Source organism: Vibrio chemaguriensis, assembly GCF_012275705.1.
GTDB classification, from domain to species: domain Bacteria; phylum Pseudomonadota; class Gammaproteobacteria; order Enterobacterales; family Vibrionaceae; genus Vibrio; species Vibrio diabolicus.
The window spans coordinates 1-52624 of record NZ_SHOE01000028.1; the positions used below are offsets into that span (position 1 = coordinate 1).

Annotated in this window: 24 protein-coding genes; 17 read left to right on the forward strand and 7 right to left on the reverse strand. The window is 44.0% G+C overall.

Annotation, left to right across the window (positions count from 1 at the left end):
- Nucleotides 1–517: 517 nt before the first annotated feature.
- The 3 genes from EX191_RS19775 to EX191_RS19785 all read left to right on the forward strand — a co-directional run bounded on the left by EX191_RS19775 (nt 518) and on the right by EX191_RS19785 (nt 10533).
- The gene (locus EX191_RS19775) at nt 518–937 is read left to right on the forward strand and encodes a hypothetical protein (RefSeq protein ID WP_193448323.1); all 420 of its coding nucleotides are present in this window, start codon (nt 518–520) and stop codon (nt 935–937) included.
- A gap of 146 nt (nt 938–1083) precedes the next feature.
- Complete coding sequence (locus tag EX191_RS19780; RefSeq protein ID WP_193448324.1) at nt 1084–1698, forward strand: phage tail protein; 615 nt, start codon at nt 1084–1086, stop codon at nt 1696–1698.
- Between the two features lie 120 nt (nt 1699–1818).
- Nucleotides 1819–10533, forward strand: coding sequence for a tandem-95 repeat protein (locus EX191_RS19785; RefSeq protein WP_243238768.1), 8715 nt, complete (start codon nt 1819–1821; stop codon nt 10531–10533).
- 351 nt (nt 10534–10884) lie between these two features.
- On the opposite strand, the gene pdxR is transcribed toward EX191_RS19785, so the two are convergent.
- The gene (gene pdxR, locus EX191_RS19790; RefSeq protein WP_193448325.1) at nt 10885–12288 is read right to left on the reverse strand and encodes a MocR-like pyridoxine biosynthesis transcription factor PdxR; all 1404 of its coding nucleotides are present in this window, start codon (nt 12286–12288) and stop codon (nt 10885–10887) included.
- 359 nt (nt 12289–12647) lie between these two features.
- Here pdxR and ampC point away from each other — a divergent pair, with 359 nt between their 5' ends.
- Both ampC and EX191_RS19800 read left to right on the forward strand, forming a co-directional pair.
- On the forward strand, nt 12648–13799 hold the full coding sequence (ampC, locus tag EX191_RS19795) for a class C beta-lactamase (RefSeq protein WP_193448326.1): 1152 nt from the start codon (nt 12648–12650) through the stop codon (nt 13797–13799).
- 94 nt (nt 13800–13893) lie between these two features.
- A complete protein-coding gene (locus EX191_RS19800; protein WP_047008178.1) occupies nt 13894–14538 on the forward strand; it encodes a CatB-related O-acetyltransferase in 645 nt (214 codons plus the stop codon).
- A 183-nt stretch (nt 14539–14721) separates the two neighbouring features.
- On the opposite strand, the gene EX191_RS19805 is transcribed toward EX191_RS19800, so the two are convergent.
- Together EX191_RS19805 and EX191_RS19810 are read right to left on the reverse strand one after the other, a co-directional pair.
- Nucleotides 14722–15720, reverse strand: coding sequence for a 2-oxoacid:ferredoxin oxidoreductase subunit beta (locus tag EX191_RS19805; RefSeq protein ID WP_104973529.1), 999 nt, complete (start codon nt 15718–15720; stop codon nt 14722–14724).
- Nucleotides 15710–17551: a 2-oxoacid:acceptor oxidoreductase subunit alpha gene (locus EX191_RS19810; protein ID WP_193448327.1), complete on the reverse strand. Its 1842-nt coding sequence runs from the start codon at nt 17549–17551 to the stop codon at nt 15710–15712. Before EX191_RS19810 ends, EX191_RS19805 begins: the two co-directional genes overlap by 11 nt.
- Nucleotides 17552–17817: 266 nt before the next feature.
- Between EX191_RS19810 and EX191_RS19815 the strand changes: the two genes are divergently transcribed.
- Entirely contained in the window at nt 17818–18747 is a 930-nt protein-coding gene (locus EX191_RS19815; RefSeq protein ID WP_006741107.1) for a LysR family transcriptional regulator, read from the forward strand.
- A 240-nt stretch (nt 18748–18987) separates the two neighbouring features.
- Here EX191_RS19815 and EX191_RS19820 read toward each other — a convergent pair whose 3' ends face one another.
- Together EX191_RS19820 and EX191_RS19825 are read right to left on the reverse strand one after the other, a co-directional pair.
- Nucleotides 18988–20343, reverse strand: a complete 1356-nt coding sequence (locus EX191_RS19820) for a TolB-like translocation protein (RefSeq protein ID WP_164665494.1) — start codon at nt 20341–20343, stop codon at nt 18988–18990.
- A gap of 65 nt (nt 20344–20408) precedes the next feature.
- A complete protein-coding gene (locus tag EX191_RS19825) occupies nt 20409–21386 on the reverse strand; it encodes a M23 family metallopeptidase (RefSeq protein WP_193448328.1) in 978 nt (325 codons plus the stop codon).
- Between the two features lie 252 nt (nt 21387–21638).
- Here EX191_RS19825 and EX191_RS23190 point away from each other — a divergent pair, with 252 nt between their 5' ends.
- From EX191_RS23190 to EX191_RS19845, 5 genes are all read left to right on the forward strand, one after another.
- The gene (locus tag EX191_RS23190) at nt 21639–22301 is read left to right on the forward strand and encodes a hypothetical protein (RefSeq protein ID WP_479688058.1); all 663 of its coding nucleotides are present in this window, start codon (nt 21639–21641) and stop codon (nt 22299–22301) included.
- Nucleotides 22302–22314: 13 nt separating this feature from the next.
- Nucleotides 22315–32760: a tandem large repeat gene (locus tag EX191_RS19830; protein WP_479688059.1), complete on the forward strand. Its 10446-nt coding sequence runs from the start codon at nt 22315–22317 to the stop codon at nt 32758–32760.
- A 767-nt stretch (nt 32761–33527) separates the two neighbouring features.
- Nucleotides 33528–35246 carry a hypothetical protein gene (locus EX191_RS19835; RefSeq protein ID WP_193448329.1) on the forward strand — a complete coding sequence of 573 codons (1719 nt, stop codon included), beginning with the start codon at nt 33528–33530 and terminating at the stop codon, nt 35244–35246.
- 1 nt (nt 35247) lies between these two features.
- Entirely contained in the window at nt 35248–36483 is a 1236-nt protein-coding gene (locus EX191_RS19840; RefSeq protein ID WP_102387268.1) for a TolB family protein, read from the forward strand.
- Entirely contained in the window at nt 36476–41167 is a 4692-nt protein-coding gene (locus EX191_RS19845; protein ID WP_193448330.1) for an OmpA family protein, read from the forward strand. Before EX191_RS19840 ends, EX191_RS19845 begins: the two co-directional genes overlap by 8 nt.
- Before the next feature lie 73 nt (nt 41168–41240).
- On the opposite strand, the gene EX191_RS19850 is transcribed toward EX191_RS19845, so the two are convergent.
- Both EX191_RS19850 and tssH read right to left on the reverse strand, forming a co-directional pair.
- Nucleotides 41241–42872 (reverse strand): sigma-54-dependent Fis family transcriptional regulator, encoded by a 1632-nt coding sequence (locus EX191_RS19850; protein WP_193448331.1) that lies wholly within the window; start codon nt 42870–42872, stop codon nt 41241–41243.
- Nucleotides 42859–45537 carry a type VI secretion system ATPase TssH gene (gene tssH, locus EX191_RS19855; protein ID WP_193448332.1) on the reverse strand — a complete coding sequence of 893 codons (2679 nt, stop codon included), beginning with the start codon at nt 45535–45537 and terminating at the stop codon, nt 42859–42861. Before tssH ends, EX191_RS19850 begins: the two co-directional genes overlap by 14 nt.
- A 456-nt stretch (nt 45538–45993) precedes the next feature.
- Here tssH and EX191_RS19860 point away from each other — a divergent pair, with 456 nt between their 5' ends.
- The 6 genes from EX191_RS19860 (at nt 45994) to EX191_RS19885 (ending at nt 52489) form a co-directional block, all read left to right on the forward strand.
- The gene (locus EX191_RS19860; protein ID WP_005373415.1) at nt 45994–46512 is read left to right on the forward strand and encodes an Hcp family type VI secretion system effector; all 519 of its coding nucleotides are present in this window, start codon (nt 45994–45996) and stop codon (nt 46510–46512) included.
- 72 nt (nt 46513–46584) lie between these two features.
- Nucleotides 46585–48663 carry a type VI secretion system Vgr family protein gene (locus tag EX191_RS19865; RefSeq protein WP_109169809.1) on the forward strand — a complete coding sequence of 693 codons (2079 nt, stop codon included), beginning with the start codon at nt 46585–46587 and terminating at the stop codon, nt 48661–48663.
- A gap of 2 nt (nt 48664–48665) precedes the next feature.
- A complete protein-coding gene (locus tag EX191_RS19870; protein WP_193448333.1) occupies nt 48666–49148 on the forward strand; it encodes a hypothetical protein in 483 nt (160 codons plus the stop codon).
- Nucleotides 49149–49259: 111 nt separating this feature from the next.
- A complete protein-coding gene (locus EX191_RS19875; RefSeq protein ID WP_193448334.1) occupies nt 49260–50579 on the forward strand; it encodes a hypothetical protein in 1320 nt (439 codons plus the stop codon).
- Nucleotides 50560–51552, forward strand: a complete 993-nt coding sequence (locus tag EX191_RS19880) for a DUF2169 family type VI secretion system accessory protein (RefSeq protein WP_193448335.1) — start codon at nt 50560–50562, stop codon at nt 51550–51552. The genes EX191_RS19875 and EX191_RS19880 overlap by 20 nt, the downstream gene beginning before the upstream one ends.
- Entirely contained in the window at nt 51545–52489 is a 945-nt protein-coding gene (locus tag EX191_RS19885) for a hypothetical protein (protein ID WP_193448336.1), read from the forward strand. The genes EX191_RS19880 and EX191_RS19885 overlap by 8 nt, the downstream gene beginning before the upstream one ends.
- Nucleotides 52490–52624: the final 135 nt, after the last annotated feature.

The window sequence follows — 52624 nt, forward strand, 5'->3', positions numbered from 1 at the left end:
GGGGGGGGGGGAGGGGGGGGGGGGGGGGGGGGGGGTGGTGTTTTTTTGAGATGTGTATAAGAGACAGACATCGGCTCTTTCTAAATAACTGCCGATAAAAATAATTTCAATTTCAATATTATAAATAGTTGGCTTTATACAATGGATATTGGCTTTTTCTGCCTGTTAAAAGGATTTCATATTACACCACACTTGAATGCCGCGCTTACCTCTATCAAGGAGACTGCGTGGCTGACACATGTCAAACGATCTTGTTATCGAGGGGATTGGCAAGCACTTGCTTTAGAAGAATCCTATCGAAAGGCCTATTACCCTAACTATTTACTACTCTCTGAATTTCCAGAATTGGAACTGTTTTTATCTCAATTTTTCTGCCCAATTTTGTCAGTACGGTTTATGAAATTAGATCCGTGAGCTCAGATATTATAACGCCGAGCTTATGGCGTATGTTTTTCTCAAGTACAGGCTTGTTTACATCATTAACAACTGCTACAGCGGCAATTGAGGTTCATAAATTATGCAAAAGGGCTCACCTATAGAATTCTACCAGCAACGTCCTCAATCTCGTGAGACGGTCGGTATTGAAGAAGTGCAGCAACAAACTCAACAGTTTGGTTTTGCTGAACCCGAAATGGATGAGCTGCTTAAGTACTCATTACGGACTCAACTTGAGGCTATGCTCCAAAACCAACTCAGCACGGCTGAACGCCAACGGCAACTGAAAGAGAGTTTCGCTGCGGCAGTTGAGCTCGTATTGAAGGAGACGAAAGTTGAGCACCGAACACTGGTGCAAGCCTTTCAGAGCATGTATGGCAACGCTTGCCAATCTCTTTCTCTGGCTAAACTCACTCAAGAGGAACTGACCCGACAGTACATTTCCACATCTGGGCTGGACGCTGGGATGTCATTGCTTCAGCACGCTTCAGCCTGCGAGTAAAGAAATATATCAATACGGCTCTTTGCGGCATTAATGAAGCCCGTAACGGTATTTAGTAATGCGAGATTGGAAAGTTTTAACCAACCACACCAATTACGTTATGGGTTGGTTTTAACTTAAGTGTATACGTTAAAAGGAAGAACAGTATGGCTACAGAACCGTATCTTGGGACACTAACCGCATTTGGCGGCAATTTTGCAATTAGAAATTGGGCAATGTGCTCGGGGCAAATGCAGGCAATTGAAGATAATCCAACACTCTTCTCTCTAGTTAGCACTCTATACGGAGGTGACGCCCGAACTACCTTTGGTTTATCTGATTTGCGTGGCCGCAGTCCAGTTGGTGTAGGCACACGACCTGGGGGGATGGATTATCATCAGGGAGAAAGATTGGGTACTGAACTGGTAACTATTGATATAACCCAAATGCCAGCACACTTACATACGGCAATTTTTACCCCTCTTGGCACTGCTGCACCTGTAACAGGCAGGATGCAGGTTGCTACCAATGCTGCAAATACACAGGTACCCGATAGTAATTCGTATATAGCGCAAAACTCTACCCCTGGGTTCTATAAACCGACGTTTCAGCAACCAGATTTGACTGACATCGAAGGCTTAAGTGTGTCTGGTGGTGGCTCGGAAGGAGGTACTGTAACTGTGACTGAAACAGGCGGTTCAGCGCCACTTAATATTTTGAGCCCGGTATTGCCGCTTAATTGGTTAATTGCCACTGCGGGAGTATACCCACCACGCAGCTAATCAACCAAGAAAGAATTGGCTGAAACTTTCGCTAATCCTTTCCTATAAAAAAATTAAACATTTAAGTTGATTATGATAACCCGGCTATGTTGATAAGGCCGTCATCTTCAGGAGAGGAAAATGAGATTACGTCGTCAGGTAGCGATCGCAATTACAACAGCATGGGTGTCCTCAGCGTTTTTTTCCGGTGAAGCCTGGGCCGCACAGCAAACGATTAACTACTCTAATGGTTCAGGTTCCAATTTTAGTGAGGTGGAGACAGGCGTCACTGGGGGTATGCCCTCGGTCACTCTTACCAATGCAGGTGCTGTGTCTATGGTATTAGATGCCGGCAATAGCACTGATAGCACTCCGTTTACTGGCCTAAATGACCTCGGGTTTGTAGCTGGTGTTTTTTTCTCAAATACCATGATTAATGAGTTCAACAATCGTGGCTTCCGCTTTTTTGAGAGATCAAGTACTAACTTCAGTTTCGACGAAATTACCTTTATGCAGGGGTCGGCCCGAGACTCAGATAAAACGTATCAACTTGTGTTAACTGGCTTCTCTAATAATACTCAAACAGTGACCGAAACTGTCACCTTGCCAAAAGGTGGTGAAGCAAACTCAGGGTTACAGGATTTGTTTACCCTGACCCGTGGTACAGACTTTACTGATTCTGCATGGCAGGACGTTGATACAGTGACTATGGCGTTTACCCGAAGTCCGGGTGCTGACTCTCGTTATCTTATCAAAAGTATCAAGATTGATGACGCTGCGGTTTCAGACTCAACCGCGCCTACTTTTGTCAGTGCGAGCTCAACCCCCACTGATGATGCAACCAATGTTTCTGTTAGCAACAACATCGAGATTGCCTTTGATGAGAATATTGAGCTGAAGAGCGGCAATATTACCATTCGTAATATTACAGACAGCCGCGATTTTGAAGTATTTAATGTTGCCACCGAAAGTGATGGCACAACAACTTCACCAGGCGCTGGCCGTATCAGTGTTACCAACGATAAAGTTTATTTAAACCCAACCAGTGATCTGATAGGAAACCGGACTTACGCCATTCATATTGAATCTAGTGCCGTGGCTGACACCGCAAATAATAGCTTTGCTGGGATCAGCGATGATGCCACATTTAACTTTACTACAGTCGATACCACGCCAAATGCGCCATCTACACCCGATTTAGATGCTAGCTCGGATACCGGATCATTAAATACTGATAATATTACCAGTGACACTACTCCAACGTTTAGTGGGATTTCTGAGAGTGGATCGATCGTTACTTTATACAGTGATCAAGTCGGTGGAGGTGCAACGGTTATTGGCACAGGCACTGCTACTGGAGGAAACTGGAAGATAACAACCAATGAGTTGGCGTCTGGTATTACACATGCAATAAGTGCTAAAGCGTCTGATAGCGATGATAATGTTAGCTCGGCATCCAACGCGTTAAGTGTCACCATTGATACAGTAGCACCATCCGTAGTGAGCATTACCACGCCGATTGAGGCTGATAGTATCGTCAACGCTGCAGAAGACAACGATGTGCTGATCGCTGGCTCCGGCGCGGAAGCAGGTAACAGTGTGACCGTGACTATCACAGACAATAACAGCTCTGTCAGTCGTACGGTGACGGCCGACAACTCAGGCAACTGGACGTTGAGCGGCAGCGAGCTGGATATCAGTGGCCTGAACAATGGTACCCTGACTGTGTCTGCAACCCAAGCTGATATAGCAGGTAATATCTCCACCGCAGCCACACAGAGCATTACCCTGGACAATGCTGGCCCATCAGCAGTGACCATCACCACGCCGATTGAAACCGATGGTATTGTCAATGCAGTGGAAGATAACGATGTGTTGATTGCTGGCTCCGGCGCGGAAGCAGGCAACAGCGTGACCGTGACCATCACGGACAATAACAGCTTTGTCAGTCGTACGGTGACGGCCGACAACTCAGGCAACTGGACGTTGAGCGGCAGCGAGCTTGATGTAAGTGCGTTTAACAATGGCACCCTGACGGTGTCTGCAACCCAAGCAGATATAGCAGGTAATACTTCCACCGCCGCCACCCAGAGCATTACCCTGGATAACGCCGCACCATCAGCTGTGACCATCACCACGCCGATTGAAACTGATGGCATCGTCAATGCGGCAGAAGATAACGACGTGCTGATTGCTGGCTCCGGCGCGGAAGCAGGCAATAGCGTGAACGTGACCATCACGGACTACAGCAATTATGCCAGTCGTACGGTGACGGCCGACAACTCAGGGAACTGGACGTTGAGCGGCAGTGAGCTTGATGTAAGTGCGTTTAACAACGGCACCCTGACGGTCGCGGCTAGCCAGAGCGATGCTGCAGGCAACACCTCCAGTGCAGCTAGCAAAACATTTACGTTAGATAACGTGCAGCCAACTGTTTCTTTGAGCAGCTCAGACCTCGATTTGATCTCTGGCGAAACGGCGAGTATCACGTTCACCTTAAGTGAGTCATCAAGTGACTTTGCTGAGTCAGATGTCACCGTCACTGGCGGCAGTTTGTCCAACTTTGCAGGCAGTGGTAGCAGTTACACGGCGACCTTTACACCAACGGAAGAGAGTGTGGCGAGCGGCACCATTGATGTTGCCACCGGCACATTTACCGATGCCTCTGGTAACAGCAATAGTGCAGCAACACCACTTTCCATCAGCGTCGATACTATGCTTCCAACCGTCAGTATCACTAGCTCCAGCGCTGCGCTGAAAGCGGGTGAAACGGCAAAACTCACGTTTACCTTGAGTGAAGCCGCAACTGATTTTGCCGAAGCCGATGTGACCGTTGCTGGCGGAACTCTTTCTAACTTTGCGGGCAGTGGAGCCAGTTACACGGCTACCTTTACACCTGCAGAAGAAAGCACTGAGGATGCAACTATTAATGTTGCAGCAGAGCAATTTAGCGATGCAGCTGGCAACCTCAATACTGCAGCGACTCAGTTGTTGATCTCAGTGGATACGGGGATCCCGACTGGACATAGCATCAGCATTGATCAGGAGAGCATTAACAAAACCAACGAACAGGCGATGAGCTTTACCTTCGCAGCAGCTGAAGTGAACGCGATGTTCACTTATCGCGTGACCGACGGTACCACGACCATTGACGGCGCTAGTCAAACAATCTCCTCGGAGACCATGCAAGTAACGGGCATTGACGTCACTGGTTTGCAAGAGGGGACGCTGACAGTAAGCGTGGTGGTAACCGATGCCGCAGGCAATGCATCTGATGCAGTGACGGATACGGTGACTAAACGCTACGATGTCGCGCCAACGGCATTTGATGATAGCTTCTCGACTGAGGAAGATACGGCGAAACAATTTGATCTGTTAGCCAACGATTCCGATATCAATGATGACATGGTCGCTTCTTCTGCAACGATTAAAACGCAACCAATTAAAGGTCAGGTGTCGATCAGCAACGGCGTTGTTACCTATACGCCAAATAGTAATGAGACAGGCACGGATAGCTTTACCTATACCGTGAAAGATGCCCTGTTACAGGAGTCACAAGACGCGACAGTAACCGTCACTATCAAGGCTATAAATGATGCGCCAGTCGCGAAAGCGCTGACCATTAACACTGACGAAGATACCGCAAGCGCAGCAGTCACCGCGCGCAGTCAAGCGAAGGATGTTGAAGATGGCATCCCAACGGGTGATTTAGCGTTAGTTAGTTTGCCTCAAAAAGGACAAGTCGCCATTGATCAAGCTGTAGGCACTTTTGTATATACGCCGAATGCGAATGAAAATGGTAGCGACAGTTTTACTTACACGATCGCAGACAGTGAAGGCGGCGTTTCTCTTGCGGCCACGGTCAGCGTCAATATCGGTTCCGTCAATGACTCACCAGTGGCGGAGGCAGACAGTTTTACCTTTGATGAAGATGTCATATCGACACTCGATGTTTTAAGTAACGACAGTGATATCGAAGATGGGTCATTCACCGCGAGTAGTATTACCCTACAAGATCTTGGTCAAGGAGAGGGGGGATACAGTTTTGCCACGGTCAGTGTCAATACCGATGGGACCTTAAAGATTGTGCCAACAGCGAACGTTAATGGTCAACATAGCTTTACCTACACGTTAACCGATAGTGGTCAAGCAGTCTCCGTGCCAGCAACCGTCACGCTCAATATTACGCCAGTGAATGATGCCCCCGTTGCTGTTGATAACAGTGCACAACTACTAGAGGGAGGCTCCTTCGAGGTCAACGTATTAGGCAATGATAGTGATGCCGATGTTGGAGACAGTTTTGAACTCACTAGTGTCACAGTCGTCGATACGCCAGCATATGGCAGTGTGAACGTGACGGCGTCAGGAGCGATTGTTTACAACCCCAATGAGAACTACTTCGGTGAAGACAGCTTCAGCTATACGGTGGCAGACTTAGCAGGTGCTGTATCTAACGTCGCAACAGTGACCATGACGGTAACACCAGTCAACGACGCACCAATGGCGCAAGCACAGTCACAAACGCTTGATGAAGACAATAGTTTGGTGATCACGCTGGTTGGTTCAGATATTGATAACGATGATGACACTCTGCAGTATCTTATCACTGAGCAAGTCAGTAATGGCGTGCTAGAGCAGTTGACCAATAATGGTTGGCGCTATACACCAGAAGCGAACTTCAATGGCTCCGACTTCTTCTTGTTCAAGGTCAACGACGGTGATCTAGACTCGACAGAGGTTCGTGTCGATTTGACGGTTAATCCAGTCAACGATACACCAACCGAGACCGATATCAGTGCTACGGGAGAGGAAGAGATACCGCTGACCATTACTTTAAATGGTAACGATGCAGAAGGCTCATCTTTGAGCTATCAAATTGTAACATCACCAGTCAACGGTAATGTTACCGTCACAGGCAATCACGCGGTTTATACGGGTAACAGTAACTTCTTTGGTCAGGACAGTTTCACTTACAGCGTAAGTGACGGAGAACTTACCTCTGGAGTGGCGTTAGTGACCATCACGGTGAATAACGTTAATGACTCGCCAGTGATTACGGGTACCCCATCGACGCAAGTTGATGAAGATAGTGTGTATCAGTTTGTGCCCGCGGCATTGGACGATGACCCAGCGGATACTCTGACCTACTTGATAGCTAACAAGCCACCTTGGGCTAAATTTGACAAGACAACAGGAGCACTTTCTGGCACGCCAAGTAACAGTGATGTGGGGACTTATTCAGATATCGTGATTAGCGTATCCGACGGCAAAATTTCTTCCTCATTGTCAGCGTTTTCGATTACTGTGAATAACGTGAATGATGCACCCGTTATATCTGGCTCACCAGCAACACAAGTGAATGAAGACAGCACCTATCTGTTCACGCCACAAGTGTCAGATGTTGACAGCCAAGCCTTCACCTTCAGTATCGTGAACAAGCCATCTTGGGCTAGCTTTGATGCATCAACAGGCACGCTTAGTGGTACACCAGATAATGGTGATGTTGGCAAATATCAGGGCATTGTTATCTCGGTTTCTGATGGTCTCACGACCACAATGCTCAATAGATTCAGTATTGTTGTTAACAATGTCAATGACGCGCCAGTGATCGGTGGCACTCCTGCTCTTACGGTCGACGAAGGCAGTACGTATCGCTTCGCGCTGCAGGCATCGGATGTTGATAGTAGTAGCTTGAGCTTTTCAATCCGCAATAAACCATCATGGGCAACCTTTGATAGAGCAACTGGGTTGCTAAGTGGTACGCCGGAAAATGAGCATGTTGGCAGTACCAATAATATTGTTATTAGTGTCTCTGACGGTGAGCTAAGCGCCTCTCTAGCAGCGTTTAGCATCACGGTAATCAACGTCAATGATGAACCAATGGCAGTTAATGATACCTATGTCTTTACCGGGAGTAACGATGGTAGCTACTTATTGGATGTACTCAGCAACGACAGCGATATTGATCTAGACACATTACAACTGGAATGGGTTAAACCTACATCTGGAACGGCAACGATTGTGGGCAGTCAAATCCAATTGGCAACGACCTCAATTGGTACAGTGACAGTGCAATACAGTGTGAAAGATGGTAATGGAGGAAAGGCCACCGCGAAAGCAATCGTGACAATTAAAAGTGCGAAATTGGACGCACCAACAATAACCGCACCTTCAGATATCGAAGTGAACGCAAGTTCGCTCTTTACTAAAGTTGCATTAGGCTCTGCCGTGGCCCGAGATAGTACAGGCAAGCTATTACCTGTTTCATTGGTCGACAGCACGACCTTCTTCCGACCTGGAACTAATACGGTCTATTGGCGTACTCAAGACTCTGATGGAAACGTCGCTGAGGCTAGTCAAACGGTAACAGTGTATCCACTGATAAGTATCTCCAAAGATGCGCAAACCACGGAAGGCACCAACCATAGCGTAACGATACACCTTAACGGCCCTTCGCCGAGTTACCCAGTAGTCGTACCTTACACGGTTTCAGGAAGCACAGACAGTGATGACCACACACTCACCTCTGGCGAAGTGGTGATAACTAGTGGTACCGAAGGCAAACTTTCGTTCGAACTACTTAATGATGGACAAAGTGAAGGCGTTGAAACCTTAGTGATTGATTTGGACAGCACCCTTAATCTAGGTAGTAAGCGTCGTTACACCTTGACAATCTTTGAAGAGAATGTGGCTCCGAAGGTCTCGGTAAGTGTATCTCAGGCGGGGGAGCAGCGGAGCCAAATTGAAAATGGTGTTGAACCGGTCACAATCACAAGCAGTGTTAATGATGCAAATATGTCAGATATACACAGTTTCAGATGGAGTAGTGATAGCGATGTACTTAACCAAGCGATTGCGGGGCAGATGTACAGCGAAACATTGACTTTCTCTCCGCAATTACTGAGTTCAGCGATTTACAATTTGCAATTGACAGTTACTGACAATGGCACTCCACCATTATCAGTGACACGGAATGTCTATTTAGAAGTGGTACAAACATTGGCGGAGCTCGGAAGTGAAGATAGTGATGGCGACTTAATCCCGGATGATCAAGAAGGTCATAATGATAGTGATGGTGATGGCATTCCTGACTATCTTGACGCAATTTCTGACTGTAACGTAATTCAACAGGTTGTGTCAGAAAAAGATCGCTTCCTCATTGAGGGGCAGCCAGGTGTCTGTTTACGCAAAGGAATAACCATTCTGACTAACACAACAGGAGGAGCTTTATTGCTAGATGAGGAGCTTCCTAAAGATATCAACATGAAGAGCATAGGTGGAATCTTTGATTTTGTAGTAACTAATTTGCCGCTGCCCGGCCAAAGCTATCAATTAGTTTTGCCTCAGCGTTTACCTGTTCCAGCAAATGCAGTGTACCGAAAGTATAACGCTGAACAGGGGTGGATAGACTTTATTGAGGATGCTCAAAACACAGTTTCTTCTAGTGCTGGCGAGGCTGGTTATTGTCCGCCACCAGGGCACAGTTCATGGTCACAGGGTCTGACTGAAGGTGACTGGTGTGTACAACTTACCATTGAAGACGGTGGTCCGAACGATGATGATGGATTGGCTAATGGCAGTGTCGTTGACCCTGGCGTCGTTGCCGCTCGTGTAAACAATAATGCACTTCCTCAAGCGATTGACGACAATGCGTTTGTTAGTCTCAATGGTACGGTGACGCTCGATGTATTGAGCAATGATACCGATGCTGATGGTGATGGGCTGAAGGTAAGTCGCGCTTCTGTAGATATTGGTAGTGTTAGTGTGGTTGATAACAAACTAAGTTATGTCACTCAACCACAGTACTATGGGGAGGCTTTGATCACTTATAGCGTAACGGATGGTAATGGTGGAACGGGATCGGCGAAGGTGACGGTGAATGTGGTAAACAGTCAGAATCCGAATGCGGTGGACGATAATATTACCACCGATGATCGTACCCCTGTCACGGTTTATGTCCTTGCTAACGATACCGATCCGGATAACGACACATTGAAGTTGGTTTCAGTCCAAGCGCAGTATGGGCAGGCGGTCATGAATGCAGATCAGAGCGTGACCTATACCCCTACCTCAGGGTTTGAAGGCAATGATGTGTTGACATATATCATTCAAGATAGCCAAGGCCTGCAAGACACAGGGAAAGTTATAGTGACAGTTAAGTTGGTAAGAGATGTAAAGGTTGAAAATACTTCAGCAGGATCATTGGGTGGCATGATGTTGATGCTTTTGATTTTGTTAGGAGCCATGAAACGTTATGGAAGAAACAGTGCTCTAGCACTACTTACTGTGTTTAGTTTTAGTAGTCAAGCTGGTTGGTATGTTGATGTTCAAATGGGATCAAGCCATGCAGATGAGCGTGATGCTGTTAAAGGTGATAACGTAATCTCTACTGACAACACCGGGCTCTACCGTTCTATTGGGTTTGGATATGCTTTTTCTGAGCAATGGTCAGGAACTATCCGTTATATTGATATGGGTGAAGGTAGTGCAACATTGCGTAGTGCTACTACTTCACCAGAAGACTATCACGTTAGTGTCGCATCTATAGCACCACTCCTTGTTAAGGGCATAGGCTTCGACATCGGTTATAAGTTCTGGCAATACAATTCATGGTCCGCAAAACTGAGTTTGGGGGGCTTGTTCTGGGATACCGATATTGAAAGTACGTATCAAGGCAGCAAGATAACGACGGAAGTGGATGGTTTTGATGGATATATTGGTGCAGAAGTTGGCTACAACCTCTCAGATAATTGGGAGATCGGTGTCCAAGGCGCTCGTTATTTCTTACATGAAAATGATGTTGATATAATTGCGCTACAACTTCGTTATTTTTTTGAGCCGTTAGCAGCGTATTAACTTATGGTTTGGTATTTTTCGATAATTTATATCCTAAGCGGTCATGAAGCGGTATGGTAAATTACTGGAGATTAATGCGTGATACGTCGCTTTACTTTGAACCTAGTACGTTTACAGTCGAAGAAATATAGTTTTGGGGCTGACGCAAAACAAGCGGGTTAGAGCGACACAATTCGTAGTGAACTCTTATTTGGTTGAAAAGCGTTCCAAGCTCGAAGTTGCCATGACTCTGCCGGTGATAACACGACGATAAATTGATACCTATCAAGACGATAGTTTGATATTGCCTCTTCATAAGTTTATTGCTTTTTAGGTTTATGACATTTTTGAAGAGGCAATTTTATATCTGCTTTAATCCAATACTGATTGAATAATATCAAATGCTTTTTCTATTTTTGGGGTAGGGATAATGCCAAACCCAAATAAGAGGGCATTAGAATGATTGTTGATAGAAAAATGCGATGATGGATAAACCGCTACATTGGATGAAGCAAGCTTATTCACCATTTGTGTCGCGCACCCCGATACTTCAGCTGCTATATGCAATCCACCTTGGCTCTGAATACGTTGTAAGCAATCTACGTTGTCAATTAATTGAGTGAGCTTATGATACCTTTCGCTGTAGATTTTATTCATATTGAGTAAATGGTGAGAGAAATGACCGTCACGCATGAATTCGTCAAGTAGGATTTGAGACACCACAGATGTACTTCGTCCCAAGTGCCATAACATATTTGAAATTGGATCTATTAAAGATTTTGGCGGAATCATATAGCCAATGCGTAAGCCGGGAAATAGTATTTTAGAGAAACTGCCTATCATAATGACGCAGTCATTTTTGTCTTGTGATTTGAGAGCTTGCTTACTGGTATTGAGATAGTGATATTCCGCATCATAATCATCTTCGATAATGATTGCGTTATTAACTTCTGCCCACCTCAACAGTTCTAACTTTCTTTCGACGGAGTAGCTAAAGCCTAAAGGGAACTGATGACTAGGCGTTGTATAAATAATTTTGGTATTAGAAGGGATTGATTCAACGACAACGCCTTGGTCGTCCATCGGCACGGTGCCTATTTGCGCGCCAAGCAATCGAGCTTGATTTCGAAAAACAGGATATCCTGGATCTTCTGTCGACACGAGGTCCCCCGGAGAGAGTAATGTAAGGAGAGTCGTCATTATTGCCTGCTGGCACCCTTGCGTAATGATGATGTCTTCAGGATCACAGATTACGCCTCTCGAATGTCTTACATACTCGCAGATAGACTCTCGTAAACAAGCTAACCCTTGCAAATCACCACCATGTGCAAACTCTGGAGTTAATGCATTGAGCCTACTCAGTCTTGAGTGTCGCCAAATATGCTTTGCTATTCTCTGATGATCAGGAACGCCTAAAGTGAAGTCATAGTCTAGATTCTTTGGTGCGATGATCTCTGGCTTTTTCGCTGCGTTAGTGCCAAACACCCCTAGTTGGTAGTGTTTTATTGGTCTCTTATCTTGATTCACCGTTTGTTCTAGAACATTACTTACGTACGTGCCAGACCCTGCCTTTTTTACTATCCACCCCTCGAACTGAAGTCGCTCATACACCGAAATGACAGTGTTTCTTGCTATGCCTAACTTTTTAGACAACATGCGAGTCGACGGTAATCTCTCATTTGAGCGTAATCTGCCTTCTAATATCCCTTGGTATATCTCGGAATAAAGCTGTTGGCTGGTGACTTTTCCAGTTTCGAAGTGTAGTGAAAATGGCATCGTTTTCTCTGTAGACGTTGAAAAGTGGTTCTAAAGCGTTGTGAGGATGTGGATCTGTATATACCAAGTATATCTGCCTAGTATACCGTTATCTTGGTATGGAAAAAGCGCATTTGAGTACACTATTTCCCCATTTTGCAAACGGATGTTACTCACATTCGTATCTAATCGGCCTACCTATCAACGGTGATCAGGTTTAAACCTGTTTATATCGCACTAAAATTTTGAAGACATAGTGTTATTCATCGGGGGTTAACGATTGGAGTTCTTCAAGTCAGGATTACTTTTATATAAAAAGCTAAAAGCCTTGGAATAAACTAGAAATTAATTATAAGTGAAAATTAAAAATTGAGGGTTCAATGAAATTAAACAATGCCTTGGTGGCTATTTTATCGCTCACGTCTTTCGTCACGTTTGCGAAAACGGAGTCAACAGTTAGCAGTCAATTAAAGAGCGTAGTTGATGAATGTGCTAAAGGATTAATGAACGAATACGACATTCCGGGGTTGGCTGTTGCAGTAACGATTGATGGTAAGCGTTATTTTTACAATTACGGTTTCGCTGACGAAAGTAAGGGGAGTTTAGTCACTAACGACACTATTTTTGAACTCGGCTCTATCAGTAAAACTTTTGCCGCTACTTTGACTGGGTACGCCCAAGAAAAAGGTAAGTTGAACATGGATGACAAGGTCAAAGATTATATTCCAGAATTAGAAAATAGTGTCCTGGGTAATACCAAGCTAGTTCATGTCGCAACCTACACTGCAGGTGGTCTACCATTGCAATTCCCTAGCGAAGTAACGAACGACGCTGAAATGATGCAGTACTACAAAACGTGGAAGCCGGAGTACGAAGCCGGTACTAAGAGGAAGTACTCAAACCCTAGTATTGGTCTATTTGGCTACATCGGTGCCTTGAGTATGAAGTCAGACTATACGGAAATGATGGAAACCGTCATCCTGCCTGAGCTCGGTATGACCAATACGTTTGTCGATGTACCAAAGGATAAGCTTAACAACTATGCTTTTGGTTATAGTTCTGAGGGAAAACCCGTTAGAGTTAATCCAGGTATTCTTGACGCACAAGCCTATGGTATTAAATCAACAAGCTTAGATATGCTTCAATATATCGAAGCAAATATGGGTCAAGCGCAACTTAATACTGATATAGAAAATGCGCTAGAGCGAACTCATACTAAGTATTTTGATACCGACACGTTTACGCAAGCCGTAGGGTGGGAAGGTTATGATTACCCCGTTTCACTTTCGCAATTATTGAAGGGGAACTCCAGCGACGTAATTCTCAACGCTAAACCGGTTCAAGCAAGTGAATCCGGTACTCTCGGTCGTGACGTTTGGTATAACAAAACGGGCTCAACAGGTGGCTTTGGGGCATATGTCGCGTATGTACCCTCTGAAAAAATAGGCATAGTGATTCTGGCGAATAAAAACTACCCTAATGCAGAAAGAGTAGAGGCTGCTTACAATATTATCAGCTCGGTGGTGAAGTAAAATTTAGTGGTAATAGGCACTATGTAATTATTAGCGCTTATTTAGATACATACTATCTGCATTGTTTTATTCGATAGTATTTATAGGAGTATTCATGAAAACTAAGCATTGGTCTAAGGTGACTTTGCTACATGAAGTTGTTACGAATCCCAATATAACGATTAAAGGTAAACATAGTTATTACAGTGATTGTTGGGACGCCGGTTTTGAGGAGTCCGTTGTAAGATATCTACAAGGCGATGAGTTCAGCCGAGATTGGGAACCAAAATGGAAGATTGATAAGTTACATATAGGTGACTTTGTCTGTATTGCAGCGGAAGTTGTGATTGTTATGGGGGGGAATAGTACACATAGAGCTGATTGGTTCTCCTTGTACCCATTTATGGACTTTATTGAAGAAGCGTACGTCGGGAAAGGAGATACTCATATTGGCGATGGCGCCTGGCTCGGTATGCGATCCATGATAATGCCGGGTGTGACTATCGGAGAAGGAGCAATCGTTGCGGCAAACAGTGTGGTGACGAAAGATGTTGAGCCTTACAGCATGGTTGCAGGCTCACCAGCTAAGCATGTCAAATATCGCTTTTCTCGAGAGACGATAGACGAACTGCTCGCTCTTAGGATATATGATTGGCCTGATAAGAAAATCGACAGCCTGAAGAGGTTGTTATGTTCAGACGATTTAGAAGGGCTGAAAAAGGCAAGCGCTGAATACGATAGAAACCATTCAGAAGAGTGACGATGTCACTATTTTAAAAAACAGAAGAGGCTCATTATAGAGCCTCTTTTTAGTGTGATGGATCTCTGCAACCACCACACTTCCTTATCAACTCATCATTCAGCAAGTCGCCAACTAGAATCGGAAACCTTTTAGTTTCATCTTTGCAGGGAAGGTTACCTCAATAGCTGGCTCTTTCAATTGTTAGCAGAGACGCTCATAACTGTTTTGTTTGAGCAATTCGGTTAAGTCGCCTTGACCATATTTTAGAGTTGCTTGGTGTTTTTGATGTCGAATGACTTGATCAAAAGTAGGTCGAGTCACTGAACGAAAAACGCCCACGGGTACGGGAAAGTCTGGATAGCTCAAGTTAGCAAGCGCATAAGCATAGTATGACTCCTCGCATTGACTGGAGTGGAGCAAAAGGTTCGGGGCCTCTGATTCGACAATCTCGAAACCAAACCCTCTATTGATCAACGCTTTTGAGTGTGTTTTACCAAACAATAACGGTTCATTATCTGAGAGATAAAGTAGATGTTCGCTTCTATTAGCTGGGCCGTTGTAAGGTTCGTGCACTTTATCGTTAAAAATGACACAGTTTTGCAGGATTTCAACCACAGCAGTGCCCGAATGCGCGGCGGCAGCCTCTAACACCATCGTCATGTGTGCAGGATCATTGTCTGATGTTCGTGCTATGAACGTAGCACCTGCGGATGCTGCCAATGCCAAAGGTTTAAGCGCTTGATCGGGAGAGCCTTCAGGACTCGACTTAGAAATGAAGCCCTGTTCGCTTGTCGGGGAAAATTGGCCTTTGGTCAGTCCATAGACAGCATTATTAAAAAGCAAAATTTTAATGTCTTGGTTGCGTCGAATCGCGTGAATAAAGTGATTTCCGCCAATACTCAGTGCGTCACCATCGCCGGTTACGACCCAAACATCTAACTCTGGATTGCTCGCTTTTACACCAGTAGCGATGGCAGGGGCACGGCCGTGAATCGTATGAAATCCATAAGTATCGAGATAATAAGGAAAACGAGATGAGCAGCCAATCCCTGAGATGAATACGGTGTTCTCTTTAGTTCGACCTAATCGTGCTAGAACGGATTGCATCGTTTTTAATACGTTAAAATCACCACAGCCTCGACACCATTTGACTTCAACATCAGATGCGAAATCTTTGCGGTTGAGTACCTTAGTCGTCATTTTTAATATCCTTCAGGTGGTGGTTAATAGACTCAATGACCTCGTGAACTTTGAATGGTAACCCCTTAACTTGGGTTACGGAGCGTGCAGAAATGGCATATTGTGAGCGAATCACTTTGACGAGTTGTTGGTTATTCAACTCAAAAACAAGCACATGTTTGAATTGGCTAATGATCTCTTCCAAATTGATTGGAAACGGGTTTAGATACTTAATATGGGCGTGGGCAACCGATGCGCCTTGCTTTCTCAGATGCTCAATTGCGGTCGACACAGAACCTTGCGTGCCTCCCCAACTTAGCACTAGCAGTGAGTCTTGAGTACTGCCTGTTAGCGTTTGTTTAGGGATGAAATGGCAGATGTTATTTATTTTTTTTGCTCTTTCATCAGTCATGCGCTGGTGGTTTTCAGGATCATGAGAAGGGTTGCCTGTAATCGCTTGCTTTTCCAACCCTCCAATGCGGTGCATTTTCTCTTTTGTTCCAGGCGTGACCCACTCTCTGCTGTAATACACGTCATCACGGGCATAGGGATAAAACGGGCTTATGTTTGCTTTTGTTGCCTCGGCAGTGAGCTTAATCTCATCAGGGTTGGGCACGAGCCAAGATTCGGAGCCGTTTGCTAAGTAGCCGTCACTCAATAAGATCACTGGCGTCATAAATGTAGTAGCAATTCGACAGGCCTCGATTGCCATGTCAAAGCAGTCTGCGGGAGAAGCAGGAGCCAACACTGGGAGTGGCGAATCCCCATTTCTACCATACAAAGACAAAAGCAAGTCTGATTGCTCTGTTTTAGTCGGTAGACCAGTTGAGGGGCCTCCACGTTGTACGTTGATAACAACCATTGGCAACTCCGCCATTACGGCAAGGTTAATGGTCTCTGCTTTCAAACATAATCCAGGGCCGGACGTTGATGTGACTCCTAAACCGCCAGCATAAGATGCACCTAAAGCTGAACAAGCAGCTGCAATCTCATCTTCTGCTTGGAATGTCGTGACCCCAAAGTGTTGATAGGTTGATAGTGTGTGTAGAATATCTGAGGCGGGTGTTATGGGGTAAGAGCCCAAAAATAGCTGGCGTTGGAGTTTTTCTGCTGCGCATATTAATCCAAGCGATAATGCTTCGTTCCCTGAAACAGTACGATACAAGCCAGTTTTATCTGCTACGGGAGCAACCTGAAAACAGTCACTGAATATTTCGGTTGTTTCGGCATAATTAAATCCTGACTTTATGGCTAAAGTATTTGCCTCTCTCGCTTGCGGATTGTCAGCGAATTTATTATTTAGCCATTCAATGGTCTGTTCTAGCGGACGACTGTAAATCCATAAAACGATACCCAGCATAAAAAAGTTTTTGCTTCGCTTCACTACTTTTGGCGCTATGTTTAACTCAGAAAGAGATTGGAAGGTTAAACGCGTAAAACTGTCACTAATCACTCGGTAATTTGCGAGGCTACCATCGCTCAATGGGTTCGATTCATAGCCAGCAAGCTCAAGGTTTTTTTTATTAAAACCATCGAGATCAATAAGCACCAAACCGCCTTCAACGAGTTGTGAGATTTTGGTTTTTAATGCAGCGGCATTCAGAGCGATTAAGACTGAAAAATCGTCGCCAGGAGTATAAATCTCTGTTGAGGCAAATTGCATCTGAAAAGCCGATACTCCAGATGTGGTTCCTGCCGGAGCCCGTATCTCAGCTGGATAATCAGGTAACGTCATGACATCGTTTCCTTGTTTCGACGAGTTGTCTGAAAAGCGTTCTCCAAGTAATTGGATACCATCTCCAGAATCGCCAGCAAAACAGATCACTTCGCGTTTAAGTTGAATTATTGTCATTAAAACCTCTTACCGTGTTAGAGCAAGTTCAGTATGTTTCATTGCACTTAATGAGATGCAATGGAATTAAAGGTTGGAGAAAATGCCGTAAGCCCGAGCATTCTGAGTGTAGAGTTAATGGTGTTGGCTTTATTTGTCGTCTCTGAGGTCAGTAGAAATATCCATAGCTAGGTATGCTTTTCCGAAATACTAGAAAAGTTTGCATGACACAAAAATACTTTTTCTGTCATATTAGATGTGATTATTTTTCATTAATTGTGAGCGTTATGGATAAGCTGTCATTAATAAAGTTGTTTGTATCTGTTGTGGACTTAGGGAACTTTACAGCAGTCGCGAATCAATTAGGGCAGTCGCCTTCTACTGTTAGTAAAGCGATTGCTCGCCTAGAACAGGATTTGGGTGTTCGTTTAGTTCACCGTACAACACGTCAACTCCAGCTCACTGAAGCGGGGTTTAACTACCTTGAGACGGCAAGAGAAGTGATCAACTTGCTCAAAAGTAGTGAAGAGCAGCTTCATCAAAGTATTGCATCTCCGTTTGGTACACTTCGTGTCAGCCTTCCTTTATCGTTCGGGCAAAACTATATAACTCCGCTGATTCCAGAGTTTTGCGAACGTTACCCTGAAGTGAAGTTGGATCTTAGCTTTTCCGATGAATACACCAGTATATTGGAGAGTGGGATGGACGTTGCTATTCGAAGCGGGAGACTAAATGACAGCAACCTGATTGCGAGGCGATTATGTCCTATTGATATGGGTATGTTTGCCAGTCCGGAGTACATAAAGAAGTTTGGTCGGCCTCAGAGTGTTGAAGCGCTTAATCAGCACAAATGGATAATGTACCGCTATAAACAATCGGGGCGCTTGCTTACCTTGACGATGCCTTTAGATGGGCAATTAGTAGAATTTAGTCCTACACATCAAGTGACAGTAGACAATGGTTATGCGATGGCCTCTTTAGCGAGTTTAGGAGCAGGGATTGCACTGATGCCCCAATATCTTGCTCGAGACTTAGTACAGCAAGGTAAACTGATGTTGGTTTCTGAACCTCAAAGAACCGATGGTCAAGGTGTCTATATATACTATCCAAGTCGTAAGTTTGTGCCCGCGAAAGTAAAAGTGTTTATCGACTATATTATTCATAAACTTGATGAGCAGGGAGAGGCGATCAACAGCAGTTGGATGCTGAACCATTAAAGCTCTTGCTGGAGGACGATAGCTTTTTCTGAAGTCTAAGCGTGTTACGTGCCAGTAAGTTTGCTACATTCAGTTGTGCCCACATAAATATTAACTCATGGGTCTGTAAACAAAGATTCGCATCATTAAGAGCCGCATATAGCGGCTCTTTTTATTCTCGATGTATATAATAGTGACTTGGCTGAAACAGTCATAATATAAAATCGGTAATATCACTTGATGATAATGACCAAGCCGTAACTAAAATCCTAGGTAGGGTTCACATATCTCTGGGATCATAGGTTTTCCTAGAGTGTACAAGTGCTTAGTTCCAGATTCTCTTGGGTCAACTAAGCGAGATGAAGTGGACCATAAAATTCCTTTTCCATTACCGTATACTAATGCATCACCTGCAGAGGTGGCACTCTCACCAGTAATTTGTGATATACTTACTTGAGTTATTTTTTCATTAACACGGTCATAATAATACACTTGAGGTCCATAGCCACCAGCAGTGTTATATTCTCTATTTTTTGATGAGAAAGCGATACTTTCAGCATTATTTGATATAGTAGGACTAGAAATGCTATGAATAAGTTTATTGTTTGGTCCTTTTACATATTCAGACATTCCAGTATCTATGTTATAAATTGATAGATAAATGTTTTGGGTAAAGTCTTTATCATTTTCTGTATTTGCTGGTTTTCTAGCTGGATATATTAAGAACTTTCCATCAGGGCTAATTGATGAGTAAAAAGTGCTAGGCTGATGGCTTAAGTCTATCCTAGTTGACTTTATTTTTACCGAACTACTTTTTATTCTATCATATAAATATATTGCAACTTCAGTATCTTGCCCATCATAGACATTGTTTATGTCCATTTGCTCTGTAGAAGTGTATGTCAAATAACGACCATCACTAGAAATGATTCTTGATGGAGATAACCATATATTACCCAAGTTGCCATCTATGTCGATATTTATTACTCTAGATTCTTTATTCTGTATGTCAGTTATTCCAACTACTTTTTCTGTATGGTTTTTTAAACTACTTCCAGTAGAGCAAGGGTATTCGTAGTATGAATATTTTTCATTTATAGGGTAAACGTTAAAATGAGTATGCTTATTTGTGCATTTTCCTTCCATCTCGTCAGGGTATTTTGCAGTAAGTAATTTGTCTTCTAATCTATCCCATATTACTCCACTGTAATCTATCGAGTTGTCAGTATATGTAAAACCAATATATCTCCCGCTTGAGGATATAGCGGGATTTATCATTTTTATATAATTATCTAGACTTGATGGACGCCCTAATCGAGTTGTTTGATTTGTTTCAGTATTTTTTAGGAAATAACCACCATCCATATTGTCATCGGCAAGCGGTATTTTAGGTAATGTGTTGTGAAAAAGTACGTATTTTCCACTATCAGTAATTGACATGCTATGAGGTTTCACGTAGTAGGCTCCGTGACCAGCCGGATTCATATTAGAATCAGAGTTAATGATATACGGAGAAAGTTTTTCCTCATTTTTGATATAGGAGTTCTCGATATTAAAATCAGAAGCATAGGATTGAAAAGCAGAAAAAAATAATAGGGATATTGATAATTGACGCATCGTAGTTCCTCTGTAGTAAACGATCATGTTTATTTGCGACGCATTTTACTTTAAAATTTAAAAATTTATGGTTTATTATATACTCTATAGTTATTCCACTCCTTCATCAGTTCTGCTTTTTCTTTTCTCGCTGCAATCAGCATTTCTATATTAACGTCAGTGTTTGGGTGCTTTTGAATGTATCGCTCGTAATCAACCGGAATACCATTAATGTGCAGTTCAAGGTGTAAATGCGGCCCTGTTGTTCTTCCTGTGTTACCCGTTTTTCCTATCACTTGTCCTCTGCTGATCTTCTCGCCAACGTGGACGTGGCGTTGAGATAAGTGTAGGTAGCGTGATACAGAGCCATTTGTGTGGCGGATATTAATGTAGTTGCCCGCAAAACGGTTGTAACGAGACTTTAAAACGATGCCATCAGCAATACTACGAATCGGTGTACCTACTGGTGTTGCATAGTCAGTGCCTAAGTGTGGAGTCGTTATATTGGTTACTGGGTGTGTTCGTTTTAAGTCATAGCCAGAGCTTACTCTGTAGCTTTTATCAAAGGGATCTGAAAATCGGAGTTTATTTTTTATTGACACGCCATGCTCATCAAATATGTTGCCTTGCCCATCATTGATAATAAATAAATCGGTTTTACTACCTAAATAGTAAAAAGAACTAATATAGGTTTCATTTCTACTATTTAACTTAGTTCTTAAGATAAAATGGTCATCTCTCTTAACTGAATCAATAATATTAAAGTTACTTTTAATAAGGGCCAATAGCAAATTAATCTCTTTTTGACTTATCCCTGATTTTAACAATGAAGCGACAAACGAGTACTCAACCACACCTATGGTGATTTTTTGTCTAAGAGTCCCCCCCTCAAAAGGTGCTTGAACTCCCTCATTCTTGAACTCCAAAGGCTTAACGGTAGGCAGTCTATCCATGGGAGTGAGGATGTGGTGAGAAAGCGACACGCTAATAAAAATGAGTAAGGCAATGGTGAGAAGGGTTGCGGTAGGAGTTCGCACACTCCTTTTTATTATTAAAATAGTCATTAGTTTTGGTGCTTTATCAAGGCTGACAGTTGTGCGTAGAGTATAATATTTTAAATAAAACCTAGCATTAAAGTATGGCTAATTCCTCCGTTTTAACTAAGTGAATAATTATAGGTGATGATTTTAATTTGATAATTTAGTAAAAGTGACGGTTGGTCTGGTGTTTTTGGCTTTTTAAGTGGTGTTATTGTCACGTTGAGAAAATATTTTACAATAATATAATCTCGGCAAAATATATTTTGCCAAATTACTATGTTCGCTAAAAATACGCTGAAATTAACATTAGGTCTTACGCTTACATCTCTTTTATTGAGTGTATGTGGTGGTGGTGATGGAGGAGACAACACACCTCCAGCTAGAAGCAAAGGAAGCATTTCCGGTATGGTTTTTGACGCCCCTGTAAATGGCGCAAAGATTGAGGTTTTCGAATTCAAAAATGGAAACTTAGGCCGGAAGTTGGCTAACACGACGTCTGATGCGTTCGGAAACTATCTGCTAGAGTTTGAATCGTCTTCAATGCCTCTTTTTGTTGTTGCAAAAGAGGGGAGTTATACCGACCCGTTTACGAATGAAACGGTATCAGTGAGCAATGCGAAGACACTTAAATTTGAAGGTGTTGTGAACTTTAAAGAGGGGAGTGAGCAAAAGTTAATGCTTACTCCGCTGTCGAACTTGGCAGCAGGCTTGGCAAAGTACAAAATTTCTCAAGGATCCACAGATGAGAGTGCCTTTTCAACCGCTTTGGATAGTATCAATAGCATGTATGGGTTTGACGTAAATGAGACCAAACCTATTGATATAACCAAAGGTGGGCAAAGCAGTTTTGCTAGTGCTGGGCATCAATACGGCGCTTTATTAACTGCATACTCGTCTTACTCTTACGATCTTATAAAAAAAATACGGCAACAGCGATAACGTCTACACTTCAATGCATTTCGCTGACATCCAATATCGGGATGTTATTGCAGATGGTGTTCTTGATGGTCTTGAAGTGAGCCAGACTTCAGGAGCAGTGACTCCCCTCAGCTTTGGACAGAAAAAGATAAATAGCGACATTTATACACGTGATTTATCTCAGCATGTTCTGATCGTGGTAAACGATCCAAGTGTCAATATCTCTGGTACTGATGCCGCAGACTATGTCGACTTTAGTAAGAAGCTTAATGACCTAGGTACATATGGCAGTACTGATGGCGTCATTCCGCCGCGAGATGGTACGGATATCGATACAGATGCGCCAATAGTTACTCGTACGGACAGTGATGTGCTCGCTGGCACCGATAAAGTTGATCTAAAGATTGTAGATGATATCGGCGTAGAAGACGTATCCGCCTTTATTCAGTATCAGGTTAATGGCTCTTGGTCTGGTGAATTTCAATGTAACGACATACAAGATTTTGGAAGCACATTCTGTTCGGTTGAATTTGATGATTTTGAAGTTGGCCTTCGAGAGACCAACGTTAAAGTTAACATTAATACCAAAGAGATCGATAGTGCAGATATGAACCCTGCCACAGGGCTCTCAAACGTAGCAGCAGCACGGTTAGTCTTATATACAGCGGATGTACTGGGTAATGAGTTAATTCCAGGCAGCCATTCGGGTCTTCATATCAACTTTGAATGGGATAACGATGCGCCTGTTATCGATATTACATCGGCGAGTGCAATTAATAATCAACTTAAAGAGTATGTTCTGAAAGGGGTTGTAAAAGAAAGCTCGCAAGAGATCAGTTCGGTCAGTATTTCATTTAAAGATGGCTTACATGAGGACGTCACATGTTCTCCTGTCACTGTAGAGTCTGGAAATGCTTGTGAGTTTAGTAAGGCTTACCCAACTGATGAATTCCTATCTACGACGGTCTTTGAGGTTCGAGCGAAGGATAGCAAAGGCAATACGGGCACCGCTCAGCATGCAGTAAGTCGTGACGATCAAGCGCCAGCACAAACGATTACTTATCCTGAAGGTGCGTCAATGACGTACGTAAATGTCGGTTTAGATGGTGAACGAACCACTTATGATGGTATCTACTCTCAAGATACGTATACCCCAGACAATGTTCAAGCGAGCCGCGATTTCTTGAAGATTGACTATGCGTACGCAAGTATAGGGATTCAGAATTCATTAAAAGGGGTAGATTTTAGTAACTTCAACGCTAACTTGTTGAAAGAGAATAAAATTCCTTATGTTCGTGTGAAAGTATCAGACGTAAATACCGATACGGTTTTAGGCTCCAACGCTAATAAGCTTAAGCTCGTCGTCAAGTACTACGTAAGCCAAAACAACGATAACAACTACTCACTTCAGCAAGTTATTGATACAACCGCATCAGATGACGACTACATCGCAAAAATTCCGCACGAAACGCTGTTAGACAGCAATGGGCGTGTAGAAGATGTCATCTATTACATTCCATTTGTAAGAGATATTTTGGGTGACAGCTTTAAATCGGTATCAGAAAACAGTAGTCAAAAGTTAGTCATTCAAACCGTCGATGAGTCTGATAACGAAAGCACTCCAAGAGAAGTATATTTTAGAAGTAGCTTTGATCTGCCAACTATAAAAGTGGTGACACCATTTATTGGTGCGCGAGCTCAACTTGAAGGATTGAGTCCAAATGGTGAATTCACTTCACTTGCGAGTTGTACCACTATCCAACAATTGGAAAGTGACCAATCAATGGCTCTTGACGTCGCGAGTTGTGAAACCACAACTGATGTTGTGAATTATGACTTCATGCGTGTTCGTTTAATTGGTATCGAAGGCAGCGAGCCATACTACTATCAATGGAAAAGAGATCCAGGAACCAAAAAAGTAACGGTTGATTTAAACAAGGCCAATATTGGCGTGTACTTTAAGCTCAATGGCTCTCAGACTTACTATATTACTGAACTATCGACATATCAGACTAGCTTGTTTGATTTCCAGTGGGATCAAGTCACTGCCGGAGAGAAAACTTCTGAGCGTGCGATTCAAATTCTTGATGAGGTGCGCTACGCGTTATCAGGCACGAACAACAGCTCATTCTTTGGATTTGATCCAACGGTTGTGCCTTATGCAACGAACGAAATGCTTGCTACCAAAGCGATTCCAGAAAAGCCATCAAACGATTATCTACACCGATTTCTTGTCGAAGCCATCGATAGTGTTGCTCAAGGAATGCCGAGAAATAACTCATTAGATTTTGCCTCCGCTATTTACGATGATTTGAGCTTTGATGGAAAAGCGAATGGTATTGGTGTTGGTGGACGTCAGGTTATGCTCGATTCTTATCAATTCGGTTCCGATACTTATCGAAAGGATTTAGCGCAATCGTATTACGAAATCATGGCGAGCAAATACGGTATTGAGACCAATATCGCGCAGCTCTATGCTGATGATATTTCGATGGCTAATCCTAACTTAAATGGTAAGAACATTTTTGATACAGAGGGTAGCAGTATCGATATCTTGCCTCCACAGCCAAAATTAACGATTGAAAGCGGTCGAGAGACGATGGTTGGCAATAGGCTTTATATTGCTGGTGAAGTTGTTTCTAAAATTATCCTAGACGATCCTTCTGGTATTGTAGAAACCGACGCTTATGGTCCGAAGTTTAGCACGATGTGGTATCAAGCCAGTGAGCCAAACATTGAAATACCGCTGGACATTAACATTGTAGAGAACCCTGGCAACAGCAATGCTTATCGAAAAGAGTACCTCTTTACCCTTAACTCTCAGTCTAGTGAACTAAAAGATATTGTAGAGTTTGCTGTGGAAACCAGTGCCATGGACCCACATGGTAATGCGTATGGTTACGATGGCAAAGCTCCGTTTATAGAAACGGTATTTATTGATAATGATTTCCCTAAAACGAGTTACCTCCCACCTAATGATGTCGATGGTAAACCTGTAGAAGACGGTATTTATTTAAATGCCAAAAATACCCATGAATTGACCTTCAAGGTTGAAGATGTTGTGGGTGACAAGCTTTCTTCAAGAGGTCTTGTTTTCTACCAGCAAACGGGTGAAAAAGTCACATACACACCAGAGGACTTTGCGAATAACTCGAAAGACGCCTTTAAAGTCAAATTATGTACGGGGGAGCTTTGTTCAAATCAAGGCGCGACGATTTACCCGGGTGATGGTGATTGGCTAGTCGTTGCAGCGGCAGAGGATAATTTAGGTAACTCCGTTTCAGAGTTAACTAGCACGGCTCCGAGATTCAATATTCGTATCGACTCTGAAGCTCCTATTGTAAAAAGTGAGCAGGTCCAAAGCCGTTTAGGCGGTAACAACCAATGGACACCTGTCATTGATTGGGGGACGTTAAGCCCCGGCAATAATGTAAAAATAGATCTTCGCCGAGGGTCTGGTCAGGCACTGACATTAGAAAGCTGTGACCCTCTAACAGAGACGTGTGACGTACCATACTTAGTTGGTGAACAACCTGACGTCAAAGTCCAACTGGTTTCAAAAGCATTTGATTACGATGAATGGAATGAATTTTACGTCACTGCGACGGACAACGCTTACCCTGCCAATGTCAGTACAACAGGGAAATTCACCTTCCAAGTCGATAACAAAGGCCCCGAAATCATCCTAAATACGCCTTGGGTTGAAGACACATTGTCTAAAGAGAACTATGTCATAGGGCGTGAGTTCAATGTGCGATTTAAATCCGTAATAGACGATTCAGACCTTGAGCAAGTCTCGCTGTATCAAAGTGATAAAGATTCGCCAATTAAGACAATTGTGCCAACGGATTCATCTAAAGAGTTTGTCATGTCTCTTATCAAGAGTGACACAGATAAAATAGACATTTCTGAAGATGAAAAAACAACGTCATTGTATGTAAAAGCAACCGATATTTATGGTTTTGAGTCTAGTTCTAACACGCACAAGGTTATTCTTGATCGTGATGGACCAACATTAGGATTAAGTGGTTTCAATGCGAATGACTACTACTTAGGTAACTATGTCTTTGACCTAACGGCTCTAGACCTAAATGCAAACGGTGATGTTTCAATTAATGGTGTCAATCGAGAAAGCCTAGAGTATTGGACGTTTAGCGATCTGGAGCCATTACCTGGCTCTCCCGGTACAAAAATCAATGAGGATCTCAAAGTGAGCCTTGGTGATTTAGGTACGGGTACACACAAGGTTCGTTTAAAAGGGTCTGATGTTCGTGGCAACACAACCTTAACCAGTGATGAGCAAGATTTTACCGTCAAAGTGTACAACTCAATCCCGCAGGTGACGCTGGCGATGAGTTACACGGATGGAACGCCAATTACAAACAACACCATCTATCAAGATGGGAATATCGTACTTACGCTTGATATTGTTGATGATAGTGGCGTTGATCGAATTGACTCAACGTATAGATTCTCTGGAGAGCAAAACGGGACTAACTTTACGTTCTCAGAAACCGCAGATGGCACTTGGACTGCAACGTTGCTTTCTACACAAATTGCCAAAGATGGTAATTATGAACTTGATATCAAAGTTTATAACAAAGTTCGTTACCTTGATGAAAAAGACCGAAAGGTTGGAAAAGTAAACCAAACCTTTAGCGTACAGCGTGAAGGCGTGGTTCTAACAGTTGAAAGCCCGCTGGACTTCCAAAATTACTTATCTGATGGTGTTCTTGATGTCACCTTTACTACATTGAGTGCGGTCAAAGCCAAAACGTTAGAGTGTTGGGTTCGTGAAGAATACAACTCTCTAGATGCGCCACCAACTAATGAGCAACCAACTTCTGGTGTTATCAACGTATCGCAAGAACCTTACAGTTGTAGTGTCAATGTTGGGCAAAACATGACCAAAGCACCTGTCACTTTGATCACTAAAACCTTGGGTACAAATGGGCGTGAAACGATCAACAAGTTCAATTTCTCCGTGGTGGATATTGATGCACCGACAGTCGTAGATGGTAACTCATACAGTTTTAAAGGAAGTGATGTTTGGTTTGATGAAGCTTTGAAGAAGAAGATGCTCACATTTGAGCTCTCTTTTAATGATGCTTTATCAGGCGTGAATACCGAAAGTTCAGATGAATATCCAAAGTTGGTTCGTAATCTTGGCAACAAAGCTTATACACCAACGACTTGTGCCAAAGGTGTTGGAAATATCAAGTGTACGTATTCTGAATCCTATGCCGATATTATTGATGGCCTGAGTACAACTCAAGAATACAAAATCAAGAACTTATCTGATTTAGCAGGAAACTTGACGCCAGAGCACGATCTACTGCTTGAATTACCTAAAGGTTCGGTAGTCGTCGAAATTACTGATCCGATTGGAAACACAACCATTAATGGTCAGCAGCTTGTCGCCAAATTCAGAATTAAGCTGTATGAAAACTCTAGACTAGACAATGTGATGGCCAGGTTTGGAACGGAATCCTACAACTATAAAGATAATCCGGAGAAGTTTGCACAATTAGAGGTGTGTGCAGATGATCCAACCTACAAGTGTTCAACATTTACAAGTGAACTTCCTAGCGATGCGGATGGAAAAACGATCAGGACAACGATTACCGCAACGGATGTGTGGTCGAGAGTCGGTGAAGCGACCGTTGATATTAAAGTTGACAACACACCTCCAAGTGTTGGCGATGAGATTATCGTAACTGAATCGCCAACAAATCCAGATAATGTTCGTTTTCGTTTCGACATAACGGACACTGGTAGCAGCCTCGCAAAAGTAAACTACTCGGTTTTAAACCCGAGTTATCAAGAAGAAAGAGTAGAGGATGGGAATGGTTCATCTACGTACTTTGAACTACCGAAATCTCAGTTAGAGGGGCGTGGTTCAATCACAGTAGACATCAAAGCGACAGATAGCGTCGGACTGTATTCTGATATCAGAAAAGTCATTGATATTAGTGTTCCTAAAGTCACGGTTGATTTCGATGGAATTACGAGTTTGCAGGGTGGGAAACTGTTTTTAACCAAGGCGAGCCAGCCGTTTACGCTATCTACGGTGGAAGGAGAAAGAGTGAAAGCTTCACAATATTCTGTGGAGCTTATTCCAAGCCTAGGTGATTCCTTGCGTTACTCAGGTGATGTTATCTCATCTAGTGGTAATGGAATGATGAACTTTGCCGTCGATAATCAAGGGTCATATACCCTTAAGGTGACGGTGACGGACTCAGTTGGAAGAGAGAATACAAGCTTTGAATTACTAGGCAAAAGTTATGATGGACAAGTTATCGAGTCTATTGTTGATTATGACGTTCCAAGTATTTCTGGCTTAAGTGCTAATCAAATCTCTAAGATACCGACAAACGATAAGTATCAGCTAGAAATTAGCGCACACATTACAGATAAAAATTTAAACCTCGTCACGTCAAAAGCGGTGAGTGGTGGCAGCACTGTGGCTCCTCAAGCGATTACTGAGCCGACAACCGAAGCGGGGCCTTATGTCATAAGCTATTTGTTACCTAAAGGCGATCATACGATCACGGTGGCAGCAACAGACAAGGTGGATAACAAGAGTGAAAGTTCTATTGACGCGCATGTGGAAGCGGCAACCGTTCCCGGGCTAAGTATCTCTACCGCCTCAAGCGCCCCTCTTTTTGGAGGCGAAGAGATTACGCTCGCGTTTAACTTTACAGAAGAAGTTACGAACTTTGATATATCAGATGTCCATCTTGTCGCTAGTGATAGCGGTGCAACAGGAACGTTAAAACAAGATACTTGGTCGACTTCAGACAATATTACGTGGACGGTTAATTACATCAGCCCAGAAAAACAAGATAAAAATATCACTATTCAGGTAGAAGATAATAGCTATCAAAGTACCAACACAATTCCTGGAAAAGGAAGCAGCTTAAGTATCGCGGTTGAAGGAACCTTACCAAAACTGACCAATGTGACATTTAACCCCGAGCATCAGAGCGTGGGTCAAAGCGTGAGTGTCTCGCTTGAGTTTGATAAAGAGCTCCAAGAGGCGACCGCCAAGCTTGGCGGCAATCGCATCAGTTCTCTGTCCGCAACGGCAGATAAAAAGGTCTGGGTTGGTGATGTACAAGTTCCGAGCACCACGCTGTTAAGTGTCGACTTGGTTGTTAGTCAGTTTAAAGATTTGACTGGTAACATAGGGGAGGATAACACCGCTCACGAATTACCTATCACGCCGACCTTAGCCATCACTCCAGTGGGCAGTGTGAATGAAATGCAAGCCGCCACGTTACAATTCGATGGCACGTCAACACGTTTTGACGGACAGTCCCTGCGTCTTGAAGTGAAAGCCCAAGGCAGCGCTGCCGTATTGAAAAGCAGCAGTGCAACGGTACAAGCTGGTGGCACTTGGACCAGTGACGCAATGGATATGAGTCATCAAACCAATGGCACTTATACCGTGATTGTGACAGGGACGAACTCAGCGGGTATTGAAGTGAGTGAAAGCCAGAGCTTTACACTCGCGCAATCTCTGCCAACGCTGACTAACGTGATGTTTACTCCTGAGCATCAAGCCATCGGCCAAAGCGTGACGGTGACGCTGGAATTTGATAAAGCATTGCAAGCAGCCACTGCGGAGTTAGGTGGTACAACGATCACTTCATTAGTGGCAACCGCGGACCCAAGCGTTTGGACTGGTGATGTGGTGGTACCAAGCACGTCAGAGCTCAATGTGGCGTTGCTGGTTCGTGACTACCAAGACTTATCAGGGAATACAGGTAGCCAGAATACGGCTTACTCCATGCCGATCACACCGACCTTGGCTATTACGCCAGTGGGCAGTGTGGATGAAACGCATGCCGCCACGCTACAATTCGAAGGTACGTCAACACGTTTTGACGGACAGTCCCTGCGTCTTGAAGTGAAAGCCCAAGGCAGCGCTGCCGTATTGAAAAGCAGCAGTGCAACAGTACAAGCCGGTGGCATTTGGACCAGTGACGCGATTGATATGAGTCATCAAACCAATGGCACTTACACCGTGATTGTGACAGGGACGAACTCAGCGGGTATTGAAGTGAGTGAAAGCCAGAGCTTTACACTCGCGCAGTCTCTGCCAACCTTGACTAACGTGACGTTTACGCCTGAGCACCAAGTCATCGGCCAAAGCGTGACGGTAACGCTGGAATTCGATAAAGATCTGCAATCCGCAGCGGCGGCGTTAGGTGGTACAACGATCACTTCATTAATGCCAACCGCGGACCCAAGCGTTTGGACTGGTGATGTGGTGGTACCAAGCACGTCAGAGCTCAATGTGGCGTTGCTGGTTCGTGACTACCAAGACTTATTAGGGAATACAGGTAGCCAGAACACAGCCTACTCTATGCCGATCACGCCGACCTTAGCCATCACTCCAGTGGGCAGTGTGGATGAAACGCAAGCCGCCAAGTTACAATTCGAAGGCACGTCGACACGCTTTGACGGCCAGTCCCTGCGTCTTGAAGTGAAAGCCCAAGGCAGCGCGACGGTATTGAAAAGCAGCAGTGCGACAGTACAAGCCGGTGGCTCTTGGACCAGTGACGTAATTGATATGAGTCACCAAACCAATGGCACTTATACCGTGACTGTGACAGGGACGAACTCAGCGGGTATTGAAGTGAGTGAAAGCCAGAGCTTTACATTGGCGCAATCTCTGCCAACGTTGACTAACGTGACGTTTACGCCTGAGCACCAAGCCATCGGCCAAAGCGTGACGGTGACGCTGGAATTCGATAAAGCATTGCAAGCTGCCATTGCAGAGTTAGGTGGCACAACGATCACTTCATTAGTGGCAACCGCGGACCCAAGCGTTTGGACTGGTGATGTAGTGGTACCAAGCACTTCAGAGCTCAATGTGGCGTTACTGGTTCGTGACTACCAAGACTTGTCAGGGAATACAGGTAGCCAGAACACGGCTTACTCCATGCCGATCACGCCGACCTTAGCTATTACGCCAGTCGGCAATGTGGATGAAACGCATGCCGCCACGCTACAATTTGAAGGCACGTCGACACGTTTTGATGGACAGTCCCTGCATCTTGAAGTGAAAGCCCAAGGCAGCGCGACGGTATTGAAAAGCAGCAGTGCGACGGTACAAGCCGGTGGCACTTGGACCAGTGACGTAATTGATATGAGTCACCAAACCAATGGCACTTATACCGTGATTGTGACGGGGACGAACTCTGCGGGTATTGAAGTGAGTGAAAGCCAGAGCTTTACACTCGCGCAGTCTCTGCCAACCTTGACTAACGTGACGTTTACTCCTGAGCACCAAGCCATCGGCCAAAGCGTGACGGTGGCGCTGGAATTCGATAAGGCATTGCAAGCTGCCGTTGCAGAGTTAGGCGGTACGACGATCACCTCATTAGTGGCAACATCGGATCCGAGCGTTTGGACCGGTGATGTGGTAGTACCAGGCTCGTCAGAACTCAATGTGGCGTTGCTTGTTCGTGACTACCAAGACTTGTCAGGGAATACAGGTAGCCAGAACACGGCTTACTCCATGCCGATCACGCCGACCTTAGCTATTACGCCAGTGGGCAATGTGGATGAAACGCATGCCGCCACGCTACAATTTGAAGGCACGTCGACACGTTTTGATGGACAGTCCCTGCGTCTTGAAGTGAAAGCCCAAGGCAGCGCGACGGTATTGAAAAGCAGCAGTGCGACGGTACAAGCCGGTGGCACTTGGGCCAGTGACGTAATTGATATGAGTCACCAAACCAATGGCACTTATACCGTGATGGTGACAGGGACGAACTCAGTGGGTATTGAAGTGAGTGAAAGCCAGAGCTTTACTCTCGCGCAATCCTTGCCAACACTGACTAACGTGACGTTTACTCCTGAGCATCAAGCCATCGGCCAAAGCGTGACGGTAACGCTGGAATTCGATAAAGATCTGCAATCCGCAGCGGCGGAGTTAGGCGGTACGACGATCACCTCATTAGTGGCAACATCGGATCCGAGTGTTTGGACTGGTGATGTGGTGGTACCAGGCTCGTCAGAACTCAATGTGGCGTTACTGGTTCGTGACTACCAAGACTTGTCAGGGAATACCGGTAGCCAGAACACGGCTTACTCCATGCCAATTACACCAACAATACATCTAGATGCTATCAACGATGTTGCTGGAGTGGAAAGCGTGACAGTAAGTGGTAGCAGTGAACGGTTTGAAGATGGTGAGTATATAGATATCAAAGCAGTCGACGCTGATGGTACAGAAGCCACAGGCATGGCTACCGTGTTTTCAGACTCATGGACAACTGATTTAGATCTTTCAGGACTGAAGGACGGAGCCGTAACGATTTATGTGAATGGTACCAACAAGCTGTCTGCCTCTGCCGAAGAGGTCCAAGCAACATTGAACTATGATCGTTTCGCAAGTACAGCCTCCTTAGGTGCTGTCTACAACCGATATTTTAGTGAGAACAAAACTTTAAAAAATGCGGCATAAATAAAGCGAGCGTTTAGCTCGCTTTATTTATTTGGGACTTTTTGTGATATTTATCAAAATAATTGCCTTTATTGATAAGTTACTCGAATTAATGAATCGTCTTAATACAAGGCTGAATAACTATAATAACTAGGCCAATGTTGCTTTTAGGTGTGTATGACGTGATTGTGATGGGCGCTCGGTAGGTGCTGTGGTGAATGTGTCGCGTTGAAAATCTTTTTAAATATTATATATTTACGCTCGTTTCTATACTCTGAGTATAGTGTTCTGCATGAGGTCGATGGGTAATACCTCGCCTCTTTAACTCGCGATGAAGCAAATTTAATCCTAGCAAGCTTCAGAGCAGTTACTTTTGTGAGTGCGTAATGCGCTCACCTTTTTATTTAAACTTCCTCAGTAACAGTCAATTTGTTGTTTGTTGCTGAGGAGGGCATCTCATAAACTTCTGAATTTCCTCGTGCTTACCTGAAGCGCACGTTACTACGATTTTTGTTAACTTCAGTCCATAAATTAAATTTTTTTAGATAGTAAGATTTTACCATTTTGACAGAGTGGGTGATGTTACTGGCTTTTATTGTGGTTAAATCGCATGTTTTGATAGTAAAAATTACCATTTTTTTGGTGTTTTTGATTTCGGGCGATTTTTCTATCTCGTTGAAAATAAATGGCTAAGTAAGTAGGATACGCAGACCAAATCGTACTTGTAAGCCTTATCAGCTTAATTGTCACCGCAGCCATATTTACGATGTTGGTTGTGGAGAATTCAAATGCATTTAGTTTGCAAATTTATACCTAGCTCGAAGCTATCCTCCAACGAGCTATCTTATGTTCTTACACCGGACGAGTGTATAGGACAGCTTTCGCGTTTGCGAAATTCAGATGACATCCTTAGAAACCTCCCTAAAGAATTGGCGCAAAAGATTTCCATCTCTGCCAAAAAAACGACCAGCGCATTGCTAGCTGCTATAAGAATCGAATTGGGAAAAGGCAATTGGGTGTCATTATCTACCGTTGCTCGTCGGTCGCCATTGACGGACTCTCAGCTGCAAAGCTTCCCTAGACTTAAAACACTCGTTGACTCTGTATCTGCTTCGAATGAAAGCAAAGCTTTTAAAGCAGGATACAAGCAGGTTACCGAAGATGTTGCTTTAGTTCGTAGTTACACGCATGTCCCCTCTGAGCCAAGTCCAGATCAAAAAATCGTTGTCGAGTTTGCAGGGCAGTGGTCTAGCAACGCGGCATGTTTGATGTTGGGAAAAACCGAAGCTCAAAAAGAAAAAGTCACAGTAGGCAAGGCTGATACAGAAAACAAACACCGCAGCCTCGCGACATTTAAAGATCTCGAAGCTGAGGGCAAAACGCTTTACATCAAAATCCCTTGCACTGACCAGCCTCAGCCAATTTTGCTTAAACTCGCCGAAGACCTGCAACCCGTTGATAAAGAAACTCAAATGGATGAGTGGGATAACGTGTTAGTGCCTGTGGTTCCAGTTCATAAGAGTGATTCAGGGTATGTATCTATCGATCGCGGTTATATTTATGTCGTTTGGCAATCAGAAGTTTGGCGAGAAATCCAAGTTCAAAACGACGGACGCTTTTCGGATGTCGATCTATCACTCTACCAAAGCACTAAGTCCTCGCCTCAAAGATCGGTCGATATTAGCTTATATGATGAAGACTCCGAAGCATTTCTGTCAGGGGAAGCGTTTCAGTTGTACCAAGACGGTAAAAAAGTCTATGAGGGTGTGTTGGACGAATACGCTTGCGCCCGTGTTTTTGGTCTTACTGCAGAAGAAGTCGAGGTAGTGGTCGCTGGTTGGCCTAACGAAGGCGAAACATACACAGAATTACTTCAAACCGAATTGAGTCCATTTAAGGCTGGAAGTAAAACAAAGAGAGAGCCACTTGGTGTTCCTTTGCCTCATATTTGGCTTCCATACAAAATAAACGGTAGCGTACAAAGTGATGTTGCTCTCTATTATTCTCGGGCTCAACTCAATACTCAGCAACTCAATGAATTAAAGAGCGGGAATAATGAAAAAGCGGTTGAAGTAGACCTCTGTGATTATTCTTCTGCTCACAACTTTGATGCGAGCTCCGAACCTGTGATTTCGCTGCCGAATCTAGATACTCAAGTGCCAAGTAAATCAGATTACAATATTGTCAGTCAAAAAGAACAGGGTGTTGCTGCCGTTGTTGTTAACTCCCCAAGTGAAGGCATTGTAATCACGTATAAAAGTAACCCTCAGTGCGATCAACCGGATGATTATTTCCAACTGACGTGTGTTGATGAAACATGGAACCAAAAGATTTTTTTGCGCGAGGCTGAGTTTGTGGATCAGTCTTGCAAAGAAGTCGTGTTTAGTGGTTGGTTACCAGAAGTTAAAAGGGTCAATCTAACCCGTCATTGCCGATCTCATAACTCAGATAAAACGGTCTTAATGTCAGTAATTTATCAAGACATTGAACTCACGGAACTATTATAAAATGAAACGAACAACGTTAAGTATCACGCTTCTTTCGACAGTTATGTTATTAACAGGCTGTGGTGAAGAAAGTAATCAAACTTCGAATACTGCAACAACACAATCCGTAGAAAAAGAACCCGCTCAAAAGGCTTGTTACAACGTTGGTGAAACAACGTCATTCGAACGCAAAGATGTGACAGGACCACGCTGCCAATGGCAAAGTGAGCATAACTTTATTGTTTACTCTGAAGATCTGTCTAAGCCTGAATACCCAGGTACGCTTCCTGTCAAACCAGGTTATGCCGTACGCCGAGCAAAAGAGTGGCCTCGTGAAGACTTATCTGATGCAAGCTCCTATGACAAACCTCGAATTCAGTTTTGGTGGAATAATGTTAAGTTTAACGACCCACTCGTAAATGATTACGAAAACGGCTACAAAATTTGGAGCGTGAAAATTGATGGGACAGATTTACGCTTAGTCACAGATGATATACCAAGTACAGCTTCACCACAGAACTATGTGACGAGTCGTTCACCCAATAATCGTTATGTGGCTTATGCCTATAGCTTTGGTGGGCCTTTGATAAAGGCAATCTTTGACTTAGAAACGCAACAGACCATTCAGCTGGGTAGCGCGAGTACTAAGCCATATTTGGTCTGGGCGGACGATTCTAGCTACATCTATTTCTCAGACGGTTTTAAGCGCTTTAAATACACACTCGCGACGGGAACCAAAGAAGAGGTAGATGTACCGTTGTCTGAAGATACGGTCATTGTAGATGGCAAGTTAATCAATGCTGCGGGCTTGGGGGTTGGGGTTTATGACGCCAAGACACTCAAACGCTTATACACGATTTTACCTGAAAAAGAGTTTGAAGACTCCATCGATATTGAGAAGCGCATCTACCGCCAAATTGCTATCAGCCCCAATGGTAAATATGTATGGGGCATAAACTCGTATCGTAAGGTGCTGATCAATGTTGAGGATCAAACTTGGCTTGCGTTTTCTAAGGAAGGCGATGAAAAGAACGTTTATGCGAAAGTTGTAAATATCAGTAACAACGGTAATGAAACACAGAGAGGAGCAGCAAAAATAACCATAAGACGTTATGGGGCAGATTACCGTTATGAAATGAATGGAAATGGCGCTCAGTCATGGAAGGTGATTCATTCTGGCAGAGTTGCTAAAACCCCAGTGCTTTATAATGCCGATGCTGACGGCGGGCGTTTTCTGGAGGTAGAAAACGATGAGTAATGACCTTAAGTATTTACCAACAGATGTCTATTTGTTTGGTGTCGATTTTCCTAATGTTGGGGATGCACAGAACCCTCGATATAAAGCACTCAACATCGAAAAAGACCTGACTTCATTGGAAGAGTTGAAAAATATCCGCCCTATGTCACGGCTTCCTATTGCCATAAATTTAGGAGAGGAAAGCGCAGCCCTTTGGGCGACAGACGATTTAGGCCGTTTACATGTACTGGGTGATTCTACTCAGAAAAATCAAAAAACCAATATCAATCAGGTTTTGGTACTACGCTCGCCAGTACATGAGTTAGCACAGAAGACGTACAAGCTGTCCTTTCCTGAGTGGTCAATGCTTACAGAGTTAGCGATTGGTGCACAGAGTAAGGCTCGGCCAATCAAAAAGGCGTGTGCAGACCTTGTCTCTATCTTAGAAAAGCTAAAGGGGTATGACGGTGAGCAAACGCTGAACTCGCTAGAAAAAAAAGTGGAATACGCTGTCGCAGAAGTAAAACGCTCACAACTCGCGCCTAAATATGAAGCGGGCACTCAAGCACTAACGGATGAGCAAGTTACATATAACAAATGGTATGACTCTGTTCCCGAGGATGAGTCCATTCGTGGCTTTATTGTACCCACGTTCTCATTTCTCGCAGTAGTATTTTCAACACAAGAGTATGCTGATGCAATTGTTAAAGTTACTCGTTTTGATGAGGAGAGCGGACAGCACCTCAACCTGCAAGACGAAGAAATCATAACGCAAGCACAACTTGACCGAAACAGTGATTCGCATCGTCCAATAGCTTTGTTTCCGTTGGCGTCGGAGGTTTTTACTGATGGCATGTACACCATTGAAGTGGTTTTTGATGTTGACCTCATCGATGAGATACCTGAGTTTGCACAGAATGCCACTAATGTAACCAAAGAGTATGATGAATTTGGTGATGCTACTAGAGTCAGCTACGAGCTACGAGAATACATCACGCTTAGCCAAACGACACCGTTTGGTAAGATCGCGGTTGTTGCGGGCGACATGATCTCACTTGAAGAGTCTTTGATATACCAATTTCCTACGCAGTTTAAAGCTCTACAAGCCTTCCGAATGGGGGAGCTTGAAAACCTAGAGAATAGCGGAACGACTGCCAGTATGAGTGCTGCACTGTGGGAGATTGGCACAAAAGTTACACCAAGTTTGGTTAATGCTGGCATTAATATTCATCAAAACCCATCAAGTAAACATGATGTGATTGGGAGTTTAGCAAACACGTTTTGGGGGCAAGTAGACAAGGGCGCATTACCTCCAGCCATGATTTCGGCATTGGAGTTTTCATTTGGGGTATCGGCGACTGCAGCCGCTTACCAAACTCTTCAAGATTTACGCCAAGCAGCATCGGAATCTGAGCGTGCAGCTCAAGTGGGCTTAAAAACGCTTCTCAAAGAGAAAGGGTTTGATAAAAGTAAGTTCTTTACCAAGGTTATTGAACCTGCGAGAAATGGTAATGCCCACGTTGTGGCGGGGAGTGCTGCTAGAACGTGGTTGACAGGTAACGGCAGTGTCAAAAGCTTTTTGTCGCCCTTTACTGGTGCCGGGCTCAATGCAATTAACACCTTCTATGAGATAAAAGAGATCACTGACAAAAGCGAGCAATTACGCTTAGCAGAAGAGAAAGCTAAACTCAGGAAAAGTTATTTTGAGCAGGTATCACGCGATTATCTGAACTGGGTACCAGTCTGGAAAGAAAGTCTGAAGAGCGGGGAATTACTACTTAAGCAAATCATAGATAAGTTAGGCGACAATGTAACGTTTACTGACAGCATTCCGAATGACGTTGCTGAAGACAGTGCAATGTTTGTTAAAGACCATAAAGGTGCTGGTTTACGCTTGGTTTTTCCTTTTGATAACAACCAGGTTCAAGCCCCGCACTTGTCATATTTAGCTGCTGTCGATAAAGAGTTATCCAAGATTCCAAATGCCGTTGTTGAAATCGAAGGGCATGCCTGTCAAAACGGTGATTCAGAATATAACCAAAACCTTTCGCAACAGCGAGCGCAGCATGTTGCTGAGTTCTTTTCTTCAGTCAGTGATATTCGATTCTTTGGCGAACGTCGACCAATAGTCGAGGTACCAAACAACGAAATCAAACGCGAAAACGCGCAACTTAATATTAACCGACGTGTTGAAGTTCGAATCTACCTCCAAGAGTTTGCGGCGAGAATTCCACCGAGTCGACTTGGCTTTAAGGCTATGGAGCAAGCGCGTTTAGCTCAGTTAAATGCGAACTTGGGAGAAGAAGCAATTGCAAAAGAGCTCAAGCTAGCTATCTTCGAGATGATCGTTGGTATGGCTTGCTATGTTCCGATAATAGGGCAGGCAGCAAGAGGCTTTTTCGTTGTCAAAGAAGGCGGAAAAATGCTGATGAGTGGTGCCCAGTTGCTTGACTCTGCACTCTTTGATTATTACTTGTCTTCTTACAACGAGGTTAGAAAAAGCGTATCTGCAATTGAACAACTTAGCCATGAAACCACAGAGATTATTGATTCATTGGCTGAGATTAATACGCAATTGACTGAGGTGTATTTTACGTCATCAGATGCGTTAGTTGAGCACTTAGGAAAAGCTACGGGTGCAAAGGAGCTGATTAAGCGCTATCAACGCCGTGCACTTGCTATTAATGGTTTGGTGCTTTTGATTCAAAGAGCTTGTGCTGAGGGCGAACAAGAGTTCACAGAACAGTGGCGAATATTAGCTATCGATGAATACATTCAGCGATATATTGAAACCGACAGCTGGATATTAAACACAGAGTTAAAAGAAAACTTGTGTAACTTGTGGCTCCAAGAACTCATGCGTCGTGAGGGACACAAGCAATTAGTTGAAAGTTACGGTGAAGAAATCGCTGAACAAATCATCACTCGTAACAAAGCCAACTATATTGCTCCAAAAAGGAAAGACGTTTCTGGGGCGTTTAATGTCGCGTTTCCAGTGCAAGACAAGCTCTATAATCGCGATCAACAACGAGGCTTAGTGGAGTTTGCGACACAGTTTAATGTTGAGTCTAAAAAATTATCAGAAGAGGACCTAGGGTTCGTTAGGTTATTAGTCTCTGAGCCTCATGGAAACTCTAAATGGGTCACGTTTGATGAGTGGGAGAAGGCGCGATTAAAAGCAAATAAAAAGGTGCGACTATCGCCTTTCCACCGTTTGAAGTGGCAAATGTTGTTAGGCAAACAAAGTCTGAAACAGATGACGTCAAATGTGTTTCAGTGCGAAATGTCTTATCAGCGTACTGATGGTTTACTTAATACCAGTGGGCCTAAGTTTAATTTGATGTTCAAACCGATGAAACATGAGGAGTTTAGTGTAGACCCCAAAGGTGAGTTGGCCGAATTTTTTGAGGCGGAAAAAGCAGACGACAAAGTCCTGATTGGTTGTGAGTTTGAGCCGTATTTTTACTTTGGTGATGATGTCTTCTCTGGTGTGAAGCCTTTGCTCGCCAAGCATGATTTAGTTGATTATAGTGGCTATTTATCTAAAGTTGCTCTCGGTCCGATTTTTGGGCAGGTGATAAAAATTGACTCCCAACAAGATGTACTCAAAGCATATGTAAACAGCGGTGGCTTCAAAAATATGACGTATGAGTTTACTCTATCTGGAAGTAACTATAAGCTACCAGTACGAGTGGACAAGACAGTTGGACGATTTATTACGTCACCTAGACAGATTCCTGTAGGGGTCGATACAAACCATAACTATACACTCTCTGCTAAATCGGGTTTTATAGCGAACGGAAATAGTGTGTCAGAGAAAGATTTGTTAACGCTAGATTTTGTCTTACATAGTAAAGTTCATAAAGGCCCGACTAAGCCTGTTATCGATGACATTAAGCACAGTGCGATTGCGGTCAACTACGGAAATAAACGACAGTTTATGAACGAAGACAGTATGTTCACTACTGCAGATGAGCTCAAAGGCTTTGATTGGACTTCGAATAAGTCATTCGATGTGGAAGTTATGCTTATTGGTGGCAAGCACAGAAAAGAGTCGTATGAGGGACAAAACCTCGAATGGCAGAGTGTTCCAGTTTCACTAAAGCTATCGACCACTTTTGATAATGAAGCCGTATTCGGATCTGAAACTACCGCTGGTCCTGAGTATCTAAGTAACCTTACTTATATTGGGATACTAAAGAAAGACGGTTCTAAATGGACGCTAGATGACAGCGATGTGATTAACAAAAATATAGACGCAGATTTTGTCTCTCAGGCTCTATCCAGCATAGACATGGACGAAGATTTCGATGGTAAGGTGGTCTATGCGTCTCGTTTCGAGTTCGCATTTAAAGCGCTGAACGGGCAAGAAATCAAGGGGCTTCGACCATTTGGACCCGTTATTTCGACATCTGGTCGATTCCAAGAAGCAGTTCTAAAGGTGTCCTCTCTAGTACAACGTAATACAGCGGAAAAAACGCCGTTTAAACTTGGAAGCTTTGAGATGTCGTTGGGCAGGCAGTACAAAAATGTAGATGAGTTATCTTATTTTTCTGATTGTGAGGACCCAAGCTATAAAGTTGATAAAGATATGTACATCAACTGGGCAAAACTGAAACCAGAAGAGCGTAAAGAACGTTTAGTAACTTGGATTAGAGACCCATACTTGGCAACCATCATTGAAGCGTCGATTCTTAATAAATAAAAAAACCGCCTTCGGGCGGTTTTTCTTTTCTTATGACTTCATACTGAATTTAGAATTTTCTTTTTAAGCCCCATCAACCCGCTGCAGAAATGTCGTATTTCTTCATCTTATGGTTGAGAGTGCTCATTGGCAGCGCCAATTGCTCAGCGGCCTTCTTGGTGTGCCAATTGCAGGCATTTAAGCAATCGATGATTACTGTACGCTCGTATTGGCTAACGACGTCCTTAAGGCTCTTTGAAACGTCTTCTAAATCCGCTTGTGCTTGCTGCTCGTAAGCAGGTTGCTCTGGGGTAGGTGAAGCTGCTTTCATGTCGATACTTGGTACATCTTCTGGGATTTGTTCGCCAAACTCAATGTGAGTAATGGTTTCAAAATCGGACAGTAGCACCGAGCGCTCGATGATGTTCTTAAGCTCACGCACGTTACCTGGGTATTGATAGGCAAGGAGCTGTTTACGTACATTGGCACTTAACCCTGGCGCTTGCGGCAAACCTAGCGTGTTAGTCGTGTGTTGCACGAAATGCTCAGCAAGGGGAATAATGTCCGACTTGCGTGCTCTCAGTGGTGGTAATGTAATAGGGAACACATTCAAACGATAGAACAAATCGGCACGGAATCCGCCATCTTTGATTTGCTGCATAAGATTACAGTGGGTTGCGGCGATAACGCGAACGTCCACTTCAATCTCTTTGCTAGTGCCGATTGGGCGAACTTTACGCTCTTGCAGTACACGCAGTAACTTCGCTTGTAGTAGCATTGGCATATCGCCAATTTCATCTAGGAAAAGCGTGCCGCCGTTGGCTGCTTCAAACAAACCGACTTTGTCTTTGTCTGCGCCCGTAAATGAGCCTTTCTTATGGCCAAAGAGTTCTGACTCTAATAACTGCTCTGGGATTGCGGCACAGTTCTGTACGATCAAAGGTTGTTCTGAACGATTAGAGTTTTCGTGAATGTATTTCGCGATCACCTCTTTACCAGCGCCCGTTTCACCACGCAACAGCACATCGACAGGAAGAGATAGCACCTTATCAAGACGATTCAAGACATTGAGCATTTCTTCGCTCTCTGCAATAGGACCTTGATAGGCTTTCTGGGTACGCTTTTTGAGCTGAGTGTTCTCGCGTACTAGGGCTTGATTGTCGGCATTGAGATTTTTTATTACTTGCCCGTATTGCTCTAACCAAACGGCTTGGCGAATATTACTCGCGGCCATATGACAAAACTCAGTCAAGGCTGCCTCGTTGTCGATGACGTTCAAATCGAGTAAGACTAACAGCCCAATGGTTTTGCTTTCGCTATCAATCAAAGGCCAAGCCAGTAAGTTCTCGCTTTTTAATCCCAGTGTCTGCTCAGTTTGATAGATGCTTTCGCAGTCATAACCGTTGTACTTATACAACTCGTTAATCAACACCACTTCACCATTACGAATAGCAAAGTTAAATGGGTCGTTCTCACTGGCTGAGTCTAACTGTAATGCTTCCCAAGGGTGGGAAACAATCGTTTTATCGTTATGGTGAGCGGTACTTGGAATCAACGCCTGGCCAGTCTGGTCCAAAACATAAATGATGCCATGTTTTGCGAGAGTCATTTGTCTCGCAGCGGTCAACACAGCATCCAACGTTTGGGTAAGCTGGCTGCGATCAGCCAAAGACTGACTGATCGCAAGTAGGGCGTTACTAAGTTCGCTATGGTTAGCTGAACGCATAGGTTAGTGTTCCTTGCTCATCGACAGACACTTCGATTTGCGTATGTGAATCATCCTTGTCATGCACCAATAGCTGAGTCGATAGTTGCGGCAGCAACTGACGGTTGATGACCGCGTCGATATTACGCGCGCCTGTTTCAGCAAGGCGACAGTTACCTAATACGAACTCAACCAAGCTTTCTTCGTAGCTTAGCGACAACTTGTGATGGCTCTGTAGACGCTGAGAAACTTTGTTCAGCTTGTGGTGAATAATTTCTGTCATTGCTTCATCAGACAGCGGAACAAATGGTAGTACTGACATACGTGCCAACAGCGCCGGCTTGAAGTGTTGGTTCAAAGTAGGGCGAATAGCTTCTGCGATAATGTTCGCATCGATGTCTTTTGATTGATGAACCAAAGATTCAATCTCGTGCGTCGCAAGATTACTGGTCATGATGATCAGCGTGTTCTTGAAGTCGATGGTGCGACCTTCGCCGTCGTTCAGCGTACCTTTGTCGAACACTTGGTAGAACAGGTTCAACACTTCAGGGTCGGCTTTTTCCACTTCATCAAGAAGTACAACAGAATATGGACGCTGACGTACCGCTTCTGTCAGCATGCCGCCTTCACCGTAACCTACGTAACCCGGAGGTGAACCGATTAGGCGAGATACCGTGTGCTTCTCTTGGAACTCAGACATGTTAATGGTCGTCATAAAGCGCTCACCGCCAAACATTTGATCAGCAATCGCACGAGCTGTCTCGGTTTTACCCACACCACTTGGGCCAACCAGAAGGAATACGCCTGTCGGTGCGTCTGGATTACCTAAGCCAGCTTTCGCGGTTTGAATGCCTTCAGACAGTGCATCGATCGCGTATTCTTGGCCTTTGATGCTTTGTGTTAGGCTTTCTTTCAGTTTTAGCGTGGTTTCTGCTTCGTCTTGAAGCATCTTACCCATTGGAATACCCGTCCAGTCCGAGATGACGTGGCTGACTTCATCTGGACCCACTTCAAAGTGAACCAGTGGGTTGCCATTGCGGATTGCGTCTAGCTGTTCTTGGCAGGCTGAAATTGCAATGCGAACGGCTTCTTCATCCATTTCTGCATATGGAGAAACGTCTTGCTCTTGTTCTGAATCCTCGTCTGCAGCAAGTTCTTCTTCATTTGCTTCGCCAAAGACCAGTTCATGCAAGCGAGAGCGCAGAGCAATCATCTCTTGGATCTGCTCTTTTTCTTTGTGCCATTGGGCTTCTTGTTCAGCTAGCTCTTCTTTTGTTGTTTCCATTGCCAGTTTTAGGTCTGGAATATTAGCAAGGTTGTGCTTGTCGCCAGTTTGCTGCAGAGCATCACGCTCAAGTGCTTCAAGCTCGCGCTGTTGAGCTGCAAGTTCTTGCTGCAGTGTCTCAACAGAAGCAGGAATGGCATTAAGGCTGATGTTCACTCGTGCACACGCCGTATCTAGTACATCGATCGCTTTGTCTGGCAGTTGACGGCCAGAGATGTAACGCGCAGAAAGTGCTGCCGCAGCGGTGATAGCATCGTCACGCACGTAAACGTTATGTGATTTTTCATAAGCAGGGCGCAGACCACGAATGATCAATGCTGCTTGTTCAGGAGATGGTTCGTCGAGTTTCACCAATTGGAAACGACGTGCAAGGGCAGGATCTTTCTCGAAGTACTTCTTGTATTCCGACCATGTTGTCGCAGCGATGGTTTTCACTTCACCACGCGCTAGGGCTGGTTTTAGCAAGTTTGCCGCGTCGCTGCCGCCCGCTTGGTTACCACCACCAACAAGGGTGTGTGCTTCATCGATGAAAAGAATGATAGGGGTTGGCGAGTTTTTCACTTCATCCAATACCGCGTTTAGGCGTTTTTCGAATTCACCTTTTACGCTTGCACCAGCTTGCAGAAGCCCCATGTCCAGGCCGTAAAGCTCAACACCTTTAAGGTTGTCTGGTACGTCACCTTGTACAATCTTAAGTGCCAAGCCTTCTACTACTGCGGTTTTACCAACGCCCGGTTCACCAACAGCAATAGGGTTGTTTTTACGGCGACGAGCAAGAATGTCCACGATTTGGCGGATTTCTTGGTCGCGGCAGAAAACAGGGTCGATTTCGCCTTTGCGTGCTTTACCAGTGAAGTCGGTTGTGAACTTGCTCAGTGCTGAACCATCTTCACGAGCTTGTGTTTTCTCTGAAGTAGCAACTTGCGCCTCAATAGAGTGGCTTGTTAGCTCTGCAAAGTTACGCTTAAGGCTGTCAGGGTTTACCGCTTCAAGGATAGAGGCGTAACCATGTTGGCCGTAACGGAGAGGGTTGCTAACAAGAGTAAGGAGTAGGGCGCCAGAGCGGATTTGTGTTTCGGATAGATCTAAAGAAGAAACCAGCCAGCTTTCTTGCAACCATTCGATTAATAAAGCAGAAAAAACAGGTTTGCTGCCATTTCCTTTGGCGTTGGTGTCGAGTGTGGATCGAACCGATTGTCTTAATAAGTTCTCAGAACAATCAAAATGACTTAATAAGACGTCAAAATCACTATTTGGCCTTTCTAATAGACTCAGTAAATAATGCTCAATTTGAACTTCGTTTGCTTTTTCAGAGACTGCAAGTGCAGCGGCGTCTTCTAATGCTACTTTTGCAATCGGGTGTAGACGCTGAATTAATGAAGAAAGGTTTATATTTATCATAGCCATTTTATTCTTTAGAGGAAAAGAGGTAGCGGCTATTATACTAAAAGTGATTGCGTTCTTTTTTTATCAAGATATTTTGACTATCGTTTGTTGGTTATTTTTAATGATTATTGTGACATTAATGTTTGTGGTTATTTTCATGACGTTGTTATTCTAAATTAATTGATAGTAAAAGTGTCGGATTTATTAGTTTTAATGACTTTATTTACACAGTTTTATATGGTTATTTTCACTTTTTAAAATTAGAACAATTTATTATTATCTTAATCCAACTTTTTGGTTTTTTATCCAATAAATTGTACTCAAGATATTAGTGAATAATGTCTCGATTTGTTTAAGTCGTTGTTTTTGTTGTGTTTTTAAAGTTGGCACGGACTTTGATTATACCAAGTAGTCGCGGTGATAAGCGATTTGGTGATTTAAACAAAACAGATTTTAGAAAAGGAAATAGCGATGCCAACTCCAGCATATATGTCTATCCAAGGTGAGACTCAAGGCCATATTACTAAAGATACTTACTCTGCAGATTCAGTAGGTAACACATGGCAAGAAGCTCACGTTGATGAGTTCCTAGTACAAGAACTTGATCACGTGCTAACTGTTCCACGTGATCCACAAAGTGGTCAGCCAACTGGTCAACGTGTACACCGTCCACTTGTTGTAACTAAAGTTCAAGATCGCTCATCTCCACTACTATTCAACGCATTAGTATCTGGCGAAAAACTTCCTGAGTGTGTGATCCGCTTCTACCGTACTTCAGTTCAAGGTAAACAAGAGCACTACTACTCAATCAAATTGATTGATGCGCTACTTGTCGATATCCAAACTCGTATGAACCACTGTCAAGACGCAGCAACAGCTGACCGTGTGACAGAAGAAGTGCTTAAGTTCACTTACCGTGCGATCGAAGTAACTCACGAAAACTGTGGTACTGCGGGTAACGACGACTGGCGTGCTCCACGCGAAGCTTAATTGCTCGTCGCGTAAAGATTCAGGGCCAACGATTGTTGGCCCTAATTCGATTATTTGTATCAGGTAAAAGATATGGTGAATGACGTAGAATTTAAATTTGAAGTGCCTGGATGTGGGCATGAATTTCGGGTTGAGAGCTTTCATGTTCATGAAGAGTTATCTAAGCCTTTCCACATCAATCTCTCATTACTTTCACTTGATCCAGATATCTCGTTCGATGAGTTAATACGTAAAGCTGGAACATTGACACTTTACGGACAAGGTGTTGGGGCTGCGCGTGTGTTCAACGGCGTGGTGAATGAAGTTCGTTACTTAGGGACTGGACGTCGTTTTTCTCGTTATCAATTAGTCTTGGTTCCTCAAGCTTGGTTCTTATCTCAGCGCCAAGATTGTCGTATTTTCCAGCAAAAGTCAGCGCAAGACATCATCACAGAAGTACTCGATGATGGAGCAGTCACCGATTACCGATTTGAAGTGTCGGGTACTTATCCTCCAAAAGAATACGTTCTGCAATATCGTGAGTCTGACTTGCACTTCGTGCAGCGCATGATGGCTGAACACGGTATGTGGTATTACTTTGACCATAGCGATTCAAATCATACGATGGTCATTGTCGACAGTAATGACGCGATTGCACCTTTGATAAGCTCACCACTAAATGCTTCATACATTGGGCCGATTGTTTATCATGCCGATGGTGGCGGTGTTGCCGATCGCGAACATATCTCTGATCTCGAGTTAGTTAACCGCGTTAGAACGGGACAGGTTACGTACACAGATTACAACTACGAACACCCTAAAATTCCACAAGAGATGACACAGGCTGGTGAGCTAGACCAAGATCTCAAGCAGTTTGATTATCCTGGACGATACGTTGACCCACTGATGGGTCAGGTGAGAACCACGGAATGGATGTCTGAGCACATTGTCGATAATCAACAAGTGGAAGCAACCAGTGACGTAATGCGCTTAGCATCTGGTTACAGCTTTAACGTCAGTGACCATCCGCGCTCTGAGATCAACCGCGATTACCTTATGTTGTCTGTAATGCACACAGGGCAAGATCCGCAAGTGCATGAAGATGAAGCGAGTGGTATGCCAACCACTTACTACAACCAGTTCTCATGTATTCCACGTGATGTGGTATTTAAAGCGCCTAAACTAGCGGCACCAGTAGTGGATGGCCCGCAAACGGCGGTTGTTGTAGGACCAGAAGGTGAAGAGATTTACACCGACAAGCTTGGTCGAGTGAAAGTACAGTTCCATTGGGATCGCTATGGCGATAACGATGAACACTCAAGTTGCTGGATCCGCGTAAGTCAATCCATGGCGGCGCCAACTTGGGGCGCAGTTTATTTGCCGCGTATTGGCCACGAAGTCGTAGTAACTTTCCTTGAGGGGGATCCAGATCGTCCGTTAGTTACGGGCGCAGTTTACAACGGTTTGCATTTCCCACCGTACTCTTTGCCAGAAAACAAAACTCGTACCACATTCCGCACGCAAACGCACAAAGGAACAGGTTACAACGAGTTGAGTTTTGAAGACGAAGCGAACCAAGAAGAAGTCTATATTCACGCTCAAAAAGACATGTCTACCAAGGTGCTCAACAACCGTTACCGTGATATCGGTCAAGATGAATTCTTAAAGGTTGCACGTCACCAAACGAATGAAGTTCATGGTGACCATAAAGAAACCATTCATGGGCATAAAACGACACAAGTAAACAGTACGTTTACCGAGACAGTCGAGCAAGACGTTACCGTCACATACAACGCGAATGAAGCTCAGTATGTGAAAAACAATTCTGACTTAGAAATTGGTGATAACCGTACGACTAAGATCGGTAAAAATGATGATTTAGATATTGGTGAAAACAGTAACCTTACTATCGGTGCATCTAAGAGTTCAGACATTGGTGCGGATGATAACCAGACGGTTGGTGGCAACTTAACGGTATCAGTGAAAGGTAACACCGCTTATAAAGCCGATGGTGCGACGCAAATTATCAGTGGCGACAAGATTGTATTGAAAACGGGTGGTTCCTCTTTAGTGATGAACAGTGATGGTTCAATAAAGTTATCAGGCTCGGCTATTACGATCGAAGGCAGTGACAAAGTCGTCGTGAAAGGTGGCAACGTAGTGGTTAACTAACAATGGAAAAACAACGTCTTACAACAGAAGTAATATCAGAGCAGCAAGCCGAATCAACGGCTTGCTTTTCGCGTTTTGGAATAATAGTGGCTATCAATGAGTCTACGGGCAGTGTGCGAGTTGATTTTGATGGTAACCCATTTAAGCAGCCACTCACTGCGAGACTAGGACGTGGCTTTCGTCGTTCTGAACTGCAAATGGCTATCGATAATCGATTAAGTTGTCGAATTGAGTTTTTGAACGACGACTTAAGCTTGCCTCTTGTGACGGACATTTTTTTCTCCATTCTGGATGACTCTGATGAGTTTGTATTGCGAGCGAAGAAGATGGTTATCGAGACAGAACAAGAGTTGGTAGTCAAAAGTGGTGAGACAGAAACTCGCTATAGCGGGCGCGATGGACGAATTACCACTAAAGCGAAGTACGTCACTTCTCAAGCAGAAAAAGCACAAAAAATTCAAGGCGGAACGATCGCAATTAACTAGTTACATCGCGTTAGCTAATGGTTTTGTGTTAACAAGTCACGCCGAGTGAGCTAATTACTTCGAGTTAACTAATTGCAATCGCGTTATGGCACGCTAATAACGGACAACTAGATGCGACAAAGAATCGGTGCCGAGCACCTAAAGGCACCCATAACCAATCAAGAAGTCGAAGGCGCGTTAGCAAAAGCTGAGCGCGCTGTGAATGACCTTTCCCAGTTGCCAGTAACATGGCTGGATTTCTGTAATGAAAAGCTGTCCATTGCTTCTGAAAGTATCGGGTTTTTAATCAGGCAGCGAGTTCAAATTCACAAAAGGGGTTATCCAAGTCGTGAGTTGGAGTATCTCAAACTGATCGAACGCCAAATTGAAGAACTGGAGCAGGTGTACTTGTCGTTTTATCGATTAGCGCCGGGCTTACTCCATCAATTAAGAAGCAAAGAGCCAGAAATCTATATCTGGCTCATGTTACAAGGAGAGCTAGGTTCAGATCTTGATAACCTTTTGTGTGGACTGAGTTTGCTCGAAGATATTGACGCTAAAACTGCAATGGTCGTTGCCGTGCAATCTCCGGTTGAATCTATGGATAGCACGCTTTCGGAGCTTATTGAGGGTAATGCGACATCCAGTGCGTTTTACTTTGAATGCTTACGTGTACGTCAAACACTAAGCGTCTCTCTCATCAAGCGCTGGAACAAAGCCAGCATCATTAGCTCTCATGTTGCTTTGCCACTACTCGCTTTACAAGACGTGAAAGAGGGGATTGATTGGCTCAATGACAATGCAGGCAGCGAACAATATCTATTTGAACGTTTGATTACCAAACGTGACAGAGGCACTTGGTTCCGTCAGAGCTTTGGCATCGAACCAAATGGATTACCATCAGCGCAAGTGCTCACTTATGCCAAGTTGCTTGAGTTAAAAGAGTTTGAGGCGTTTGATATCTCTTCTTCATTAGCACCTGTTGATTTTGCGCTGAGTGGTGATTGGAAGTTGATGCCCCAAATCATCGAGCACTTGGAAAGTCTGGAGGAAGCTGAAGGTGAAGTTTGGCTTCAAGCCTTGTATGTCGTCTACGGAAAGCTTCTTCCTCTGACTCCGCAAGATGTTGGTGTCGAGTATGAATGGGAAGAGATCGTCGATCTTCTCAATGAGTGGGTGGAAGATGAAAAACACATCCAAAATCTACCAAGCCGCTTGGGTTACGCATTGAGCTTCGAGTCTACGTTAGCTGCGATGAAAGATTCTAACGTTGATGTGCTGTTCCGCGACTGGCTATGGCGCCAAATCTGCATTCAATCCAGAGCCTACGTGCCTTGGGATATGGCGATGCCGATACATCAGCAAGACTGGAACTTCAACAATTTAAAGGCCGCACCTTCTGCGAGCGAACGATTCAACTTAAGGAATAGCAATGCAGTTATGGGATATTGAGACGCACCCTGAGCTATCACTTAAAGGTCGTTTTCAACGTGACGAAAACGGCGATGAAGTGTGGGTTGTCGTTGCCAAACGCACATGGCAATTCGATGGTGTGGTTTGGCACGAATTAGGTGAAAGTGAAATCTTCGATGATCCCCAATATTTGGGCGAAGAAGGCTTCTCTGCGATGAAAGTTGACCACGAGTTCGCGTATACCAAAGACAACACAGATGTACTTGTTTACGGCAAAGCGCGCAGCTACGCGAAAAAGCCAGTGACATACCAAGAGTGTCGTGTGCTGATTGATGGTCATATCGATAAGACTCTCGCTATTCACGGGGAACGCGTATGGGTTGAGCATGCTGGCAGTATCACGCTGAGCAATCCAGTCCCATTTATTGAAAAAGACATTGATTACACTTGCGCGGTAGGCGGTGATTTACGTAACCGAATAGGCGGTGGTGTTGCCGATTCCAACAAAGAATTGCTTGAACAGAAAGCACCTTCGGTTTTTTATCCTCGTGAGGATTGGAGTTCCGACGTGAAAAAACTACGCGTTGCGGGGTTCGGGCCAGTGCCTCCGTTCTTTGAGTCGCGCCAGAAGCTGGCTGGCACGTTCGATGACGACTGGATTGAGAACCGCAAGCCAATGTTGCCACTCGATTTTGATAAGCGGTTCTTCCAAAGCGCGCCTATTGATCAACAGTGCAAAGGCTTCCTTCGTGGGGGGGAGCGTTTGATGATGAGTGGCTTTTGTCATGATGACACGCTTTCATTCCGTATTCCTAAAGAGAAATATCGAGCAACTGCCGTTTTTAATAACGATAGCTATCAAGTTGATATGGCGATGTACACCTTATTCGTTGATGCTGAAAAGAAAACCATATCAATCAGTTACACCGCTGCGTTTCCTTGTCAGGGTAAAGAGCATTTGTTGGTGTCGACATCGATCACTAAGTTGGAAGAGGTAAGTGAGCATGCATAATTCAACAGGCCGTTACGTGCTAGGTATGGAAGTGATGACGCCAACCGGTATGAATTTAGATATTGCCAGTGCAGTTTCGTATGCTGATTTAGGAAGATTCGACCAATGTGTAGGGGATGATGGTATCGAGCGTTTTACTTACGCAAAAATCGAATACACCAAAGAAATTGAGCAGTTTGAGAAAACGTGTGAGTTAATAACCCACTTGCTTGATTCATTGTTGGAACAATTGCCGCGTTCTTTAAAGCCGATTCCGTTACTTATAGCGGTGCCTGTGTCTGTTTCACTAGTAAAGGTGCAAGAATGGCTTGGTGAAAGTCACTACGCTGAATTTGTCTCTGTGGTGAATGCCGTTCATGCCAGTGGGCCTAGTTTCGTTCTCCAGGCTATGAAATCATTGGATAAATACGATGCCATGATGTGTATCAGTGTCGATTCCTTGGTGAATTCGATGCAAACACTCATCGACGATGCGATGGTAATGAGTACGAATAATCCATGGGGCGTTATTCCGAGCGAGGGTGGGGCAGGTTTAATTCTTTGCCGTAGAAATACCATAGAGACATTGAAACTTAAGCCTCAAGCGCAACTTGGCTATATTGATACGGAATTAAATACTTCAGACCGAAGAGGTATGTTTCGACTTGTTCAACGTGCGAGTAAAAAGCTCGATTTATTTGGTGAAGTGTATTCCGATATGACGAACCTTCGCATGCACTCGGAAGATTACGGCTTTGCTCTGGGGGCTAAAGCAGAACGATTCACGAACCCAGAACAACCGCAGCTTATCAATGAGTTGTGGGGCACGATGGGCAGTTGCTCTTCTCTAGCCTTAATCGCCTTTGCGGTCAGAGATCACCATTTTAGGCAACCAACCACGTTGTTAATGTTTGACTTTCATGGTGACAAGGGGATTCTCCAGTTGCTGCAATGTTAGTAGGCACTCATCGATCAAATGGCAATGAAAATACACTCATATTATTAGGTTTACGTTTGTATCATGAAAAAGCGTATAACTGATGCAGTGAAAGCGTAAGTAAAAAACTCTAATACTGTCTCTTATACACATCTG

Excerpts from the sequence above, each read along its gene's own strand:
- EX191_RS19775 (WP_193448323.1), top strand. The coding sequence starts at position 518 with ATGCAAAAGGGCTCACCTATAGAATTCTACCAGCAACGTCCTCAATCT.
- EX191_RS19780 (WP_193448324.1), top strand. The coding sequence starts at position 1,084 with ATGGCTACAGAACCGTATCTTGGGACACTAACCGCATTTGGCGGCAAT.
- EX191_RS19785 (WP_243238768.1), top strand. The coding sequence starts at position 1,819 with ATGAGATTACGTCGTCAGGTAGCGATCGCAATTACAACAGCATGGGTG.
- pdxR (WP_193448325.1), bottom strand. The coding sequence starts at position 12,288 with ATGCCATTTTCACTACACTTCGAAACTGGAAAAGTCACCAGCCAACAG.
- ampC (WP_193448326.1), top strand. The coding sequence starts at position 12,648 with ATGAAATTAAACAATGCCTTGGTGGCTATTTTATCGCTCACGTCTTTC.
- EX191_RS19800 (WP_047008178.1), top strand. The coding sequence starts at position 13,894 with ATGAAAACTAAGCATTGGTCTAAGGTGACTTTGCTACATGAAGTTGTT.
- EX191_RS19805 (WP_104973529.1), bottom strand. The coding sequence starts at position 15,720 with ATGACGACTAAGGTACTCAACCGCAAAGATTTCGCATCTGATGTTGAA.
- EX191_RS19810 (WP_193448327.1), bottom strand. The coding sequence starts at position 17,551 with ATGACAATAATTCAACTTAAACGCGAAGTGATCTGTTTTGCTGGCGAT.
- EX191_RS19815 (WP_006741107.1), top strand. The coding sequence starts at position 17,818 with ATGGATAAGCTGTCATTAATAAAGTTGTTTGTATCTGTTGTGGACTTA.
- EX191_RS19820 (WP_164665494.1), bottom strand. The coding sequence starts at position 20,343 with ATGCGTCAATTATCAATATCCCTATTATTTTTTTCTGCTTTTCAATCC.
- EX191_RS19825 (WP_193448328.1), bottom strand. The coding sequence starts at position 21,386 with ATGACTATTTTAATAATAAAAAGGAGTGTGCGAACTCCTACCGCAACC.
- EX191_RS23190 (WP_479688058.1), top strand. The coding sequence starts at position 21,639 with ATGTTCGCTAAAAATACGCTGAAATTAACATTAGGTCTTACGCTTACA.
- EX191_RS19830 (WP_479688059.1), top strand. The coding sequence starts at position 22,315 with ATGCATTTCGCTGACATCCAATATCGGGATGTTATTGCAGATGGTGTT.
- EX191_RS19835 (WP_193448329.1), top strand. The coding sequence starts at position 33,528 with ATGCATTTAGTTTGCAAATTTATACCTAGCTCGAAGCTATCCTCCAAC.
- EX191_RS19840 (WP_102387268.1), top strand. The coding sequence starts at position 35,248 with ATGAAACGAACAACGTTAAGTATCACGCTTCTTTCGACAGTTATGTTA.
- EX191_RS19845 (WP_193448330.1), top strand. The coding sequence starts at position 36,476 with ATGAGTAATGACCTTAAGTATTTACCAACAGATGTCTATTTGTTTGGT.
- EX191_RS19850 (WP_193448331.1), bottom strand. The coding sequence starts at position 42,872 with ATGCGTTCAGCTAACCATAGCGAACTTAGTAACGCCCTACTTGCGATC.
- tssH (WP_193448332.1), bottom strand. The coding sequence starts at position 45,537 with ATGATAAATATAAACCTTTCTTCATTAATTCAGCGTCTACACCCGATT.
- EX191_RS19860 (WP_005373415.1), top strand. The coding sequence starts at position 45,994 with ATGCCAACTCCAGCATATATGTCTATCCAAGGTGAGACTCAAGGCCAT.
- EX191_RS19865 (WP_109169809.1), top strand. The coding sequence starts at position 46,585 with ATGGTGAATGACGTAGAATTTAAATTTGAAGTGCCTGGATGTGGGCAT.
- EX191_RS19870 (WP_193448333.1), top strand. The coding sequence starts at position 48,666 with ATGGAAAAACAACGTCTTACAACAGAAGTAATATCAGAGCAGCAAGCC.
- EX191_RS19875 (WP_193448334.1), top strand. The coding sequence starts at position 49,260 with ATGCGACAAAGAATCGGTGCCGAGCACCTAAAGGCACCCATAACCAAT.
- EX191_RS19880 (WP_193448335.1), top strand. The coding sequence starts at position 50,560 with ATGCAGTTATGGGATATTGAGACGCACCCTGAGCTATCACTTAAAGGT.
- EX191_RS19885 (WP_193448336.1), top strand. The coding sequence starts at position 51,545 with ATGCATAATTCAACAGGCCGTTACGTGCTAGGTATGGAAGTGATGACG.